51 protein-coding genes and 1 tRNA gene (1 of these 52 running past the window's edge) are annotated in these 51,195 nt (G+C 66.9%); 23 read left to right on the forward strand and 29 right to left on the reverse strand.

Translation table 11 applies throughout. The annotated features are described in order from the left end of the window. On the forward strand, positions 1 to 527 hold the 3' portion of the coding sequence (locus AC30PD_RS02545; protein ID WP_489534059.1) for a hypothetical protein. Its footprint begins 223 nt before the window's first position; only the last 527 of its 750 coding nucleotides appear in the window; its start codon lies off the left edge, out of view; its stop codon occupies positions 525 to 527. Positions 528 to 540: 13 nt separating this feature from the next. Here AC30PD_RS02545 and AC30PD_RS02550 read toward each other — a convergent pair whose 3' ends face one another. Genes AC30PD_RS02550 through AC30PD_RS02560 form a run of 3 tightly spaced genes read right to left on the reverse strand, consistent with a single transcriptional unit; the run spans position 541 to position 3,620 of the window. Further along, complete coding sequence (locus AC30PD_RS02550) at positions 541 to 1,782, reverse strand: acyl-CoA dehydrogenase family protein (protein WP_489534060.1); 1,242 nt, start codon at positions 1,780 to 1,782, stop codon at positions 541 to 543. A 32-nt stretch (positions 1,783 to 1,814) separates the two neighbouring features. Then, entirely contained in the window at positions 1,815 to 2,891 is a 1,077-nt protein-coding gene (locus AC30PD_RS02555) for a phosphotransferase (protein ID WP_489534061.1), read from the reverse strand. A gap of 24 nt (positions 2,892 to 2,915) precedes the next feature. After that, entirely contained in the window at positions 2,916 to 3,620 is a 705-nt protein-coding gene (locus AC30PD_RS02560) for a Crp/Fnr family transcriptional regulator (RefSeq protein ID WP_489534062.1), read from the reverse strand. Positions 3,621 to 3,735: 115 nt separating this feature from the next. Between AC30PD_RS02560 and AC30PD_RS02565 the strand changes: the two genes are divergently transcribed. Continuing rightward, a complete protein-coding gene (locus AC30PD_RS02565; protein WP_489534063.1) occupies positions 3,736 to 4,518 on the forward strand; it encodes a class II aldolase/adducin family protein in 783 nt (260 codons plus the stop codon). 13 nt (positions 4,519 to 4,531) lie between these two features. Here AC30PD_RS02565 and AC30PD_RS02570 read toward each other — a convergent pair whose 3' ends face one another. Further along, on the reverse strand, positions 4,532 to 5,311 hold the full coding sequence (locus AC30PD_RS02570; protein ID WP_489534064.1) for an oxepin-CoA hydrolase, alternative type: 780 nt from the start codon (positions 5,309 to 5,311) through the stop codon (positions 4,532 to 4,534). Between the two features lie 166 nt (positions 5,312 to 5,477). On the opposite strand from AC30PD_RS02570, the gene AC30PD_RS02575 reads away from it, so the two are divergent. Continuing rightward, positions 5,478 to 7,544, forward strand: a complete 2,067-nt coding sequence (locus AC30PD_RS02575) for a hypothetical protein (protein ID WP_489534065.1) — start codon at positions 5,478 to 5,480, stop codon at positions 7,542 to 7,544. A gap of 18 nt (positions 7,545 to 7,562) precedes the next feature. Here the strand turns inward: AC30PD_RS02575 and AC30PD_RS02580 are convergent, their stop codons facing one another. From AC30PD_RS02580 to lptF, 5 genes are read right to left on the reverse strand one after another with little or no spacing between them, the layout of a single operon-like run. Beyond that, entirely contained in the window at positions 7,563 to 8,726 is a 1,164-nt protein-coding gene (locus AC30PD_RS02580) for a pyridoxal phosphate-dependent aminotransferase (protein WP_489534066.1), read from the reverse strand. Positions 8,727 to 8,746: 20 nt separating this feature from the next. Continuing rightward, positions 8,747 to 9,691, reverse strand: coding sequence for a CysB family HTH-type transcriptional regulator (locus tag AC30PD_RS02585; RefSeq protein ID WP_489534067.1), 945 nt, complete (start codon positions 9,689 to 9,691; stop codon positions 8,747 to 8,749). Beyond that, positions 9,688 to 10,071 carry a sirohydrochlorin chelatase gene (locus tag AC30PD_RS02590; protein ID WP_489534068.1) on the reverse strand — a complete coding sequence of 128 codons (384 nt, stop codon included), beginning with the start codon at positions 10,069 to 10,071 and terminating at the stop codon, positions 9,688 to 9,690. The genes AC30PD_RS02585 and AC30PD_RS02590 overlap by 4 nt, the downstream gene beginning before the upstream one ends. Positions 10,072 to 10,079: 8 nt before the next feature. Beyond that, the gene (lptG, locus tag AC30PD_RS02595; protein ID WP_489534069.1) at positions 10,080 to 11,186 is read right to left on the reverse strand and encodes an LPS export ABC transporter permease LptG; all 1,107 of its coding nucleotides are present in this window, start codon (positions 11,184 to 11,186) and stop codon (positions 10,080 to 10,082) included. Next, complete coding sequence (lptF, locus tag AC30PD_RS02600) at positions 11,183 to 12,286, reverse strand: LPS export ABC transporter permease LptF (protein WP_489534070.1); 1,104 nt, start codon at positions 12,284 to 12,286, stop codon at positions 11,183 to 11,185. The genes lptG and lptF overlap by 4 nt, the downstream gene beginning before the upstream one ends. A gap of 28 nt (positions 12,287 to 12,314) precedes the next feature. Here lptF and AC30PD_RS02605 point away from each other — a divergent pair, with 28 nt between their 5' ends. From AC30PD_RS02605 to AC30PD_RS02620, 4 genes are all read left to right on the forward strand, one after another. Further along, complete coding sequence (locus AC30PD_RS02605) at positions 12,315 to 13,775, forward strand: leucyl aminopeptidase (protein WP_489534071.1); 1,461 nt, start codon at positions 12,315 to 12,317, stop codon at positions 13,773 to 13,775. Between the two features lie 13 nt (positions 13,776 to 13,788). Continuing rightward, complete coding sequence (locus AC30PD_RS02610; RefSeq protein ID WP_489534072.1) at positions 13,789 to 14,220, forward strand: DNA polymerase III subunit chi; 432 nt, start codon at positions 13,789 to 13,791, stop codon at positions 14,218 to 14,220. Continuing rightward, positions 14,217 to 14,597 (forward strand): DUF2486 family protein, encoded by a 381-nt coding sequence (locus AC30PD_RS02615; protein WP_489534073.1) that lies wholly within the window; start codon positions 14,217 to 14,219, stop codon positions 14,595 to 14,597. Before AC30PD_RS02610 ends, AC30PD_RS02615 begins: the two co-directional genes overlap by 4 nt. A 236-nt stretch (positions 14,598 to 14,833) precedes the next feature. Next, entirely contained in the window at positions 14,834 to 15,976 is a 1,143-nt protein-coding gene (locus tag AC30PD_RS02620) for a branched-chain amino acid ABC transporter substrate-binding protein (RefSeq protein WP_489534074.1), read from the forward strand. Positions 15,977 to 16,049: 73 nt separating this feature from the next. Here AC30PD_RS02620 and malQ read toward each other — a convergent pair whose 3' ends face one another. From malQ to AC30PD_RS02635, 3 genes are read right to left on the reverse strand one after another with little or no spacing between them, the layout of a single operon-like run. Next, positions 16,050 to 17,570, reverse strand: coding sequence for a 4-alpha-glucanotransferase (malQ, locus tag AC30PD_RS02625; protein WP_489534075.1), 1,521 nt, complete (start codon positions 17,568 to 17,570; stop codon positions 16,050 to 16,052). Positions 17,571 to 17,581: 11 nt separating this feature from the next. Beyond that, on the reverse strand, positions 17,582 to 19,702 hold the full coding sequence (glgX, locus tag AC30PD_RS02630; RefSeq protein ID WP_489534076.1) for a glycogen debranching protein GlgX: 2,121 nt from the start codon (positions 19,700 to 19,702) through the stop codon (positions 17,582 to 17,584). 4 nt (positions 19,703 to 19,706) lie between these two features. Continuing rightward, positions 19,707 to 22,151, reverse strand: coding sequence for a glycogen/starch/alpha-glucan phosphorylase (locus tag AC30PD_RS02635; protein ID WP_489534077.1), 2,445 nt, complete (start codon positions 22,149 to 22,151; stop codon positions 19,707 to 19,709). Between the two features lie 235 nt (positions 22,152 to 22,386). Between AC30PD_RS02635 and glgC the strand changes: the two genes are divergently transcribed. The 3 genes from glgC (at position 22,387) to AC30PD_RS02650 (ending at position 25,488) form a co-directional block, all read left to right on the forward strand. Next, on the forward strand, positions 22,387 to 23,664 hold the full coding sequence (glgC, locus tag AC30PD_RS02640) for a glucose-1-phosphate adenylyltransferase (protein WP_489534078.1): 1,278 nt from the start codon (positions 22,387 to 22,389) through the stop codon (positions 23,662 to 23,664). Beyond that, complete coding sequence (glgA, locus tag AC30PD_RS02645; RefSeq protein WP_489534079.1) at positions 23,661 to 25,121, forward strand: glycogen synthase GlgA; 1,461 nt, start codon at positions 23,661 to 23,663, stop codon at positions 25,119 to 25,121. Before glgC ends, glgA begins: the two co-directional genes overlap by 4 nt. Positions 25,122 to 25,239: 118 nt before the next feature. After that, the gene (locus tag AC30PD_RS02650) at positions 25,240 to 25,488 is read left to right on the forward strand and encodes a hypothetical protein (RefSeq protein ID WP_489534080.1); all 249 of its coding nucleotides are present in this window, start codon (positions 25,240 to 25,242) and stop codon (positions 25,486 to 25,488) included. Positions 25,489 to 25,506: 18 nt separating this feature from the next. Here the strand turns inward: AC30PD_RS02650 and AC30PD_RS02655 are convergent, their stop codons facing one another. From AC30PD_RS02655 to AC30PD_RS02675, 5 genes are all read right to left on the reverse strand, one after another. Beyond that, a complete protein-coding gene (locus tag AC30PD_RS02655) occupies positions 25,507 to 26,292 on the reverse strand; it encodes a fumarylacetoacetate hydrolase family protein (RefSeq protein ID WP_489534081.1) in 786 nt (261 codons plus the stop codon). A gap of 29 nt (positions 26,293 to 26,321) precedes the next feature. Next, on the reverse strand, positions 26,322 to 26,633 hold the full coding sequence (locus AC30PD_RS02660) for a hypothetical protein (RefSeq protein WP_489534082.1): 312 nt from the start codon (positions 26,631 to 26,633) through the stop codon (positions 26,322 to 26,324). Further along, a complete protein-coding gene (locus tag AC30PD_RS02665; RefSeq protein WP_489534083.1) occupies positions 26,633 to 27,022 on the reverse strand; it encodes a molybdate ABC transporter substrate-binding protein in 390 nt (129 codons plus the stop codon). The genes AC30PD_RS02660 and AC30PD_RS02665 overlap by 1 nt, the downstream gene beginning before the upstream one ends. Positions 27,023 to 27,030: 8 nt before the next feature. Then, positions 27,031 to 28,026, reverse strand: coding sequence for a tripartite tricarboxylate transporter substrate binding protein (locus tag AC30PD_RS02670; RefSeq protein WP_489534084.1), 996 nt, complete (start codon positions 28,024 to 28,026; stop codon positions 27,031 to 27,033). Positions 28,027 to 28,207: 181 nt separating this feature from the next. Then, on the reverse strand, positions 28,208 to 28,879 hold the full coding sequence (locus AC30PD_RS02675; RefSeq protein ID WP_489534085.1) for a FadR/GntR family transcriptional regulator: 672 nt from the start codon (positions 28,877 to 28,879) through the stop codon (positions 28,208 to 28,210). 121 nt (positions 28,880 to 29,000) lie between these two features. Here AC30PD_RS02675 and AC30PD_RS02680 point away from each other — a divergent pair, with 121 nt between their 5' ends. Together AC30PD_RS02680 and AC30PD_RS02685 are read left to right on the forward strand one after the other, a co-directional pair. Continuing rightward, positions 29,001 to 29,885 carry a fumarylacetoacetate hydrolase family protein gene (locus AC30PD_RS02680; RefSeq protein ID WP_489534086.1) on the forward strand — a complete coding sequence of 295 codons (885 nt, stop codon included), beginning with the start codon at positions 29,001 to 29,003 and terminating at the stop codon, positions 29,883 to 29,885. 91 nt (positions 29,886 to 29,976) lie between these two features. Then, on the forward strand, positions 29,977 to 30,924 hold the full coding sequence (locus AC30PD_RS02685; RefSeq protein ID WP_489534087.1) for a tripartite tricarboxylate transporter substrate binding protein: 948 nt from the start codon (positions 29,977 to 29,979) through the stop codon (positions 30,922 to 30,924). Positions 30,925 to 30,942: 18 nt separating this feature from the next. Here the strand turns inward: AC30PD_RS02685 and AC30PD_RS02690 are convergent, their stop codons facing one another. Together AC30PD_RS02690 and AC30PD_RS02695 are read right to left on the reverse strand one after the other, a co-directional pair. Further along, on the reverse strand, positions 30,943 to 32,004 hold the full coding sequence (locus AC30PD_RS02690) for a pirin family protein (RefSeq protein ID WP_489534088.1): 1,062 nt from the start codon (positions 32,002 to 32,004) through the stop codon (positions 30,943 to 30,945). Positions 32,005 to 32,026: 22 nt separating this feature from the next. After that, positions 32,027 to 32,731, reverse strand: a complete 705-nt coding sequence (locus tag AC30PD_RS02695; protein WP_489534089.1) for a glutathione S-transferase N-terminal domain-containing protein — start codon at positions 32,729 to 32,731, stop codon at positions 32,027 to 32,029. Between the two features lie 192 nt (positions 32,732 to 32,923). Here AC30PD_RS02695 and AC30PD_RS02700 point away from each other — a divergent pair, with 192 nt between their 5' ends. The 3 genes from AC30PD_RS02700 to AC30PD_RS02710 all read left to right on the forward strand — a co-directional run bounded on the left by AC30PD_RS02700 (position 32,924) and on the right by AC30PD_RS02710 (position 34,770). Then, entirely contained in the window at positions 32,924 to 33,490 is a 567-nt protein-coding gene (locus AC30PD_RS02700; RefSeq protein ID WP_489534090.1) for a hypothetical protein, read from the forward strand. A 127-nt stretch (positions 33,491 to 33,617) separates the two neighbouring features. Next, positions 33,618 to 34,097: an SRPBCC family protein gene (locus AC30PD_RS02705; protein WP_489534091.1), complete on the forward strand. Its 480-nt coding sequence runs from the start codon at positions 33,618 to 33,620 to the stop codon at positions 34,095 to 34,097. 214 nt (positions 34,098 to 34,311) lie between these two features. Beyond that, positions 34,312 to 34,770 carry a DUF7482 domain-containing protein gene (locus AC30PD_RS02710; RefSeq protein WP_489534092.1) on the forward strand — a complete coding sequence of 153 codons (459 nt, stop codon included), beginning with the start codon at positions 34,312 to 34,314 and terminating at the stop codon, positions 34,768 to 34,770. Here the strand turns inward: AC30PD_RS02710 and AC30PD_RS02715 are convergent. From AC30PD_RS02715 to AC30PD_RS02725, 3 genes are all read right to left on the reverse strand, one after another. After that, positions 34,688 to 35,167 carry a hypothetical protein gene (locus AC30PD_RS02715; protein ID WP_489534093.1) on the reverse strand — a complete coding sequence of 160 codons (480 nt, stop codon included), beginning with the start codon at positions 35,165 to 35,167 and terminating at the stop codon, positions 34,688 to 34,690. The genes AC30PD_RS02710 and AC30PD_RS02715 overlap by 83 nt on opposite strands. 6 nt (positions 35,168 to 35,173) lie before the next feature. Beyond that, complete coding sequence (locus AC30PD_RS02720; RefSeq protein WP_489534094.1) at positions 35,174 to 35,917, reverse strand: alpha/beta hydrolase; 744 nt, start codon at positions 35,915 to 35,917, stop codon at positions 35,174 to 35,176. Between the two features lie 150 nt (positions 35,918 to 36,067). Next, complete coding sequence (locus tag AC30PD_RS02725; protein ID WP_489534095.1) at positions 36,068 to 37,735, reverse strand: sigma-54 interaction domain-containing protein; 1,668 nt, start codon at positions 37,733 to 37,735, stop codon at positions 36,068 to 36,070. A 323-nt stretch (positions 37,736 to 38,058) separates the two neighbouring features. Between AC30PD_RS02725 and AC30PD_RS02730 the strand changes: the two genes are divergently transcribed. From AC30PD_RS02730 to AC30PD_RS02750, 5 genes are read left to right on the forward strand one after another with little or no spacing between them, the layout of a single operon-like run. Beyond that, entirely contained in the window at positions 38,059 to 38,442 is a 384-nt protein-coding gene (locus tag AC30PD_RS02730; protein ID WP_489534096.1) for a DUF485 domain-containing protein, read from the forward strand. Next, a complete protein-coding gene (locus tag AC30PD_RS02735; protein ID WP_489534097.1) occupies positions 38,439 to 39,968 on the forward strand; it encodes a solute symporter family protein in 1,530 nt (509 codons plus the stop codon). The genes AC30PD_RS02730 and AC30PD_RS02735 overlap by 4 nt, the downstream gene beginning before the upstream one ends. 29 nt (positions 39,969 to 39,997) lie before the next feature. Then, on the forward strand, positions 39,998 to 40,714 hold the full coding sequence (locus tag AC30PD_RS02740) for a haloacid dehalogenase type II (protein ID WP_489534098.1): 717 nt from the start codon (positions 39,998 to 40,000) through the stop codon (positions 40,712 to 40,714). Positions 40,715 to 40,734: 20 nt separating this feature from the next. Continuing rightward, positions 40,735 to 41,661 carry a ketopantoate reductase family protein gene (locus AC30PD_RS02745; protein ID WP_489534099.1) on the forward strand — a complete coding sequence of 309 codons (927 nt, stop codon included), beginning with the start codon at positions 40,735 to 40,737 and terminating at the stop codon, positions 41,659 to 41,661. Position 41,662: 1 nt separating this feature from the next. Beyond that, positions 41,663 to 42,754, forward strand: coding sequence for an enolase C-terminal domain-like protein (locus AC30PD_RS02750; protein ID WP_489534100.1), 1,092 nt, complete (start codon positions 41,663 to 41,665; stop codon positions 42,752 to 42,754). An 11-nt stretch (positions 42,755 to 42,765) separates the two neighbouring features. Here the strand turns inward: AC30PD_RS02750 and AC30PD_RS02755 are convergent, their stop codons facing one another. The 6 genes from AC30PD_RS02755 to AC30PD_RS02780 all read right to left on the reverse strand — a co-directional run bounded on the left by AC30PD_RS02755 (position 42,766) and on the right by AC30PD_RS02780 (position 46,269). Beyond that, positions 42,766 to 43,401, reverse strand: a complete 636-nt coding sequence (locus AC30PD_RS02755; protein WP_489534101.1) for a glutathione S-transferase family protein — start codon at positions 43,399 to 43,401, stop codon at positions 42,766 to 42,768. Continuing rightward, positions 43,398 to 44,270, reverse strand: coding sequence for a glutathione-dependent disulfide-bond oxidoreductase (yghU, locus tag AC30PD_RS02760; protein WP_489534102.1), 873 nt, complete (start codon positions 44,268 to 44,270; stop codon positions 43,398 to 43,400). The genes AC30PD_RS02755 and yghU overlap by 4 nt, the downstream gene beginning before the upstream one ends. Positions 44,271 to 44,406: 136 nt before the next feature. Continuing rightward, positions 44,407 to 44,497: transfer RNA gene (locus AC30PD_RS02765), tRNA-Ser, on the reverse strand. A gap of 13 nt (positions 44,498 to 44,510) precedes the next feature. Then, positions 44,511 to 44,879, reverse strand: a complete 369-nt coding sequence (locus AC30PD_RS02770) for a DUF2237 family protein (RefSeq protein WP_489534103.1) — start codon at positions 44,877 to 44,879, stop codon at positions 44,511 to 44,513. 10 nt (positions 44,880 to 44,889) lie between these two features. After that, positions 44,890 to 45,807, reverse strand: a complete 918-nt coding sequence (locus AC30PD_RS02775) for an SPFH domain-containing protein (RefSeq protein WP_489534104.1) — start codon at positions 45,805 to 45,807, stop codon at positions 44,890 to 44,892. A gap of 21 nt (positions 45,808 to 45,828) precedes the next feature. Beyond that, on the reverse strand, positions 45,829 to 46,269 hold the full coding sequence (locus AC30PD_RS02780) for an NfeD family protein (RefSeq protein WP_489534105.1): 441 nt from the start codon (positions 46,267 to 46,269) through the stop codon (positions 45,829 to 45,831). 131 nt (positions 46,270 to 46,400) lie between these two features. Between AC30PD_RS02780 and AC30PD_RS02785 the strand changes: the two genes are divergently transcribed. Beyond that, positions 46,401 to 48,665, forward strand: a complete 2,265-nt coding sequence (locus AC30PD_RS02785; RefSeq protein ID WP_489534106.1) for an Orn/Lys/Arg family decarboxylase — start codon at positions 46,401 to 46,403, stop codon at positions 48,663 to 48,665. Positions 48,666 to 48,677: 12 nt separating this feature from the next. On the opposite strand, the gene fabI is transcribed toward AC30PD_RS02785, so the two are convergent. Continuing rightward, the gene (fabI, locus tag AC30PD_RS02790; RefSeq protein ID WP_489534107.1) at positions 48,678 to 49,463 is read right to left on the reverse strand and encodes an enoyl-ACP reductase FabI; all 786 of its coding nucleotides are present in this window, start codon (positions 49,461 to 49,463) and stop codon (positions 48,678 to 48,680) included. Between the two features lie 277 nt (positions 49,464 to 49,740). Here fabI and rimP point away from each other — a divergent pair, with 277 nt between their 5' ends. Beyond that, positions 49,741 to 50,364, forward strand: a complete 624-nt coding sequence (rimP, locus tag AC30PD_RS02795; RefSeq protein WP_489534120.1) for a ribosome maturation factor RimP — start codon at positions 49,741 to 49,743, stop codon at positions 50,362 to 50,364. Then, positions 50,361 to 51,195 (forward strand): transcription termination factor NusA (gene nusA, locus AC30PD_RS02800; protein ID WP_489534108.1); only part of this gene is annotated, 835 nt, incomplete at its 3' end. The genes rimP and nusA, both read left to right, overlap by 4 nt.

Genomic DNA, 51,195 nt, shown 5'->3' on the forward strand with positions numbered 1-51,195 from the left:
TGGCGCTGCCGCACGACATGCTGATGCTGGTGCTGTCGCGCACGCTGATGGACAGGCTGGAGCGCGCCACCTACGAACAGTTCACCGACAGCATGCAGACGCAGATCGGGGCGCAGGCGCCCGAAGAGATGCGCTGGCTCGTGATGTTCCCGAAGGTCGACATGGCATCGGTGAAGACGTTGCGTGCGCACTTCGGTGCGGTGGCCAGCGTGCCTCAGGCTGGCCTGGCCTGGATCGAAGGCCCGCTGGCCGAGGCCTTGCAACGCTCGGCCGACCGGCTGCTGCGCTACGACCCGCCGTTCGTGCTGATGACGCTGCGCAGCCGCGTCTACCTGCGCATGCTGCTCGACACGCCCGATGGGGCCGACATCGCCGCGGCCCTGGCCGTTTTCCAGACTGCGGTGCTCCAGGCACTGGCGGCCGCCGCGGGTTTCGATGGCCCGGGCGGGCAGTGGCATTCGACCTCGTCGACCGCCTGGCAGAGCCTGCATTCCGAAGAACTGCAGGATCTGAACAAGCCGGGCTAGGGCGGTTGCGCGCTCAGGCGTATTTGCCGAGCTCGAGCTTGGCGATCGCGTTGCGGTGCACTTCGTCCGGGCCGTCGGCAAAACGCAGCGTGCGGGCGCCCGCGTAGAAGCCGGCGAGCGGGAAATCTTCGCACACGCCACCACCACCGTGCGCCTGCATGGCCCAGTCGATCACCTGCAAGGCCATGCTCGGCGCCACCACCTTGATCATCGCGATCTCGGCCTTGGCGGTCTTGTTGCCGGCCACGTCCATGATCCACGCTGCCTTCAGCGTGAGCAGGCGAGCCATGTCGATGCGGCAGCGCGCTTCGGCGATGCGCTCGCGCGTGACACCCTGCTCGGCGACCGTGCGGCCGAAGGCCACGCGCGACGAGGCACGCTTGCACATCAGTTCGAGCGAACGTTCGGCCAGGCCGATCAGCCGCATGCAGTGGTGAATGCGGCCCGGCCCGAGGCGGCCCTGGGCGATCTCGAAACCACGGCCTTCGCCAAGCAGGATGTTGCTGGCCGGCACGCGCACGTTGTCGAAGGTGATTTCCATGTGGCCGTGCGGCGCGTCGTCGTAGCCGAACACCGAGAGCGGCCGCAGCACCTTGATGCCCTTGGTGTCGGCCGGCACGAGGATCATCGACTGCTGCGAATGGCGCGGCGCTTCGGGGTCGGTCTTGCCCATGAAGATGTAGATCTGGCAGCGCGGGTCGCCGGCACCGCTGATCCACCACTTGCGGCCGTTGATGACGTAGTCGTCGCCGTCACGCCGGATGCTCGACGCGATGTTGGTCGCGTCGCTCGAAGCCACCGCCGGTTCGGTCATCGCGAACGCGCTGCGGATCTTGCCGTCGAGCAGCGGTTCGAGCCATTGTTTCTTGTGCTCGGGCTTGCCGTAGCGCTCGATGGTTTCCATGTTGCCGGTGTCGGGCGCCGAGCAGTTGAAGACCTCGCTCGACCAGGGCACGCGCCCCATGATCTCGGCCAGTGGCGCGTAGTCGCTGTTCGACAGGCCGAAGTCGCGGCCGTTGTGCGCGCCACCTTCGCCGCCGGCGGTGGGCGGCAGAAACAGGTTCCACAGGCCGATCGCACGCGCCTTGGGCTTGAGCTCTTCGATGGTCTTGAGCGGTGTCCAGCGTTTGCCGGCGGCGGTGTTGGCCGCGATCTCGGCGTCGTATTTCGCCTCGGCCGGGTAGATGTGTTCGTCCATGAACCGCAGCAGCTTGGCTTGCAGGTCGAGGGTGCGGGGGGAATAGCTGAAGTCCATGGGTGTCTCCTTCGTGAATCGGCTCGGTGCGGTCAGGCCTGACGGGCGATGCGCCAGCCCATTTCGGCCAGCGGTCGCGCACCGGCCCCAGCTTGACGTGCTTGTGCGCTCGACGCTGTCCCCATCTCGACACGTTTTGCAATTCCTTGCAGGATGCCGGCGAGGCGGAACATGTTGTAGGCGAGGTAGAAGTTCCAGTCGGCCATCACGGCGGCGGGGTCGGGCCGGCCCGTGCGTTCGCAGTAACGACGCACGTAGCTCTTCTCGTCGGGGATGCCGAGGGCCTGCAGGTCGAGCCCGCCGACGCCGCGAAATTGCCCGGGTGCGATGTGCCACGACATGCAGTGGTAGCTGAAGTCGGCCAGCGGGTGGCCGGTGGTCGAGAGTTCCCAGTCGAGCACCGCGATCACGCGGGGTTCGGTGGCGTCGAACATCAGGTTGTCGAGCCGGTAGTCGCCGTGCACGACCGATACCTGGCCTTCGTCGCGCGCACTGGCCGGAATGTTGGCCGGCAGCCAGGCCATCAGCTCGTCCATCGCGTCGATGGGCTCGGTGATCGACGCCAGGTACTGCTTGGTCCAGCGGCCGATCGAGCGCTCGAAGTAGTTGCCGGGTTTGCCGTAGCTGGCGAGGCCGGCCTTGTTCACGTCGACGTTGTGCAGCGCCGCGATCACGCGGTTCATCTCGTCGTAGTAGGCGGCGCGGTCGGCCTTGGCGATGTCGGGCAGCGACTGGTCCCAGAACACCCGGCCCTGCATGAACTCCATGACGTAGAAAGCCCGGCCGATCACGCTTTCGTCTTCGCACAGCAGGTGCATCTTCGGCACCGGCACGTCGCAGCCGTGCAGCGCGTTCATCACCGTGAATTCGCGGTCGATCGCGTGGGCCGAAGGCAGCAGCTTGGCGGCCGGGCCGGGCTTGGAACGCATCACGTACGAGCGCGTCGGCGTGATCAGCTTGTAGGTCGGGTTCGACTGGCCGCCCTTGAACTGCTCGACCGTCAGCGGGCCGGCAAAGCCGTCGAGCCGGCCCTGCAGGTAAGCCTGCAGCGCGGCGGTGTCGAACTGGTGCGATTCGGCGACGGGCTTGGTACCGGCGTTGGCTTCCATGTCATCAACCTCGAGGTGGATTCATCACTTGCTGGAAATCGCCAGCAGCTTTTCTTTCGACAGCACCACCAGCCGCGTCGGCTCGATGCGCACCGCGCCGTCGCGCTCGAAGCCTTTGAGTTCCTGGTTCACGCGCTGGCGCGAGGCGCCGAGCAGTTGCGCCAGGTCTTCCTGGGCGAGCTGCAGGCCGATGCGGATCTCTTCGCCCTCGTTGATGCCGTAGCTGCGCGCCAGCAGCAGGATCTGCTTGGCCAGGCGCGACGCGAGCGGGCGGGTGTTCAGGTCTTCGACGGCGTCGAACATCAGGCGCAGGCGCCGGCAGTTCAGGCGCAGCAGCGCTTCGTACAACTCGGTGTGCTGCGAAAGCAGTTCCTTGAAGTCGGCCTTGCGCACGACCAGCAACGTGGTCTCGCCATGGGCGTTGGAATCGTGCGTGCGGGGCAAGCCGTCGAACAGCGAGATGTCGCCGAACCAGGTGCCTGGTTCCACGTAGGTGAGGGTGATCTGCTTGCCCGAGAGTGACACCGAGCTGACCCGCACGGCACCCTTGGCCACGCCGCACCATTCGTCGGCGGGGGCGCCGCGGGCCGACATCATGGCCCCGTCTTTCAACCGGCGCACCACCGACCTCGAAAGGATCGCATTGCGCAAGGGTTGGGAGAGTCGTGAAAACCAAGAGCCCGAGTCGATATTGGATTGTTCGGCAATTGTAAGAACGGGGGTGGTCATGTTCAGTCGCTGATGTGACAGCATGATGCTGCTCCGCTGACCTATTGTCCATGACATGCGACAGCCGATCGCAGCCCTGCAAACGCCTGTGCTTCAGCACACGAAGGAGACCCGAATGAACGCCGCCGCCGCACTCAAGATCCCCAGCCTCAAGAACGAAGTGAGCGCCGAAGAATGGCAGCTGCGCGTCGACCTCGCCGCCGCCTACCGGCTGGTCGCCATGTTCAAGTGGGACGACCTCGTGTTCACGCACATCAGCGCGCGCCTGCCCGGCAGCCACGACTCGTTTCTGATCAACCCCTACGGCCTGATGTTCGACGAGATCACCGCGTCGAGCCTGATCAGGATCGACGCGCAGGGCAACAAGCTCGACAACTCGCCGTACCCGGTGAACCCGGCCGGCTTCACGATCCACAGCGCCATTCACTCGGCGCGCCACGACTCACAGTGCGTGATGCACACGCACACGCTCAACGGCATCGCGGTGTCGGCGCAGAAGGCTGGCGTGCTGCCGATCTCGCAGCAGTCGATCTTCGTGCTGTCGGGCCTGAGTTACCACGACTACGAAGGCGTGGCGCTGCGCGACGACGAAAAGCCGCGCCTCGTGGCCGACCTCGGCCCCGACAACAACTACCTGATGCTGCGCAACCACGGCCTGCTGACGCTCGGCAGCACGATACCCGAAGCCTTTCTGGCGATGTACCTGTTCGAGACGGTGTGCACGATCCAGGTCCGCGCGATGGCCGGCGGCACCGAACTCACGCCCGTCGACCCGCGCATCATCGCCACGGCCTCGGAACAGGCCCGCGTGGGCACTCGCGGTGTCGGTGGCGGCGCGCTCACCTGGCCGGGCCTGCTGCGCCGGCTGGACCGCCACGACCCGAGCTACGCCACCTGACCGAACCCGCGCCTCACTCGAAGCGCGGGGTGCGCTTTTCCATGAAAGCCTGCAGTCCTTCGGCGCCGTTGGCGTGGAACAGGTTGGCGATGAAGTGATCACGCTCGGCGCCGAGTTGCTGCGTCAGCGCTTGCGAGGCGGCTTGCCGCACCAGTTCTTTCGCGCTCGCCACCGCGTTCGGCGCCATGTCGGCCAGGCGCTGTGCGAGCCGCAGCGACTCGCTGAAAGCCTGCCCGCTGCCGGCGAGCGCGGCCACGAGTCCCCAGCCGTGCAAGGCCTGCGCCGTGACGGGCTCGCCAAGCCAGACCAGCTTCTGCACCAGGGCGCGCGGCAAGGCCTGCGACAGGCCCCAGGTTGCACCGCCATCGGGTGACAGGCCGATGCGGCCGTAGGACAGGATGAATCTTGCGTCGTCGGCCGCGACCATGAGGTCGCATGCCAGAGCAAGCGAAAAGCCGGCACCGGCTGCTGCGCCTTCGACACAGGCGATCACCGGCTTCGGGCAGGCGCCCAGCGCTTCGACGAACTGGTGCAGGTGCTCCAGCATCTGGTGCTGCGCCGGCGGCCCGGCCTGGCGGCGCTCCATCAAGCCCTGCAGGTTGCCGCCAGCGCAGAAGTGCGCACCGTCGCCACGCAGGATCACGCAACGCACCGTGCCGTCGGCCTCGGCCACGCCGAGTGCTTCGATGCCGGCGGCGATCGCCTGGTGCGAGAGGGTGTTGCGCGTGGCCGGGTCGCTGAGCGTCAGCACCAGCACCGAACCAACACGTTCGGTCAGCATCTCCGAGGGCATGAATTTCCTTCAGCGGGCGTGTTGAGGCACGGTGCGGAGCGGCCGCGCCGGCCCGGGCGGGGATTGTGTCACGCGCGCCGTCTTTGCCGGGCGTAGAACGGCGGGTCACGCAAGGTCTTCATGCTAGAGTCAAGAGGTCACTTTTGCGCCGAAAATCCAGCCCTGCATGCGAGCCACCGCTACCGTTTTTTCCCTCAGCCTCGCCGCGGCGCTCTGGGTTGCCGCCGCTCCCGCCAAGGCCCTGGGTTTCGGTCGCATTGGCAACACCACGCAGCTCGGCCAGCCGCTGAACTTCGCTGCGGCGATCCGCCTCGAGAACGACGAGAGCCTGTCACGCGAGTGCGTGGCCGCCGAAGTGCTGGTCGGCGAAAGCAAGCTGCAGCCCGGCCAGGTTCGCGTGACGCTCGAAGCGGGTGCGACCGCCAACGAGCGCCTCGTTCGTGTGACCACGAGCACGCTGGTCGACGAGCCGGTCGTGACCGTGAGTGTCTCGGTGGGTTGCACCTCGAAGGTCACGCGCAAGTTCGTCGCCTTCATCGACCCGCCGCTGATCAATGCGCCGCAGGTCGCGGCCGCCGACAACGCGATGATGGTGCCGCAGCGCGCCGACTCGCAGGTCGCGCCGCTGGTGTCCATCGTCGAAGGCGAGAGGTCGCCGGTGGCGGCGGCGCCGGCGCAGGGCACGGCGCCCGTGGCCCGGTCCGAGCGGCCACGCCGCGAAGGTGCAGCGCCACGAACCACGCCGCGCAGCCGCCCCGTGGTGGTCGCCCGTGCTGCGGCCGATTCGGCCAGTGCGCCTGCAGCCACCGCCGCGCCAGCAGCGAAAAAGCCCCCCGCTCGGCGCGTCGCCGCGCAAGCGGTGCGCGCGGCGGCGTCCGGGCCGCGGCTCGAACTCGAAGCAGCGCCGGCCGTGGTGGCGCGCGCTGCATCGGCGGCACCCGGCGTGCAGTTGCCGGTCGTGGCGGCTGCGGCTTCAGCGCCGGCGAGTGCCGCCTCGGCAGCCGCGGTCGACGACACAGCAGCCTTGCTGGCGCTGGAGCGAGAGCGCATCCGCCTGCTCGAAGAAGGCCTGGCGCGTGTGCGCAATGAGTCGCAAGCCACGCAGCAAGCGCTGGTGACGCTGCAGGCGCGTCTGCAGGCGGCAGAGTCGGAGCGTTATGCCAACCCGCTGGTGTACACGCTGGCCTGGTTGTCGGCGCTGCTGGCGCTCGCGGTGGGCGCGCTCTGGTGGCGGCAGTCGCGGGCCCGCGGCGCGGCCCAGTGGTGGGCTCCGCCGGCCCCGGTGGCTGCCCCCCCTGCAGCGCCACGAACCAAGACCCCGGCCGAGTTCGAGGTCGGGTCGCCGACCACGATGTCGGGTGTCGCGCCGGCCTACGAAGTCTCGGTGCTCGAGCCCGGCGAAGTCTCGATGCCTGCGCCCGATCTGCCGATGACGGTGCCGGCCGCCGCGGCACTGCGGCCCGCGCCGGTGGTGGCCGAGCCAACCCGCGAACTCTCGGTCGAGGAACTGATCGACCTCGAGCAGCAAGCCGAGTTCTTCGTCGTGCTCGGGCAGGACGAAGCCGCCATCGAGCTGCTGATGAGCCACGTGCGCAACGACGGTGGCATCAGCCCCTTGCCGTACCTGAAGCTGCTCGAGATCTACAAGCGGCGTGGCGAGTCAGATGCCTACGAGCGCATTCGTGATCGTTTCAACCGGCGCTTCAACGCCTACGCGCCCGACTGGACTTCCGACCTGCAGCAAGGTCTGGCGCTGGAGGCCTACCCCGAAACCGTGCAACGCCTGCAGTCGCTCTGGGCGGCCCCGGCCAAGGCGATGGAAACCCTGGCCGCTGCCTTGTTCCGGCGTGACGTTTCCGACCAGACCTACGACTTGCCGGCGTACCGCGAACTGCTGTTCCTCTACGCCATCGCGCGTGACTTCCAGGAGCACGGTGTCACCGACCTCGGTCGCGACGTGGATCTGCTGCTGCCGATGCACGACGACGTGCCCGCCGAGCCGATCGCACAGCGTGTGCACAGCACCGGGTTCCAGAACAGCGCGCTGATGACCCAGCCGCTCGACCTCGACGTGTCGCTGGTGCGTGGCGAGGCTGATGCCGTGTTGCCTGCGCCCACCGGCCTGGAACGGCGTTCTGCCGAGCGTGCCCAGGCGCGCGACTCGAACCTGATCGACTTCGATCTCGACCTGGACCTCGACCCGCAGGCGCCTGCGCCGCCAGACAAGCGCTGAGTGTGTCGGCTGCGCCGGCTACAGCCGCGCCAGCCGTTCGAGTGCGAGGTTCAGCGTTTCGTCTTTCTTCGCGAAGCAGAAACGCGCCAGGCGTTGCTCGAAACCGCCCTGGTAGAACGCCGACACCGGAATCGCTGCCACGCCGGCTTCGGCCGTGAGCCAGCGGCAGAAAACCTCTTCGCTCTGGTCGCTGATGGCCGAGTAGTCGACACACTGGAAGTAGCTGCCCGAGCTGGGCAGCAGCTTGAAGCGGCTCTGCGCCAGACCCGCGCGGAACAGGTCGCGCTTGCGCTGGTAGAAGGCCGGCAGGTCGAGGTGTCGCGAAGCGTCGGCCATGAAGCTGGCCAGGCCGTGCTGCATCGGCGTGTTCACGGTGAACACGTTGAACTGGTGCACCTTGCGAAACTCGGCCATCAGTTCGGCCGGCGCGGCGGCGTAACCCACCTTCCAACCGGTCACGTGGTAGGTCTTTCCGAAGCTCGAGACGACGATGCTGCGCTGCGCCAGCTCGGGGAAACGCGCCACGCTCTGGTGCAATGCACCGTCGAACACCATGTGCTCGTAGACCTCGTCGGCGATCACGACGATGTCGGTGCCTCGCAGCAACGCGGCGAGGCTCTGCATGTGCTGCGCCGACCAGACCGTGGCGCTCGGGTTGTGCGGCGTGTTGACGATGATGGCGCGGGTGCGGGGCGTGATCGCGGCCTTGATCAGGTTGAAGTCGGGCGCGAAGCTGCCGGGCGTCAAGGGCACATGAACGGCGCGGCCGCCGGCAAGCTCGATGTTCGGCTCGTAGCTGTCGTAGCACGGGTCGAGCACGATCACTTCGTCGCCTGGGTGCACGAGCGCCAGGATCGCCGTGATGATCGCCTGCGTGGCGCCGGCCGTGACCGTGATCTCGGTGCCCGGGTCGTAGCTGTGGCCGTAGAGCGTGGCCACCTTGGCCGCGATCGCTTCGCGGAACAGCGGCACGCCGGCCATCGGCGGGTACTGGTTCAGGCCGCTGCGCATCGCCGTGTTCACGGCGTCGAGCAACTCGGGCGCGCAGTCGAAGTCGGGGAAGCCCTGGCCGAGGTTGACGGCGTTGTGCTGCTGGGCGAGCGCCGACATCACGGTGAAGATGGTCGTGCCCACGCGCGGCAGGCGGCTGGTGATGACGGGGGTGTGGAAGGTCGTGGTCATGCTGGCGAAGGCGGGTGGGTTCAAAGCTGGTAGTCGTGCGCGTCGCCGCTCATCGCTCGGGCGACGAGTGCTCGGCTCAGGCGGTCCGACATCATCTCGGCGAAGGCATAGACGAAGTTGCGCAGGTAGGCGCCGCGCTTGAAGGCGATGCGCGTCACGTTCTGGCCGAACAGGTGGCCCACCGGGCGCGACACGAGCTCGCCGCCCGGCGGGTCGTCGCGCACCGCGAGCTCGGAGACGATGCCGACGCCGAGGCCGATGCGCACATAGGTCTTGATCACGTCGGCGTCGATCGCCTCAAGCACGATGTCGGGCTTCAGGCTGCGCGTGGCGAAGGCCGCGTCGACGCGGCTGCGGCCGCTGAACGACGGGTGGTAAGACACCAGCGGCAGCACCGCCAGGTCTTCGAGCGAGATGCGTTCGACCTGCGCCAGCGGGTGGCTCGCCGGCATCACGACCGCGTGGTGCCATTCGTAGCAGGGCAGGGTGACAAGTTCGTCGTAGCCAGTCAGCGCTTCGGTGGCCAGGCCGACATCGGCCACTTCGTCGATCACCATGCGCGCCACCTGGTCGGGCGAACCCTGGTGCAGGCTGATGTTGACCTTCGGGAAACGCTTGCGCAGCTGCGCCACCGGCCCCGGCAGGAAGTAGCGCGCCTGGCTGTGCGTGGTGGCGATCGACAGCGTGCCGGCGTCCTGCTGCGAATACTCTTCGCCGATGCGTTTCAGGTTGCCCACCTCGCGCATGATCACTTCGATCGCCTTGAGCACCTGCGCGCCGGGCTCGGTGACACGCCGCAGGCGCTTGCCGTGGCGCGCGAAGATGTCGATGCCGAGCTCGGCTTCGAGTTCGAGGATGGCCTTGGAGACGCCAGGCTGCGACGTGAACAGGGCTTTCGCGGTTTCTGTCAGGTTGAGGTCGCGGCGCACGGCCTCCTGCACGAACCGGAACTGGTGCAGGTTCATGCCGAAGCCTCCGCCAGCGTCATCGCAAGAGCGGCCTGAGCCATGGCGTCGATGACACCTTCGTCTTCGCCGATCGCCGCCCGCACGTGCCAGTGCACCTGCGGGTGCGCGGCAGACAGCTCGGCGGCCAGCAGCGGCAGGTCCTTGCGCACATGGCCGCCGGTGCCGAGGAACAGCGGAACGATGTCGACCCGCGTGCAGCCCGCCTGCGCCAGTGCGTGGCCGGCGTCGAGCAGCCCGGGTGTCATGAATTCGAGGAAGGCAAGCCGCACGGCAAGCTGCGGTTCACGGGCCTGCACGCCACGAGCCACGGCTTCGAAAGGCAGCGACCAGCGCGGGTCGCGGGCACCGTGGGCAAACAGGATCAGGCCGCGTTGCATGGTCGGTCCTATCGGTAACGAACGAGCCAGCTGAACGCCGCCAGCGACATCAGCAGGTACAGCGCACTCGGGGTGGCGGCCACGATCCAGGGTGTCCAGTTGCGCAGCAGGCCGAGGTGGCCCGACACGTTGTTCAGCAGCACGAAACTGATGCCCAGCATGATGCCGCCGAACACCTTCAGGCTCACACCGCCGGCACGTGCGTGCAGGTAGGCGAACGGCAAGGCCAGGCCCATCATCACGAGACAGGCGAACGGGTAGAGCGCACGTTTCCAGAACTGGATCTGGTGGCTCTGCGCCGCCTGTTCGTTGTCGGCCAGGTGCCCGATGTAGCGAAACAGGTCGATCGTCGACATCGTGCTCACCGGCAGCACCGCCGCCGCCACCACGCCGGCCGAGAGGCTGCTGGGCCAGTCGTAGCGCTCGAGCTTTTCTTCGGGCGCCTGTGCCTTGCCTTCGGCGTTGATCCAGCGCGTGATGTGCACGTCTTGCAGAGCCCAGGTCGAATTCGGCTCGACCTGCCCGCTGCCGGCCGCGATGCGCCGCAGCAAGCGGCCGTCGGCGTCGAACTCGAAGATGCGGATGTTCTGCAGCACCGCCTTGGCGTTGGCCGACGCCACGTTGACCGAGTAGCTGCGTTCGCCTTCGGGCGTGCTCGCGTGGTCTTTCAGCCAGGCCCCGGAACGGCCGAGCCGCACGCCGCCCTTGTAGTGCGCTTTCAGCAGGCTGGCCTGGCGCTCGCTCAGGGGCGCGACGTAATCGCCGACGAGGTAAGTGAGCACGCCGAACATCAAACCCAGGCTCGCCAACAGCGACAGCGCCCGCGCCGGGCCGAGCCCGCCGGTGCGCAGGATCGTGAACTCAGACGATTGCGCCATGCGCGAGAGCGTGTAGATCGCGCCGATCAGCACCGCGATCGGCGAGACCTCGTAGAAGTGACCCGGCACCAGCAGCAGCGAATACATCGCCGCATGCACACTGGTGTAACCCGCCGTGCCCACGTCGGAGAGTTCGTCGACGAAGTCGATGAAAAAAGACAGCGACAGGAATGCCAGCGCCACGAAAGCAACGGCCGAGACGATGTCGGCATAGAAGAGGCGGCGGACGGTCTTCATGCGCCGGCGGCCACCGGCGTTGCGCGCCGCCAGCCGAAGCGGCTGTTGAGGTGCTCGCGCCACCAGAGCAGCAGCATCGCGATCATGAAAGCGCCGCCATGCGCAGCCACCAGTGCCGTGCCCATGCTCACCTTGCTGCCCGCCACCCAGGCCTGCGAGAGGTTGATGACGTTGTAGTACACGACGAAGGCGAGCAGCGCGAACATCAGGTTCCAGTTGCTCGCCCGCCGCGGGTTCGAGGCCGACAGGCCGATGCCGAGCAGCAGCATGTTGGCGGCGCCCAGCAACAGCCCGAGCCGCCACACCAGTTCACCCTGGTGGCGCGGCGTGGGGTCTTGCAGCAACTCGAGGCTCGGGCGCGCCTTGGGCGGCAGGTTGTCCATGCTCGACAAGACTTTCTCGCCTGCCAGCACCCGGTAGCTCTCGAAACGCGCCAGCGTCTTTTCGTTGTTGCCCATGTTCTGCTCGTTGCGCTGGCCGCGCGTCAACACCAGAAAGCGGTCGTCGCCTTCGAGCTCGATGCGGCCGCTGCGCGCCGAGGTGACCGACTCGGTGCCCGCGAGCGACGAGAGGATGAACACGTTGCGCCCGGTGGCGCTGTCAGCCGCGTCGCGTTCGATGAAGAAGACGCGGGTGCCGTCGTTCGAGGTCTGGAACTGGCCCGGCGCCACGCGCGACAGGTCGGAGCGGCGCTCGAAACGTTCTTTCAACTGCGCGCTGCGCTGGTTCTGCCACGGCCAGACGAACAGCGCCAGCAGGCCCACCACCAGCAGCACCGGCCAGCACACCCGCAGCACCGGGCCGACGAAGCGGGTCAGGCCCACGCCGCTGGCGAACCAGATGACCATTTCGCTGTCGCGGTACATGCGCGACAGGGTGGCCACGACCGAGATGAACAGCGACAGCGCCAGCATGGTCGGCAAATGCCCGAGCGCCACGTAGCCGAGCAGCAGCACCACGTCTTGCGGGGCGACCTGGCCGCCGGCGGCCAGGCCGAGCGTGCGGATCAGCATCATCGTGAGCACGATGGTGAGGATCACGACCAGCGTGGCGCCGAAGTTGCGCGCCAGGTCTCGGCGCAAAGTGGAATCGAATAACATCGTCTGCTTGTCTAATGGACCGCAGATTATGGACTTTCGTCATCAAATTCTCGGGGCCGACGCGCTCGCCGGCCTGACCTGCGACGCGCTCGTGCTGATCGTCACCGGCGACGCCGTCGACACCACGCTCGATGCACCGCTCGGTGCGGCGCTGAGCGACGCGCTCGCGCACGACGACTTCAAGCTCAAGGCCGGCAAGTGCCTCTATCTGCACCGCCCGGCCGGCGTGCGCGCGCCGCGGGTCGTGTTCTCGGTGGCGGGCGCCCACACGGCCAAGGCTTTCAAGGCGGCGGTGGTGGCCGGCATTCAGCAAGTCAAGGGCACCGGCGCGAAACACGTCGCCGTGGCACTGGCCGGCGCCGGTGAACTCGGCGCGGCGCAAGCCGAGGCGATGGTCGCGGCGGTGAGCGAGAGCCTCTACCTGTATCGCCACACGAAGCCGAGCGCGCCCGCACCCGCCGCCATCAACAAGGTGACGCTGCTGTGCAGCAAGGCCGACGCCAAGGTCGTGCAGCAAGGCCTGGCGCGCGGTCAGGCGATCGCCGCCGGCGTGAACCTGGCGCGCGAGTTCGCCAACCGCCCCGGCAACCACTGCACCCCCACTTTCCTGGGCGAGCAGGCGAAGAAGCTCGGCAAGGAATACGGCCTGAAGGTCGACGTGCTCGACCGCAAGGCCTGCGAAAAACTCGGCATGGGCTCGTTCCTCGCCGTCGCCCAGGGCTCCGAAGAACCGCCGCGCTTCATCGTGGCGCGCTACAACGGCGCACCGAAGTCGCAGGCGCCGGTCGTGCTGGTCGGCAAGGGCATCACCTTCGACACCGGCGGGATTTCGCTCAAGCCCGGCGCCGAGATGGACGAGATGAAGTTCGACATGGGGGGTGCAGCGAGCGTGCTCGGCACGCTTCGAGCCGTCGCCGAACTGAAGCCGAAGCTGAACCTCGTGTGTGTCGTGCCCACGTGCGACAACATGCCCAGCGGCAGCGCCGTCAAGCCTGGCGACGTGGTCAAGAGCATGTCGGGCCAGACGATCGAGATCCTCAACACCGACGCCGAAGGCCGGCTGATCCTGTGCGACGCGCTCACCTACGTCGAGCGCTTCAAGCCGGCGGTCGTCGTCGATGTGGCCACGCTGACCGGCGCCTGCGTGGTGGCGTTGGGTCATCACCACTCGGGCCTGTTCACCGCCGACGACAAGGTGGCCGAGCAACTGCTGGCGGCCAGCCAGGCCGGCCTCGACCCGTGCTGGCGCATGCCGATCGACGAAGAATACGGTGAAGGCCTGAAGAGCAGCTTCGCCGACATGGGCAACATCGGCGGGCGCGCCGCCGGGGCCAGCGTGGCGGCGCAGTTTCTGAGCCGCTTCACGGCCAAGTACCCGTGGGCGCACCTCGACATCGCCGGCACCGCCTGGAAGTCGGGCGCTGCAAAAGGTGCCACTGGCCGGCCGGTGAGCCTGCTGACGCACTTCGTGCTGTCGCAAAACGGTTGAAGCGCCTGCCGGCATGACGGAAGTCAGCTTCCATTTCAATGTGCCCGAGCGCACCGACTACACCTGCCGCCTGCTGCGCAAGGCAACGCGTCAGGGGGCGAAGGTGGTGGTGACGGGGCCGGGCGAACTGCTCGGCGGCCTCGACCGGGCACTCTGGACCTTCGACCCGCTGGAATTCGTTCCCCATGCCCTGCTGCGCAGCGGCCAGCCAGCGCCCGAGCGCCTGCGTGACACGCCGGTCTGGCTGCTCGAAGACAGCGCTGCGGCAGTGCACCACGACGTGCTGCTCAATCTGGGGCATGAACCACCAGCGGGCTTCGAGAGTTTCGCGCGCCTGATCGAGATCGTTTCTACCGACGAAGACGAACGCGCCGCGGCGCGCCTGCGCTGGAAGCACTACGCGAGCCGGGGCTACAACATCGTGCGCCACGAGGTGGGTTCATGAGCCAGTTCGGCCCGCTCTCGCCGCAGACGGTGCCCACGCTCACCGAGGTCGTCGACTGGCCCGACGCGACCCAGGCACCCCCCGCCCACAACCCGCAGCCCAACGCGGGGTTCGACGAATCGATGGTGATGTCGCCGGCCGCGGCGCCGGTCGCGTCGGTGTTGTCGGAAGAGCAGCTGAGCCAGCGTGTGCTGGCCGATCTGCAGCACCAGATCGACCTGATGATCGAGGTGCGGCTGCGTGAGGCGCTCACGCCCTTGTTGCAGCGCGCCGCCGACAACCTGGTGCGCGAGACGCGTGCCGAGCTGGCATCGACCTTGCGTGAGATCGTGGCCCGCGCGGTGGCTCAGGAACTCGCGCGTCATCGCGGTCGTTGACTCACGCGTTGTGGTTTCACCCGCGGCCGCCGGCGCTCCAGAAGAGCTCCGGTTGCCAAGGCGAACCGCCGCTCCGTTTTGATGTTCGTGCCCGTGGAAACCCTGTAGAGGGCCTGTCATGCGACCCGTGCATTCACTATGCAGAGGCAGTTCTGTTTTGCGGTATCGTCTCGCGCGTTGACAAGACTCAACCGTTCAATTTTCTACATCGATTATTCCTATCCGGAGGTTATTGCATGCAAGTCAGACTCAATACGATCGTTGCCGCAGCCGTGGTGATGCTCGGCGCCAGCGCTTACGCGCAGGACATGGTCGTCAAGATCGGCTCGGTGGCTCCCACCAGCGGTGGCATCGCTCACCTCGGCAAGGACAACGAAAACGGTGCCCGCATGGCCATCGACGAGTTGAACGCCAAGGGCGTGATGATCGGTGGCAAGAAGGCCAAGCTCGAGCTCGTTCCTGAAGACGATGCAGGCGATCCGAAACAAGGCACCGCCGTGGCGCAGAAGCTGGCCGACTCCAAGGTCAACGGCGTGATCGGCCACCTGAACTCGGGCACCTCGATCCCCGCGTCCAAGATCTACAGCGACGCCGGCATTCCGCAGATCTCGCCGTCGGCCACCAACCCGAAGTTCACCCGTCAAGGCTACAAGACCACGTTCCGCGTGGTGGCCGATGACGTGCACCTCGGTGGCACCCTGGGCCGCTACGCGGTCAAGGAACTCAAGGGCAAGTCGATCGCCGTGATCGACGACCGCACGGCCTATGGCCAGGGCGTGGCCGAAGAGTTCTCGAAGGCTGTCAAGGCATCGGGCGGCGCGATCGCAGCCACCCAGTTCACGACCGACAAGGCCACCGACTTCACCGCCATCCTGACTGCCATCAAGGCCGCCAAGCCCGACGTGATCTTCTTCGGCGGCATGGACGCCGTGGCCGGCCCGATGATTCGCCAGATGAAGCAACTCGGCATCAATGCCAAGTTCATGGGCGGCGACGGCATCTGCTCGGGCGAACTGCCCAAGCTGTCTGCTGGCGCGATGGCCGACGGCCAGGTGGTCTGCGCCGAAGCCGGTGGTGTCGAAGGCACCCAGAAGGCCGGCATGGAAGACTTCTACAAGCGCTACAAGGCCAAGTTCGGCATCGACGTGCAGGTCTACTCGCCGTACGTGTACGACGCGCTGAACGTGATGGTCGCCGCGATGGTCAAGGCCGGCTCGGCCGACCCGAAGGTCTACCTGCCGGTGCTGGCCAAGACCGAAGGCTACAAGGGCGTGACCGGCACGATCTCGTTCGACGAAAAGGGCGACGTGAAGAACGGCGCCCTCACGCTGTACACCTACAAGGGTGAAAAGCGCGACCAGATCGCCGTGGTTCGTTAAACCGCAGCTTCGCTGCGAAAGAACAGGGCGCCTTCGGGCGCCCTCTTTTTTGGCCGCTTCAAAGGGAACGGCTTCACCCGGTCAGCGTGCCGTCGCGCCGATAGAGCCGGCTCATGTCAGCCAGGCGTTTCGCGTGCTCCGGCGTGACCTGCCTCCAGTCGAAGCGCCAGACCCACCAGCCTTCGCCCTGGCCCGGGAAGTTCATGCGGCTCTCGTGGCCGAGGCCGAGCACGTCCTGCATCGGGTGCACGGCGGTGTCGGCCACGCTCGCGCAGGCCAAGCGGATGAGGTGCCAGTGGATCTGCGCCGAGGCGTCGTGCTGGCCGTCGAGCCCGAGGTAGGCGAGCACGTGTTGTCGTTCGGCGTGCGACGCGCTCTGCCACCAACCCAGCGTCGTGTTGTTGTCGTGCGTGCCGGTGTAGACCGCCGAGTCGGTCTCGTGGTTGTGCGGCAGGTAGAGGTTGTCGTTGCCGCCCCCGAACGCGAACTGCAGGATGCGCATGCCCGGCAGGTGGAAACGCTTGCGCAGCGCCACCACGTCGGGCGTGATGACACCGAGGTCTTCGGCAATGATGGGCAGCGGGCCCAGGTCGCGTGCGATGGCCTTGAACAAGGCGGCGCCGGGGCCGTTGACCCAGCGGCCGTTGACGGCGGTGGTTTCGCCGGCCTTGATTTCCCAATAGGCGGCGAAGCCGCGGAAGTGATCGATGCGCACGATGTCGACGAGTTCGAAGGTGCGGCGGATGCGTTCGACCCACCACGCGAAGGCCTCGGCCTTGTGCGCGCTCCAGCGGTACAGCGGGTTGCCCCAGTGCTGCCCGGTGTCGCTGAAAGCGTCGGGCGGCACGCCGGCCACGACCGTGGGGCGGCCCGAGGCGTCGAGCTCGAACAGGTCTTGCCGCGCCCACACTTCGGCGCTTTGGTGCGCAATGAAGATCGGCGCGTCGCCGATGATCTCGATGCCACGCTGGTTCGTGTAAGCCTTGAGTGCCGACCACTGGCGAAAGAAACTCCACTGGCAGAACGCCCAGAACTCGATGCGCTCCGCATGCAGCACACGCGCGTCGGCGAGCGCGGCCGGGTCGCGCTGCGCCAGCGCGGCCGGCCAGGCGCACCAGTCGCCCGAGGCCTGCGCTTCGCACAGCGCCATGAAGAGGGTGTAGTCGCCGAGCCAACTGGCCTGCGCGGCACGAAAGCCGGCGAGGTCTTCGCGTTCGGCATCGGTCGCCGTTCGCGCGAAGGCGGCTGCGGCGCGTGACAGCCGCTGCATGCGGAACGGGATCACCGCACCGTAGTTGACCCGCGTGTCGTCGAAGCCTGCCTCGGCGTGCAGATCGTCGGCGCCGAGCCAGCCGCGCTGTTGCAACTCGCCCAGGTCGATCAGCAACACGTTGCCGGCGAAGGCCGAGCTGCTCATGTAGGGCGAATTGCCGGGGCCGATGCCGCCGAGCGGCAGGATCTGCCAGAGCTTCTGGCCGGCACTCACCAGCCAGTCGACGAAGTGATAGGCGCCCGGGCCGAAGTCGCCGCAACCATGGGGGCCGGGCAGGGAGGTGGGGTGCAGCAACACGCCGCTGGCACGGGGGAATCGCATCGTCTGCATCCTCAAAGCCGTATGCCGGAGCCGGCAACGGCCAGCACCAGCAGGCTGCTTGCCTTCAGCAGGATGTTCACGCCGCCCTGGCCGTGCCAGGAACCGGCGCCGCGCGGGTGGGTGGTGTCGAGCAGCACCTCCCACACGCCCGAGGGCAGCGGAAAGTCGTGGTCGTGCGCATCGGCGTTCACCAGGATCAGCAGCGGCGCGCGCGCCCGGCCGGGTTCGCCGATCAGGCAGCCGAGCACGCGGCTGGCGGCGCCGTTCCAGGCTTCGCCGTGCAAGGGCTGGCCATCGGCGCCGAGCCAGGCCAGGTCGTGCAGGCCGCGCGGGTCGGTGAGGCCGCTGTACCAGCGGTTGCCGAAGGGCAGGGCGGCGCGCCGCAGCGCGATCACGCTGCGCGTGAATTCGATCAGGTCGGTGTCGGCGCGCGACCAGTCGATCCAGGTGACTGCGCTGTCGTGGCAATACGGGTTGTTGTTGCCACCCTGCGTGTGGCCGAGTTCGTCTCCGGCGCTGAGCATCGGTGTGCCCTGGGCGAGCAGGGTCGTGGCCAACAGCGCGCGTTGCAGGCGCGCGCGCAGGACGTTGACTTCGGCGTCGTCGCTTTCGCCTTCGACGCCGCCGTTGAAGCCGAGGTTGTTGCCGGTGCCGTCGCGGTTGTCTTCGCCGTTGGCGAGGTTGCGCTTGTCTTGATAGGTCACCAGGTCGCGCAGCGTGAAGCCGTCGTGCGAGACCACGTAGTTGACCGATTCGGCCGGCGCGCGGTGACGCGGCTGGTACACGTCGGACGACGCGCACAGCCGCTGCGCGAAGCCGCCGCGCGTGGCCGGGTGGCGCAGCCAGAAGCTGCGCATGGTGTCGCGGAACTTGTCGTTCCATTCTGGCCAGCCGTTCGGAAAGCCACCCACTTGGTAACCACCGGGGCCGATGTCCCAGGGCTCGGCGATCATCTTCACGCGCGAGAGCACCGGGTCTTGCGCCACGGCCGTGAAGAACGCGGCCTGCCGGTCGAAGCCGTGGTCACCGCGGCCCAGCGTGGTGGCCAGGTCGAAACGAAAGCCGTCGACGTGCATCTCGGTGACCCAGTAGCGCAGGCTGTCCATCACCAGTTGCAGCACGCGCGACTGGCGGATGTCGACGGTGTTGCCACAACCGGTGTGGTTCTCGTGTGTGAACGGCGCGCCCGTTTGCAGCCGGTAGTAGCTGGCATTGTCCAGGCCCTGAAAGCTGATGCAGGGGCCGATGCTGTCACCTTCGGCCGTGTGGTTGTAGACCACGTCGAGCAAGACCTCGATCCCGGCCTTGTGAAGCGCCTTGACCATGTGGCGAAACTCGTCGCGCAGCGCCAGGCCGTTGCCCGCTGAGCCGAAACGCGGGTCGGGGCTGAAGTAGCCGATGGTGTTGTAGCCCCAGTAGTTCGTGAGGCCCATCTTCACGAGCCGCTCTTCGTCGATGTGGTGGTGCACCGGCAGCACGCTGAGCGCAGTGACGCCCAGGCGCTGCAGGTGAGCGGTCGACGCCTCGTGGCCCAGGCCCGCGTAGGTGCCTCGCAGTTCCGGCGGAACGGCCGGGTTGAGCTGCGAGAAGCCCTTCACGTGCAGTTCGTAGACGACCATGTCGGCCAGCGCCGTGTGCGGCGCCTGGTCGTCACCCCAGTCGAAACTGTCGTGCACCACACGCGCCTTCAGCGCGTTCGCGCCGTTGTCGCGCATGTCCATCTGGCGCGGGTGTTCGCGGTCGGCGGCGAAGTGTTCGTCGCCCCATTCGAAACGGCCGACGATCTCGCGCGCGTAAGGGTCGAGCAGCAGCTTGTGGGGGTTGAAGCGGTGGCCCTTGTCGGGCCGCCACGGCCCGTGCGCGCGCAGGCCGTAGACCTGCCCGCGCTTCAGGCCGGCGACGAAACCGTGCCAGACGTTGCCGCTGTGCGCGGGCAGCCGCAAGCGCGCGATCTCGGTCGCACCGCTCTCGTCGTACAAGCACAGGTCGACGGCCTGGGCGTGCGCCGAGAACACGGCGAAGTTGACACCGAGCCCGTCCCAATGGGCGCCTAGCGGCCAGGCGCGGCCGGGCGAGATGTGCAGCGCCGAGGCGGCTCCGGGCTCGGTTCGTGGCAGGCTCTGAACGGTCATCGGCTCAGCGGCGCTCCGGCTCGATGCCCCAGATCTGGCTCGCGTATTCGCCGATCGTGCGGTCGGACGAGAACACGCCCATGCCGGCCACATTGGCGATGGCACGCTGGGCCCAGGCTGCCGGCTGGCGGTAGAGCTCGTCGACGCGCGACTGCGTGGCCACGTAACTCTCGTAGTCGGCCAGCAGCAGGTAGTGGTCGCCGCCCCAGAGCAGCGAATCCACGAGCCCGCGGTAGCGGCCCGGCTCGTCGGGCGAATACGCGCCGCCGGCGATGGCGTCGAGCACGGCCTTGAGCGCCGGCGTGTTTTCGTAATAGCGCATCGGCTGGTAACCGCTCTGCCTGAGCGCCAGCACCTCGGGTGTCTTGAGGCCGAAGATGAAGATGTTGTCGTCGCCCACGTTCTGGCGGATCTCGATGTTGGCGCCATCGTCGGTGCCGATGGTGAGCGCGCCGTTCAGCGCGAGTTTCATGTTGCCGGTGCCCGAAGCTTCGGTGCCGGCGGTAGAAATCTGCTCCGACAGGTCGGCGCCGGGCATGATGGTCTCGGCCACCGAGACGCCGTAGTTCGGAATGAACACGAGCTTCAACTTGTCGCCGACGCGCGGGTCGGTGTTGATGACGGCCCCCACGTCGTGGATCAGCCGGATGATCGACTTGGCGGTGGCGTAGCTCGAAGCCGCCTTGCCGGCGAAGATGACCGTGCGCGGCACCCAGTCGGCGTTCGGGTTCGCCAGGATCGCCTGGTACCGCGTGACCACGTGCAGCACGTTCAGCAGCTGGCGCTTGTATTCGTGGATGCGCTTGACCTGCACGTCGAACAGGCTCGCCGGGTTCACGACCACGCCGGTCTTGCGCTCGATCAGGGCAGCCAGACGCGCCTTGTTGGCGCGTTTCACGGCCATGAATTCGTCGCGGAACGTGGCGTTGCCCTTGTGTTCGTGCAGGCCCTTCAACTGGTCGAGGTCGAGCCGCCAGCCACTGCCCACCGTGCGGTCGAGCAAGTCCGACAGCCCCGGGTTGGCCTGCGCCAGCCAGCGCCGCGGCGTGACGCCGTTGGTCATGTTCGTGAAACGCTCCGGCCACAGGCTCGCGAAGTCCTTGAAGATCGTCTGCACCAGCAGGTCGGAATGCAGTGCCGACACGCCGTTGACCTTGTGGCTGCCCACGATCGAGAGGTTGGCCATGCGCACGCGGCGCTCGCCGCGCTCGTCGATCAACGACAGGCTCGACATGAAAGCGATGTCGCCCGGGCGGTGCCTGGCGGCCAGGTCCATCAGCTCCTGGTTGATGCGGAAGATGATCTCCAGGTGGCGCGGCAGCACGTGCTGCATCAGACCGACCGGCCAGGTTTCGAGCGCTTCGGGCATCAGCGTGTGGTTGGTGTACGAGAACACCTTCGTGCACAGCGCCCAGGCCGGGGCCCAGGCGATGCCGTGTTCGTCGCACAGCAGCCGCATCAGCTCGGCCACGCCGATGGCGGGGTGCGTGTCGTTGAGGTGGATCGCCACCTTGTCGGCCAGGTTCGCGAGCGACGGGTTCTCTTCGAGATGGCGCGCGATCAGGTCCTGCATGGAGGCGGCGACGAAGAAGTATTCCTGGCGCAGCCGCAGCTCGCGGCCTGCCGGTGTGCTGTCGTTGGGGTACAGCACCCACGAGATGTTCTCGTATTCGTTCTTCACGCTGGCGGCGCGCGCGTAGTCGCCGGTGTTGAAGGCGTTCAGGTCGATGTGCGCCGGCGCCACGGCCTTCCACAGGCGCAGCGTGCTCACACGCTGGGTGCCGTGGCCGGGAATCACCATGTCGCAGGCCTTGGCGGCCACTTCGGCGGCAGCGCGCCACACCGCGCGCGGCTGGCCGTCGGTGCCCACGGTGTGTTCGACCCAGCCACCGAAGCGCACCGGGTAGGTGATGGCGGCGCGCGGCCATTCCCAGGCGGTGCCGTCGGCGAGCCACGGGTCGGGGTATTCGACCTGCGAGCCGGCCTGGATCTCCTGCGCGAACATGCCGTATTCGTAGCGGATGCCGTAGCCGAACGAGGGCAGGCCCAGCGTCGCCATCGAGTCGAGAAAACACGCGGCCAGGCGGCCCAGGCCGCCGTTGCCGAGGGCGGCATCGGGCTCGCAGTCGGCCACGTCTTCGAACTTCTGCGCGTGGGCGGTCATCGCCGCGGCCGCGTCGCCGCGCATGTCGAGCGCGGCGAGCGCGTTCGAGAGCGTGCGCCCCATCAGGAACTCCATCGAGAAGTAGTAGACCCGGCGCGCCTTGGCGGCGCGCTGTTCGGCCTGCGTGGCGACCCAGCGCTGCGAGAGCTGGCGGCGTGCCACCTGCGAGACGGCCTGCATCAGGTCGGTGGCGCTGGCGTCGGCCGGCGCCACGCCGACGGTGCTGAGCAACTGGTCTTCGACGCCGCTGGCGACGTCGCTGGTGGAGAGTTTCGAATTTGCCATCACGCCATCTTCCTTGCAGGTCGGGGGTGCCCGCCGTGGGGCAGGGCACGCGGTCAAGAGTGTCGCATCGGGTACCGCATCGGTAACTCGGGGTCACGCAATTTTTGCGCCCACGCCCGCCGGGTTGAGGCGGCCGGCCCTTCGGGTTGATATCGCTTGTTGCACGGGTGCAAATGCGGCCACACTGGCTGTAGATTCGAGCCACAGAACATTGCCGCCAGAACGGAGACACACCATGACCCCCGACGAACTCGCGCTCAGTCTGGACCTGCCCAAACGCACCGTGGCGCTGGTGCTGGCCGGTGGGCGCGGCAGCCGCCTGAAGAATTTGACCGACAGCCGCGCCAAGCCGGCGGTGTATTTCGGCGGCAAGTTCCGGATCGTCGACTTCGCGCTGTCGAACTGCCTGAACTCCGGCATCCGCCGCATCGGCGTGATCACGCAGTACAAGTCGCACAGCCTGCTGCGCCATGTGCAGCGCGGCTGGGGTTTCCTGAAGACCGAGATGAACGAGTTCGTCGACCTGCTGCCGGCGCAGCAGCGCACCGACGACGAAAGCTGGTACCGCGGCACGGCCGACGCCGTGTACCAGAACCAGGACATCCTCGCGAGTTACGGCGCCGACTACATCGTCGTGCTCGCCGGTGACCACATCTACAAGATGAACTACGCGCTGATGCTGGCCGACCACGTGGCCAAGGGCAAGGACTGCACGGTCGGCTGCATCGCCGTGCCGCGCGCCGAGGCCACGGCCTTCGGGGTGATGGCTGTCGACTCCAAGCACATGATCACCGAGTTCGTCGAAAAGCCGGCCGACCCGCCGCCGATGCCGGGCGACCCGACCCGTTCGCTCGCCAGCATGGGCATCTACATCTTCAACGCGCGCTACCTCTACAAGGAACTCGAGCGCGACATTCACGACCCGGACTCGACGCACGACTTCGGCAAAGACATCATTCCGCGCGCCGTGAAGAACGGCAAGGCGGCGGCGCACCCGTTCCACCTGAGCGCGGTCGGCACGCGCATGAACGAAGAGCCGTACTGGCGCGACGTGGGAACCATCGACGCGTACTGGGACGCCAACATCGACCTCACCGCCACCGACCCGTTGCTGAACCTCTACGACACGCGCTGGCCGATCTGGACGCATCAGGCGCAGCTGCCGCCTGCCAAGTTCGTGCACAACCAGGGCGAGCGCCGCGGTGTGGCGGTCGAGTCGCTCGTCTCGGGCGGTTGCATCGTGTCGGGCAGCGTCGACCGCTCGGTGCTGTTCTCGAGCGTGCGGGTGCACTCGTTTTCGAGCGTGAACTGGTCGGTCTTGCTTCCCGAGTCGCAGATCGGCCGGGGTGCACGCGTGACGCGCGCGGTGATCGACCGTGGCTGCGTGATCCCCGACGGCATGGTGATCGGCGAAGACGCGGCACTCGACGCACAGCGTTTCTACCGTTCCGAAAACGGCATCACGCTCGTCACGCGCGGCATGCTCGACGCCATTGCCAACGCAGGGCAATGAGGGCGCTGCACGTTGCCGCCGAAATCTTCCCCCTCGTCAAGACCGGCGGCCTGGCCGATGTGCTGGGTGCGTTGCCGCAAGCGCTGATCGGGCAGGGCGCCGACGTGCGCCTGCTGCTGCCGGGCCTGCCGGCGATCGCCGACGCGGTGTTGCACCAGAAGGCCGTGTGCCAGATCGGCCCGGCTTTCGGCGCCGCGCGCGTCACGCTGCGGCTCGGGCGCATGCCCTACAGCCACGTGCCGGTCTACGTGATCGACGCGCCTTACCTCTACCGCCGCGAAGGCAGCCCCTACCAGGACAGCGCCGGCCACGAGTGGCCCGACAACGTGCAGCGTTTTGCCTTGCTCGGCTGGGTGGCGGCGCACCTGGCGGCCGGTGAACTCGACGCCGACTGGGTGCCCGAGTTGCTGCACGCGCACGACTGGCACGCTGCGATGGCCTGCGCCTACGTGGCGGCGCACTCGCCCACGCGCGCGGCCACGGTGTTCACGGTCCACAACCTCGCGTACCAGGGCCTGTTCCCGAGCGGGGACTTCAACCTGCTCGGCCTGCCTTCACGCTTCATGGCGTCGACCGGGCTCGAATACCACGGCCAGCTCTCGTTCATGAAGGCCGGGCTGAAGTTCGCGCGCCGCATCACCACGGTCAGCCCCACCTATGCGCGCGAGATCGCGACGCACGAGTTCGGTTTCGGGCTCGACGGCGTGGTGCGCGGGCGCGGTGCCGACGTGAGCGGCGTGCTGAACGGTGTCGACGGTACGGTCTGGGACCCGGCCACCGACAGTGGCCTCGCGCAGCGTTATTCGGCACGCGAGCCGGCCGGCAAGGCGCGCTGCAAATCGGGCCTGCAACGCGAACTCGGTTTGCAGGTTCAGGCCGACGAGATGCTCTTCGGCGTGGTCAGCCGGCTCACGTCGCAAAAAGGCCTCGACCTGATGCTCGCGGCGCTGCCGGCGCTGCTGCAGCGCGGCGCGCAGTTCGTGCTTCAAGGTACCGGCGAGCCCGCACTCGAAGCGGCGTTTCTCGCGGCGGCACAAGCGCACCCACGCCAGGTGGGCGTGCGCATCGGCTACGACGAGGCTTTTGCGCACCGGCTGATCGCGGGCAGCGACGCGATCGTGGTGCCTTCGCGCTTCGAACCCTGCGGGCTGACGCAGTTGTACGGGTTGCGCTACGGCACCTTGCCGGTGGTGCGGCGAGTCGGCGGGCTGGCCGACACGGTGGTCGACGCCAGCGAAGAAGCGGTTGCCGCGGGCCGCGCCACCGGCTTTGTCTTCGACGCCGCCACGCCGGCCGCGCTCGACGCCGCCTTGCAGCGCGCCGAGGCCGCCTTCACGCGCAGGCCGCTGTGGCAAGGCCTGATGCAGCAGGCCATGGCACAAGACTTTTCATGGCAAGGCGCCGCTGCGCAGTACCTCGCCTTGTACAAGAGCAGCGTGGGCAACTCGCACGCCTGATTTGTGTCTTGCAGGACACGCTCGTGGCGTGAATCCGTCACAACCCGTTTTGAAGCGCGCGGTTTTCCCCCGCAATCGCGGGCTGCAACAAGTTGTTACTCGTCGCGACAATGGCGGCATGACTACAAAACGCCGCGATTTCAAGGAAACACAGCTGTTCGGCTGGGATTCCGAACCCAGCGAACAACGCCCCAGCGAGTTCGCCCAGTCCACGGGCTATTCGGCACTGTCGGGCTACTACGCCGTGCCCGAATCGAGGCGCAAGCCCAAGGCCAAAGGCATTGGCTTCCTGCTCGTGATGAGTAGCCTGATCGTCAGCCTCGGCGTGGTCGGCCTGTATTGGCTGGCGCAATACCTGCGCGGCTAAGCGCCGCTGCGGGCGCGCTCAGACGATGCGAATCGACAACTCCGGCAGCCCGTCAATCCGGCCCACCAGCAAGTCACCCTTGACAACCGGGCCCACGTTTTCCGGGGTGCCGGAGTAGATGATGTCGCCGGCCTTCAGTTCGAAGGCCTGGCTCAGCTGGCTGATCTGTTCGGCCACGCTCCAGATCATGAAGCTCAGGTCGGCGTCCTGCTTGGTCTGGCCGTTCACCGTGAGCGTGATGCGGCCTTTGGTGAAGTGCTGCGTCATGGCGAGTGGATGGATCGGCCCGATCGGCGCCGACATGTCGAAGCTCTTGCCGATCTCCCAGGGTTTTTTCTGGTCACCCATGCCACGTTGCAGGTCGCGGCGCGTCATGTCGAGCCCGATCGCGTAGCCATAGACGTGCTGCAACGCGTCGGCGGTCGAAATGTTGGTACCGCCTGATTTCAGAGCGGCAACCAGCTCGATCTCGTAGTGGTAGTTCTTCGTGAGCGACGGGTAAGGGTGATTGCCCACGGTGCCGGGGGCAACGAACTGAACCGCGTCGGTCGGTTTCTGAAAGAAGAACGGCGGCTCGCGCGTCGGATCGGAGCCCATCTCGCGTGCGTGCGCGGCGTAGTTGCGGCCGATGCAGTAGATGCGGCGCACCGGAAAGACCTCGGTCGAACCGACGATCGGCAAGGTCACCGCCGCCACCTTGAAGGGGCTGCGCACTGCGCCGTCGGCGGCGACCGATGCACAACCGGCGGCGAGCGCGCCGCCGAGTGCGGCGCTGGTGTTTTTCAGAATCAAACGACGGTCCATGACAGGTCTCCGGTGGCGTTGCACACAACTCAGAACTCGAATCCGCCGGCCTGGCGCAGGGCCAGCGAATCCGGCCCCGCGAGCAATGCGATGAAACGTGATGCCAGTTCGGCTTGCGCAGCACGCACATTCGTTGCCGCGGTGTACACCGTGGCGAGCTCGAAACGGTCGGGCAGCGCGCCGAGCAGATCGATGCCTTCGGTGTAGTTGATCTCGGTGATCTGCGTGCAGCCGATCTGCCGTGGCGCGCTCGTGGCGGCCAACTCGCGCATCGAGGTCGCGCCATTCGGGAAGTTGCGAAAGCGCGGCTGCAGCTCGTCGTGGACGCCAAGCGCGCGCATCACGTTGGCGAAATGGATCCCGGCGGTCGCACGCACCGGGTCGGGAAAAAGATCGCGTCGGCAGTGAGCAGCGCAGCTTTCAACGCTTCGGGGCTCGAGACATCGGGCCGCGGCTCGCCGCTGCGCACCGCGAGGCCCGTGCGCACGCGCCCGAGCGCTCGACGCGTGTCTGCCAGCATTTGGCCCTCAGCGGCGAGCGAGTCGATCATCGCGTGGGTGGCCACCATCACGTCGCACGGTTCGCCTGAAAGCAGAAGTTCCCTGATCGCCCCGACCGCGCCGAAACGAGCATTGATGGTGGCGCCGGTGTCGGCGAGAAAGCGCTCCTGCAGGGCGTTCACAAGACCCTTTGCCGCACCGGCGCAGAGCAGTTCCAGCGTGTGTTTCACGGCCGAGCCTACTCGGGCTTGGCGCCCGAAATTTTCACGATGCGGGCCCACTTCGTGATGTCATCGTTCATGTAGCGGGTGAACTCGTCGACACCCATCGCCATCGGCGTGCTTCCTTGCGCGCCCCAGGCGCGTCGCAGCTCCGGGTTCGAGGTGATCTTCGTCAGCTCGGCGTTGAGCTTGGTGACCACCGCTGGCGGCGTGCCCTTTGGTGCCATCAGCCCGAGCCAGATCGTGGCTTCATAGCCGGGCACACCGGCCTCGGACATCGTCGGCACGTCGGGCAGGGAAGGGGCGCGCGCCTTGCCGGTGGTGGCGATGGCTTTGACCTTGCCGGACTTGATGTGCTCGGTCATCGTCGGGATCGCGTCGAACATCATTTCGAGCTGGCCTCCGAGCACGTCGGTGCGGGCGCCGGCACTGCCCTTGTAAGGGATGTGCACGATCGAGATGCCAGCCATGGCCTTGAACAGTTCACCGGCCATGTGGTACGGCGTGCCCGGGCCCGACGACGCGTAAGACATGCCGCCCGGCTTGGCCTTCGCCACCTTGATCAGATCGCCGAGCGTGCTGAACGGAGCGCCGGCCTTGGCGACGAGCACCAAGTCGGAATAGTTGATCGGCGCGATCGGCACGAAATCGCGCATCAGCTGGAACGGCTTGTTCGGTATCAACGACTCGTTGACCGTGTGCGTGTTCGACATCAGCAGCAGCGTGTAGCCGTCTGGTGCGCTCTTGGCTACCGCATCGGTGCCGATCACCGAGCCGGCACCGGGCCGGTTGTCGACGATCACGTTCTGCCCCATCGACTCTTGCAAGCGCTGCGCGACCACCCTGCCGAACACGTCGGCTGAACCGCCCGGTGCGAAGGGCACGATGATGCGGATCGGTCGCGCAGGGTAGTCCTGCGCGTGCGCACCGAGCGGGCTCAGCGCCAGCAGCGTGGCGCCAAGCGCGGCGGTCGCTGCGCGGCGAAGCGCGCTATGCAAGGGGGTCGGGATCAAGTGTTTCTCCAGGCTTGCGAACCGCCGAGGTGACGGCGGGAGGGCCTCGCGCACATCCCGAAAGGTCAAGGAATGGTTCACATTGGTTGCGCTGCGGCCGAGCTGAACCCAGCATAGCGAGCGGCCCGGCGGCGGTCAACGTGACAGCGGGTTTGTCCCCGCTGCGGCAACCCTCGAGGCCTCAGTAGCCGAGCAGGTTGCGGCGCACGTGGCCCAGGTGCGCCAGGCAGAGTTCGGTGGCGCGTGCACCGTCGCGGTCTTGAAGTGCGCTGACGAGCGCGCGGTGCTCTTGCTGGTATTCGAGACGCCGCTCGGGTGACGCGCTCTTGCGTTTCAGCGCACCCCATTCGCCTTGCGCACGCACCTGGTTCATCAGCCGGAAGATCTTCGAAATGAACGTGTTGTGTGCGGCGTCGGCAATGGCCTCGTGCAACAGGCCGTCCCAGAGTTCGAATTGATCGATGCTGCGCGCCGCTTCGCCCTTGTCGCAGCACTCGTTCATCCTTGCGAAGTCGAGCGAAGTGGCGTTGCCGACCACCATGGCGACGATCGCCGGCTCGAGCACGAAGCGCGCGCTCATCAGTTCGGCCGGGCTGGTGGGCAAGGCCCCGGCGTTGTGGGCCGCTGTGGCCAGTGCTTCGTTGACCTGCTGGCTCACGTAGGTGCCGCTGCCCACGGTCTGGGTGATCAGGCGCTTGTCCTTCATGTCGGCGAGCACCCGTCGGACGGCCGAGCGGCTCAGGCCGAACTGGTCGCTCAGCTCACGTTCGGTCGGAATGCGATGCCCGGCCCGCCAGGTGCGGGACTGCAGGTTTTCTAGGATCGAGTCGCGAAGGGCAAGAGCACTGTCCATGGGCAGACGGGCATGGCGTGTCGACAGGCTCGCATCGTACCAAGGCCGCTTTCGGGGTTTCACGGTTGTTCGACGAAACGTCGATTGGTAACATTTGGTCGACTTGATCTGGAGACCTTTCTTGCGCATCGCCACCTACCGAAGAAATGGCCTCGAGGCCGCCGCCATCGAAGTCGGGCTCGTCTCTGTCGACGGCAAATCGATCCGCCCGCTCGAACTGGAAGCCGCGCTTGCACAGCGTGGCGCACAAGCGTTGATCGAAGCGGCAGCCGCTGGCAGAGCCGTGGCCGGCACCACCGGCGAAATGATCGCTTTGGAGAACGTCTCGCTGCTCGCGCCGCTGCCCCAGCCGCGCCGCAACCTGTTCTGCGTCGGCCGCAATTACCACGCGCACGCGAGGGAACTGCAGGCCTCGGTGTTCCGCGACAACGCTGCCGACCCGCAGGCGTGGCCGATCGTGTTTACCAAGGTGCCCGAAAGCGTGATCGGCCCGCGTGACGACGTGCAGATGCCGGGTGAGGCGGTCTCGACGCAGATCGACTACGAAGCAGAACTGGCGATCGTGATCGGCAAGGGCGGGCGCAACATCAGCCGCGCGGATGCACTCGGCCATGTGTTCGGCTACACCATCGTCAACGACGTGACGGCGCGCGACGTGCAGATGCGTCACCAGCAGTGGGACCTGGGCAAGAGCTTCGACACCTTCTGCCCGATGGGCCCGTGGATCGTGACCGCCGACCGCTTCGACGCGTCGCGCACGCGCCTGCGCTGCTGGGTCAACGGCGAACTGCGCCAGGACGCCCTGACCGCCGACCTGATCTTCGATATTCCGACCCTCGTCGAAACCTGCTCGCGTGGCATCACGCTGCTGCCTGGCGACGTGATCGCCACCGGCACGCCAGCCGGGGTGGGGATGGGCATGAAACCACCGAGGTTCCTGAAACACGGTGACGTGGTGCGCATCGAGATCGACGGCATCGGGGCGATCGAGAACCGTTTCGCCTGAAGCCTGCCGTTGGCCCCACATCGAGCGCAATTTCGCGCCAGGAGACGTCTGCATGAAACGGTGCCACACAGCGGTTGCAGCTGCGCTGACTTTGATTCTGATTCTGGTGACCGCCGCCGGCACGGCGCAAGCGCAAGCCACGTACCCCGATCGCCCGATCACGATGATCGTGCCGTTCCCGCCCGGTGGCGTGGCCGACACGGTGGCGCGGCCAGTGGCCGAGGCGCTGTCGCGTGAACTCAGGCAGACGGTCGTGGTCGAGAACAAGGTCGGTGCTGGCGGTGCGCTGGGCATCGGTCAGGCTGCGCGCGCGGCGGGCGATGGCTACACGCTGCTGCTGAGCCTGTCGTCGATTTCCATCCTGCCCGCGGCCGACAAGCTGCTCGAGCGCAAGGCCGCCTTCCAGCTGAACCAGTTCAGGCCGATCGCACGTTTCACCGCCGACCCGACCGTCCTGGTCGTGCGCGCCGATGCACCCTGGCGCACGCTGGCCGAATTCATCGCCGATGCGCGGCGCAAGCCTGGCACCTACAACTACGGCAGCTCAGGCAACTACGGGACCATGCACGTGCCGATGGAGATGCTCAAGGCCTCGGCCGGCTTTCGCATGACGCACATTCCGTACACCGGGGCAGGGCCTGCGATCGTGGCGCTGCTGGCGGGGCAGGTCGATGCGATCGCGAGCGGCCCGTCGACGGTGGTGCAGCAAATCCAGGCCGGCAAACTCCGCGCACTCGCGCATTGGGGCGGCGGCCCGCTGGCCGCATTGCCCGGAGTGCCGAGCCTGACACAAGCGGGCTATCCGGTGAAGTTCGCGCAATGGTCCGCCCTGTTCGTGCCGAGCCAGACACCCGATGCGGTGGTGCAGCGCCTTCGTGCCGCGGCGGCCATCGTCGCTGCCGACCCGGCGGTGCGGCAGGTGATCCAGAAAGCCGGCAGCCCGATCGAGTACCTCGACGCGCCGGAATTCCAGACCTACTGGGATCTGGACGCCAGTGTGATGACCGAAGCGGTGCAGAAGATCGGCAAGGTCGAGTGAGCGCGCTGCGCGCGTGACTCAAGCCGGACCCACCGGCGCTGTCGGGTTGGCCAGCGTTTCGATGCGGCCGTCTGCGTGCTTTGCAAATCGCACACGTTCGGCTCCATGCACCGGTGCGTTGTCGGGCCAGGGCCAGCCGCCGAATTCGGTGCGGCGGTAGTCGTCGAAAGCCTGCTGCAACTCGGCCTGCGTGTTCATCACGAACGGGCCGTACTGCGCCACCGGCTCGCCGATGGGGCGGCCTTGCAGCAGCAGGAATTCGCTCGGCTCGCCACCGTTGACGAGCTCGACTTCCCGCGTGGCACGCAGTTCGATCGCCGCATGCTGGTCGGCCACCTGCGCGTCGATCGACACGCTCGCGCCCTTGAAGAAATAGAGCATGCGGCGCGTGTTTTCACCCGCCGCGGCGGGCAGCTTCCAGCGTGCACCGGGCGCCATCTTCAGCGTCCAGATCGCCAGGTCGGCGTCAGGCTGCGAGGCCCATGAATCGGGCGGCGGCGCGAGCGGCTCGGCCGCGTCGGCCACACCCAGGCGGCCGGCGATGCACGCGACTTCGGTGCGCCGGCCGTCGGCGTCGGTCGCCACGTGGTGCGGGATGCGCTCCGACCAGAACATCGTGAAGTGCGGCTCGGCCATCTTGCTGCGTGCGGGCAGGTTGAGCCAGATCTGGAACAGCTCCAGCGGGTTGGGCCCGGTCTTGTCGAGCAACGGGAACATTTCGGCATGCACGATGCCGCGGCCGGCGGTGAGCCATTGCACGTCGCCGCCGCCGAAGCGCGCGGTGGCACCGAGCGAGTCGGAATGGTCGATCAAACCCTTGCGCACGATCGTCACGGTCTCGAAGCCGCGGTGTGGGTGCGACGGAAAGCCTGGCACGGTGAGGCCGTGGTACATGCGCCAGCCGTCTCGGCCGGCGAAGTCTTGCCCCATGTCGCGGCCTGCGAGTGAAGCGTCAGGGCCGAGTTGCGCGTTGCCTTTCGGGTAGCGGTCGTCGTGGTAGACGCAGAAGAGGAAGGGGTCGATCGTTTCCCAGGGAAAGCCGAGCGCTCTGGCCTGGATGACGGCGTGGTCGGTGCTCATCTTGGGTGTTGCCGCAGCTTCGTCACGCCCGCTTCGGGATCGTCAAACCGCGCACGACAGCCGGGCGCGCCACGAAGGCGGCGAGCGCGCGTTTCACGTGCGGGAAGTCGTCGATGCCCACCAGACCGCCGGCTTCGTAGAAGCCGATCAGGTTGTTGATCCACGGGAAGCTCGCGATGTCGGCGATCGTGTACTCGCTGCCCATGATCCAGGCCCGGTCGGCCAGGCGCTGGTTCAGCACGCCGAGCAGCCGCTTCGATTCGGCCACATAGCGGTCGCGCGGGCGTTTGTCTTCGTAGTCCTTGCCGGCGAACTTGTGGAAGAAGCCGAGCTGGCCGAACATCGGCCCGATGCCGCCCATCTGGAACATTACCCACTGGATCGTCTCGTAGCGGCCGGCGGCGTCGGTGGGCATGAAAAGGCCGGTCTTCTCGGCCAGGTAGATGAGGATCGCGCCCGACTCGAACAGCGCCAGCGGCTGGCCGTTCGGCCCGTTGGGGTCGAGGATGGCCGGGATCTTGTTGTTCGGGTTCAGCGACAGGAACTCCGGCGACAGCTGGTCGTTGGCATCAAAGCGCACCAGGTGCGGCTCGTAGGGCAGGCCGGTTTCTTCGAGCAGGATCGACACTTTCACGCCGTTCGGCGTGGGCAGCGAATAGAGCTGCAGGCGGTCGGGGTGCTGGGCGGGCCATTTGTTCGTGATGGCAAAGGCAGAAAGATTCGGCATGCAGGCTTTGGCAGAGTGACGGCGAGGCACATTCTCGGCCGCGGGCCCGGGGAACGACGCGGGGGCGGCGGAAAGCCGCACGCTGCGTGTGGCGTAGCGGGGAACCGCAAAACATGACATGCCTCGTCAAGTTATGCGGCGCAGCATGGGCTGGTGCCTTTTTTCTCGCGCGAACCCCGGAAGGAGCCCACCATGAACGAAGAACCCGCCGAACTGCAACGCCGCACCGTGCTGCAGATGGCCGTCGGCCTCGCCGCGGCGAATGCACCGGCCATTGCTGCCACGAACGCGCTGGCCAAGCCGCCATTGCCGACCGGGAAGCCGGGCGACTTCGACTTTCTCGCCGGCGAATGGAAGATCCGGCACGAACAACTCAAGAACGGCAGCTGGGACCGTTTTGAAGGCGAGGCGACGGTGCACAGCATTCTCGGCGGCGTGGGCAGCGTCGAGGAACTGCGCATCCCGGCGCGAAAGTTCGGCGGCATGGGTTTGCGGCTGCTCGACGTGGAGCGCAAGCTCTGGGCCGACTACTGGGTGAATGCCAGCCACGGCGTGCTGGCGCCGCCGCCTTCGTGGGGCAGCTTCGTCGGCGGCGTCGGCCTGTGGGACTCCGACGAACTCGACGACGACAAGCCGATCATCGTGCGCGGCGCCTGGGACCGCATCACGCCCGGCGCCTGCCGCTGGTACCAGGCCACGAGCCACGACGGCGGCCAGAGCTGGAAGGAAAGCTGGGTCATGCACTGGTCGCGCGCCTGACGCGCCATCGAGCGGGCTGCCGGCGATTTTTCGCCGGCTTGTCGATGCGTGGCGCCTCCAGTCGTCGTATGTTCGAGGCAAGCGCGCGCCGCTGCCGTTCGACCGACCACTTTCACGGAGAAAGCCCATGCCTCCCATTTCGAACCCCGCCCAGCCCGAGCACGAACTCGTCGTCACCCGACTGATCGACGTGCCGCGTGCCAAGCTCTTTCGCTGCTGGATCGAGCCGGCGCTCATCACGCAATGGTTCACGCCGCCGCCCTACAAGACCGTGGCCGCCGAAGTCGATGCGCGCGCAGGTGGCAACAGCGTGATCACGATGCAGGCGCCCGACGGCACGCTGATACCGAACCGCGGCGTGTACCTCGAGGTCATCATGAACGAACGCCTCGTGTTCACCGACGCCTACAGCTCGGCCTGGGTGCCTTCGGCAAAGCCCTTCTTCACCGGCGTGCTGACTTTCGAAGACGAAGCCGGCCAGACGCGCTACACCGCTCGGGCGCGCCACTGGAACGCCGAAGACTGCGCAGCCCACGAGAAGATGGGCTTTCACGCCGGCTGGGGCATCGCGACCGACCAGCTCGCCAGGCTGGCCGCCACGCTCTGATCACCAGGGGCCGATCGCACGATTCACCTGGCGGCCTGGTTTCGCCTACGATCCCGGCACACCTCGTTTCGGCCCTCACATGAGCGACAAGACTGCAGCGCAAACCTCAACCGCCGGGCGCTGGGCACGCATGCGAGCTCTCGGAGCAGCGCTGACCCTCGTCGTTCTGCTCGGTGCCTGCGCGACTCCTCATCCGCTGCCGCAAGAGCCCGCAGTGAAGTTGCCGCTCCTGACGGGCTGGTATGACGGCGAGCCCGTCTTCTACATCACGACCGACGTGTCGGACGCCGAAGTCGCGCGGGACAAAGGCGCCAATTTCGTGCCACGCCTGGCCGATGCGCTGCCAGCCGCCGGCAAAGCGGGGCCTCAGCCGTCGTCGGTCGACAAGGTCTACGGCGTCACCAACTTTGCGCAAGCGAGCGTGTTCGCGTCGGCACCGGAGCCGATCGGTGCGCTCAACCGCGACCGGGTCTACAGCCCGTTGTGGCAGCTGGTCACGGTGACCTGGCTTCCCGGCCAGACACCACGAACGCTGAAGTCTGAAGAGCAGGTGCTCGACGCTGCCGAAAAGGGAGCGGTGCAGCTCAACGTCACGCGCGTGGTCCTGAATTGCCCGATCCTGCAGCGCGCGTCGGGGGGCAGCCTGCCCGGCGTGTCGACTGGGGTGCGCTGACCACGTTGCTCAGCGCCTGACCGAGCGCGACCGAAACGACGCCCGGGCACAGCACGAACCACAGTGCCAGCCCGCCGAGGCTGCCGGCCACGTCGGGGCCTGCCCGGTGCACGCCGTGCAACGCATCGAGCGCCAAGCCTGCGCCGAAGAAGATCACCGCGAAGAGTGCGGCATGGAGTGCCACGGCCAACCAGGGGCCGGCAGCCCCTGCGCCGACGCCACTTGCCCGGATCACGGCAAAGACCAATGCGCACACGCCATAGAGCGAGACCCAGGCCGTGTACGACACGGTCTCGGTGGCGAACAAGAAGCTGCCGAACCCGTACAACAGCGTGAGGCAGAGCATTCCGGCCAGCCCGGCGACACCTTGCCGCAGCGCGCTTCGCATGTCGCGCATGCCGGCTCAGCGAGCGGCCCTGAACTGCATCAGAAAGCCCAGCACGGCGCCCCAGTTTTCTTCGGCGCCGGCGCGGTTGCGGTCGGCTCGCAAGGTGGCGGACCCGTGAACGCCGGCGCGTTCCGGCACGAACTGGGTCTTCTCGGTGCTGGCCGTGGCTTGCAGGATCGCCCGCGACTGTTCGATCTCATCGGCATCGATCGACTGGTCGATGAACACCGGCACGCGCACCGCTCGCGCTGCTGTGCTCACCGCACCCTGGCGGCCCAGGTATTCGCCCGGTGAAAACGCCAGCAGCCCGGCCACGTCGCCAGGGTGTTTGGCCACGAGCAGAAAGACCAGCGCGGCCGAGTAGCTCGAACCCCACACCAGCACAGGCGCGCCGCCCGCCTTGGCCTTGCCCCACGCGAGCGCAGCCTCAAGATCGGGCAGCGCGGCATCAAACGAGGTGGAACGCCCGAGCCTGGCGACAGTCTGGTTGCGCCCACCGAATTCAGTGCCACCGGAACGCTGATCGATCGCCAGCACATGGAACCCGGCACGGTTCAGTCGCGGCGCCAGCGGCTTGTACTCGGCAAGACTCGACCCGGCCTGATGAAAGGCCAGGATCAGGGGCGCTCGTGGCTCGGCCGCAGGCCAGAACTCACCGTGGACCTTGACGCCGTCGGCTGCCGTCAGCGTGACCGGGTCGGCCCAGGCGGTGGTGACAGACAGCAGAAAAGCGAGCAACAGAAGGGCGTGTCGTGTCATGGGTTCACCAACGTGGAGGCTGCCGTGTGGGTCGTTCGGCCGCGGGTGTCCTTACGTGCAGTGCACGCGAACCCGACACCGACATGGCCTGGGAGATGCATGCATGATCACGAAAGCGACTTCTCGCGCAAGCGTCGCGGCGAACGCGGGCTACCCCGGCAGCCGCAGCTTGCGGACCACGCTCGACTGGCTGATGCCCAGCGCCTTGGCCGCACCGCGGGTGCTGCCATGCTCGCGCCAGGCTTCTTCGATCAGCCGGCGCTCGAACTCGTCGAGCCGCTGCCTGAAGGCGTTCGGCCGAGCCGCATCGGCCGCGTCGGCAGGCAGCACGGCGTCAAGCTGTTCGGTGCCGATCTGCGCATCGGGGCTGGTGACGATCAGGCGCTCGATCACGTTCTTCAGCTCGCGCACGTTGCCGGGCCAGCCGTGGTCGTGCAAACGCGCCAGCGCGCGTTCCGAGAGGCGCCGGTCGAGCCCGTACTGGCGGTTGATCTCCTGTACGAAGTGTTGCGCCATCGGCAGAATGTCTTCGCGCCGGTCGGCCAGGGGTGGCACATGAATCGGCACCACGTTGAGCCGGTAATACAGATCGCTGCGAAAGCTGCGCTGCGCGACCATTTCCTGCAGGTCACGGTTGGTGGCGGCGACGATGCGCACGTTGATCGCAATGCTGCGGGTGCCGCCGACCCGCACCAGCGCGCGGTCCTGCAGCACCTGCAGCAGCTTGACCTGCAGGTCCAGCGGCAGCTCGCCGATCTCGTCGAGGAACAAGGTGCCCTGGTCGGCGAGTTCCATCAGCCCGTGTTTGCCCTGGCGCTGGGCGCCGGTGAACGCACCGGCTTCGTAGCCGAACAGCTCGGTCTCGAGCAGGTCACGCGGCAGCGCGCCGCAATTGATCTTGATGAACGGGCCTTTGGCCCGCGGGCTCTCGCTGTGGATCAGGCGCGTGACCACCTCTTTGCCGACACCCGACTCACCGGTGATCAGCACCGTGGTGTCGACCTTGGCGACGCGAATCGCCAACTCGGCGATGCGCTGCATCGCTGCACTCTGCAGCACCAGGCCATCGATCGCGAGCATCTGCACCCGAAGCGCCTCGATCTCGCGGTCGTTGCGGCGCAGGTTCTCCCGGGCCTGCGCCAGGTCTTCCTGCAACTGCACGAGTTCGGTCGTGTCGCGCGAGTTGATGATCACCTTGCGCACCTTGCCGGCCGCGTCGAACAGCGGAATGCCGGTGACCATGATGGTCTTGCCTTCGTGCGTCTGTTGCGTGGCCGTGACCCGCTGGCGGGTCTGCGCCACCTTGCCGGCGATCACCGGCCGGATCCAGCCGCGCTTCTCGAACTCGGACACATGCCGGCCGATCAGATCGGTGGCTTTCAGGCCATAGTTGCGCTCGCAACCTTCGTTGACCAGCAGTGTCATGCCATCGCCATCGGCAACGAAGATGCCGTCGAAGGAGTTGCGGTAGATCTCCTCGAAATCGCGGCACGACTGCTGTGCCTGCGCCAGCTCGGGCAACACGGCCTGCGCGATCTCGCTGGTCGCGAACACGATCAGGCGGTCTTCCCCTTCGCTTTGCACGACCGGGAAGTACCACTCGTCGGCCAACTCGATCTTGCCCGGCGCGGGCAGGGTGCCGCTGTAGGTCAGCGCCGCCAGATCGGCGCGCTGCTCGCACAAAATGGCATAGGCCAGCACGTCGGTGGCCGCACCTTCGCGCAGGCGCCGGCTCACCCAGCTGACACGCTGTGCGCGCACCCAGACCAGCCCCACCGGCATCGAGTCGAGCATGTGCAACAGCGCTTCTTCGTCCATGGGTCGTGCTCGTCGAGGCAGGAGCCGCAGCATAGGCTCACCGAGTCGTCGCTGCATCGCGCCCGTTCCTTTCATGGGGGAAACACTCGGCAGCAGCATAGGCCGAACTGATTCACGGGTGACTCGCCCGAAGTCACGGCCGGTTCGATGGCGAGCGCACACGGACCTTATGCGCGCGCCGATGGGTGGCCGTTGCCCGGTAGCGCAGCGTGTACCGCGGGTTTCGGCGGGCAAGGGCAAACCACTAGCGCCAGCGGCACATGGCTTGCAAATGAAAGCCATCCGCGCAAACGACGCGGCCCCGCCACACAGGAGACCCGATCATGAGTGCCACCCTTCCTCTTTCAGGCGCGACCACCGAGGCCGTGCCCATCGCCCCAGCGCGTGATGACGATGGCCGCTACTGGGACGCGGCGATCGCGTCTGCCAGCTTCACCGAGTTGCTGCAGACGAAGGCGCGCCTGGTCAAGCCGCTGCTGCTCGTGAGCTTCGTGTTCATCGTCACGACGATGTTGCTCGCCGGGTATGCCAAAGCTTTCATGGCGCAGAAGGTACTCGGTGCCTTCAACATGGGCTACCTGCTGGTCTTCGCCATCTACCTGCTCTGCTGGGGTGTGGCCGTGGTCTACGTGCGCACGGCGAACGCGAAGTTCGATGCCCAGGCCGCCGCCGCGATCGCAGCGCTGCAATCGCGCAGGCCCGCATGAAGGCGCTCACGCTGGCGATCTTCGCCGTGATCCTCGCGCTCACGCTCTACATCACCTGGTGGGCTGCCCGGCGCACCCACACGGCGAGCGAGTTCTACGCCGCTGGCGGCGCGCTGTCGGCACGGCAGAACGGCTTCGCCCTGGCTGGCGACTGGATGAGCGCCGCCGCCTTCCTGGGCTTTTCAGGCCTGATCGCGCTCTACGGCATGGACGGTTCGTTGTATGCGGTGGCCGCGCTCGCGGCCTTTCTGGTGATCCTGCTGCTGATCGCCGAGCCGATGCGCAACACCGGCCGCTACACGCTCGGTGACGTGATCGCCTACCGCATGCAGACACCCCAGGCCCGGCTGGCCGCGGTGGTCGGCACGATCGTCGTCAACCTCGCCTACATGATCCCGCAGATGGCCGGCGCCGGGGCGCTGATGAAGCTGATCCTCGGCATCCCGTACGAAACCGCGGTGGTGCTGGTGGGCATCGGCATGATCGTGTACGTGCTGTTCGGCGGCATGATCGCGACCACGTGGGTGCAGATCATCAAGGCGGCGCTGCTGCTCGGTGCCGCCACGGTGCTGGTGCTGCTGCTGCTCGCCGAGGTCGGCTTCAACCCGCTGACGCTGTTTTCGAGCGTCGAACTGAAGTACGGCGAGAAGATGCTGTTGCCCGGCGGCTACCTCAAGCACCCGCTCGACCCGCTGTCGCTGGCGCTCTCGTTCATGCTGGGCACCGCCGGCCTGCCGCACATCATGACGCGCTTCTTCACCGTGCCCGACGCACGCACGGCGCGCAAGTCGGTGCTGTGGCTGATGTTCCTGGCCGGCAGCTTTTTTCTCGTGACGACGCTGATCGGCTTTGCCGCCGCCAGCTTCGTCGGGCAGGACGCGATCAAGGCTGCCGACAAAGGTGGCAACCTCGCGCTGCCCTTGCTGGCCCAGTACCTCGGCGGCGGTGCCGGCACGCTCGGTGGGCAGGTCTTTCTGGCCGCCATCTGCGCGGTGGCGTTCGCCACGATCCTGGCCGTGGTGGCCGGGCTCACACTGGCCACTTCGGGCGCGGTTGCCCACGACCTCTACGTCAACGTCATCAAGCGTGGCCGGGTCACCGAGCAGCAGCAGGTGCGAGTGGCCAAGCTCTCGACGCTGGCCGTCGGTGCTCTGGCGGTCGGATTCGGCCTGCTGGCCCAGGGATTCAATGTCGGTGTGCTGGTGATCCTGGCCATCGCGGTCGCGGCCTCGGCCAACTTTCCGGTGATCGTGCTGTCGCTGTTCTGGCGCCGCTTCAACACCGCCGGCGTCATCGGCGGGGTGGCCGTCGGGCTGGTGTCGTCGCTCGTGCTCGCTTTCATCGGGCCGGCCTTCATGAAGGGCGACGCGATCTTCCCGATCCTGAACCCGACGCTTCTCAGCATGCCGCTCGGCTTTCTCGGCGCCGTGCTCGGCACGCTGATCGGCGGGCGCGACATGGCCAACGAAGCACGCTTCAGCGAGGTTTTCTTCCAGGCCCAGACCGGCCGAGGCGTCGGCCCGTGACGCTCACGACAACACGAACAGGACTCGACATGAACACTCCCAAGGCCCTTGTCTTCGATCTTTACGGCACGCTCTACAACGTGCACTCGGTGGCGGCGCGCTGCGAGGCCCGGTACCCGCAACGTGGCAGCGAGATCAGCACCCTGTGGCGGCAAAAGCAGCTCGAATACACCTGGTTGCGCAGCCTGATGGGCGAGTACCGCAACTTCGAGCAGGCCACGCGCGACGCACTGGTCTTCACCTGCAATCACCTGCGGCTGACGCTGGACCCGCCGACCTGCGATGCGCTGTGCCAGGAGTACCTGCAGATCCAGCCTTTCCCCGAGGTGCCCGAAGCGCTGCGCCGGCTCAACGCGCTCGGGCTGCCGCTCGCCATCCTGTCGAACGGCTCCACCCACTCGATCCGCACAGTGGTACAGCACTCCGGGCTCGAGCACGCGTTCGCCCATCTGATCAGCGTCGACGCGGTCGAGGTCTTCAAGCCGCACCCGCGGGTCTATGAGCTCGCCGAACGGCGCCTCGGCCTGAAGCGTTCCGAGATCCTGTTCGTGTCGTCCAATGCCTGGGACGCGGCTGGCGCGCGCCACTACGGCTACCCGGCCTGCTGGGTCAACCGCGCAGGCAACTGCTTCGATGAACTCGGGCAGCAGCCCGACCACATCGTCCTCGGCATCGACGCGCTGGCCACGCTGATGGAATCGGCGTCAGGCGCGCCGCGCGCCGTCGCGCCAGAATCGGCCACTTGAACATTCGAACGGGAAACACGATGCGAATCGCAGTGATGGGAACGGGCGGCGTGGGTGGCTATTTCGGCGCGCGCCTGGCCGCGAGCGGGTGCGAGGTGAGCTTCATTGCCCGTGGCTCGCAGCTCGCTGCGCTCAAGCACCAGGGCTTGAAGGTCTTGAGCGGCGGGGGGGATCTGCACTTGCCGTCGGTGAACGCCACCGACGACCCGCGTGCGGTCGGGCCGGTCGATCTGGTGCTGTTCGGCGTGAAGCTCTGGGACACCGAGGCGGCGGCGCAGCAGGTGCTGCCGATGATCGGCGCCCACACCGCGGTGGTGTCGTTCCAGAACGGCGTGGCCAAAGACGACGTGCTGCAGCGCGTGCTCGGCGAGCGGGCCGTGATGGGCGGCGTCTGCTACATCGCGGCCACCATCGCCGAGCCGGGCGTGATCCGGCATGTGGGCACGATGCAGCGGCTGGTGTTTGGTGACTACGGTGTCGCCACCTCGCCGCGCGCGGCCGCGTTTCTGGCGGCGTGCCGTACGGCGGGCATCGACGCCGAGATCAGCGCCGACATCCGCCTCACCATCTGGGAGAAGTTCGTGATGCTGGTCGGCCTGTCGGGCACGACCACGGCGGTGGGCAGCCCGATCGGCCCGATCCGCAGCCACCCGCAGACCCGTGCGCTGCTGCTCGACGCCATGCGCGAGGTCGTGGCCGTGGGGCGTGCCCAGGGCGTGGCACTGGCCGAAGACTTTGCCGACAAGCGCCTCGCGTTCTGCGACACGCTGCCGGCCGAGATGACATCGTCGATGCACCAGGACCTGCAGCGTGGCGGCCGGCTCGAACTCGACTGGTTGAGCGGCGACGTGGTGAAACGTGGCCTCGCTGCCGGCGTGGCCACGCCCGTCAACCGCGCGCTGAGCGCGGTGCTCGCGCTGCGCAGCGCCGGCCGCGTGGCAGGCTGACATGGCGGCCAGCCTGACCCTGCGCGCGCTGCGCAGCACCCCTGTGCTGGTGCCGATGGCCCGGCCGCTCGGCACCAGTGCCCAGACCCTGCGCCACGCGCCGCTGCTGCTGATCGATCTGGAAACAGACCAGGGCGTGACCGGCCGTGCGTACCTGTTCTGCTATTTGCCGGCCGCTGCCGCCAGCATCGCCCGCATGCTCGACGAAGCGCAGCGTGTCGTCACCGGCCAGCCGGTGGCGCCGCAAGAGATCGGCGCGCTGCTGGCGCGCCATTTCCGCCTGCTCGGCGTGCGCGGCATCGTCTCGATGGCGCTGGCCGGCATCGACATGGCGTGCTGGGATGCGATGGCCCATGCCGCCGGCATGCCGCTTGCCACGTTGCTCGGCGCCGCGCCGAAGCCGATTCCGGCGTACAACAGCAACGGGCTCGGGCTGATGGAGGCCAGCGCCGCCGCCGACGAGGCCGAAGCACTGGTGGCCGAAGGCTTCCGGGCCATCAAGATGCGCCTCGGCCGGCCCGACGAAGCGGCCGACCTGGCGGCGGTGCGGGCAGTGCGTGCGCGCCTGCCTGACGACATCGCGCTGATGGCCGACTACAACCAGGCACTCAGCCTGAACGACGCGCGCCGCCGTTGCCGTGCGCTCGAAGGCGAGGGCGTGTACTGGATCGAAGAGCCGATTCGCCATGACGACTACGCCGGCAACGCGGTGCTGGCACGCGCACTCGACACACCGATCCAGATCGGCGAGAACTTCGCCGGGCCGCAGGCCATGGCCACGGCGATCGCGGCCGGCGCGGCCGATTTCATGATGCCCGACCTCGAACGCATCGGCGGTGTGAGCGGCTGGCAACGGGCCGCCGCGCTCGCTTCGGTGGCCGGCATTGAGCTCTCGTCGCACTTGTTTCCCGAAGTCAGCGCACAGCTGCTCGCGGCCAGCCCGACGGCGCATTGGCTCGAGGTGGTCGATTGGGCCAACCCGATCCTGGCCGAGCCGTTGCAGATCGTGGGCGGCCGGGCCCAGCCGAGCACCGCGCCGGGCAGCGGCCTGGCCTGGGACGCCGCGGCCGTGGCTCGCTACCGGCTCGACTGAACGGCGAGGGGCTAGAGCGACATCGCCGGCCGCAGCGCCATCGCCGCGCGCCAGCGCAGCAGGTGCGGGTGTTGCTCGCCAGGCTTGACCTTGACGATGCGTGCGAAGTCGACCGCCACCACCGCGGTGATGTCGGCGATGCTGAACTGCCCGGCAGCGATGAACTCGCGGCCGTCCAGGCGGTCGTTCAACACCGCGAAGAACTGCTGAACGCGGCTCAGACCACGTTGCGCCAGCTCGGGGATCTGCGCGTAGTCGACCGGCCCCGGCAGCGCCCGGTTGGCCATGGCCGGCGCGCTGTTGCGCAGCGCCTCGGCGATGGCGAGCAGGCCTTCGAACTCGACGCGCCAGTTCCAGCTCGCGATTTCTGCCTTTTGTTCCGGCGTCTCGCCGAACAGGGGTGGCTGCGGAAAGCGGGCTTCGACCCAGGCTGCGATCGCGGCGTTGTCGGTCAGCAGCATGCCTTCGTCGGTGCGCAAGGCCGGCACGGTGCACAGCGGATTCACGAGGCGGTAGGCGTCGCTCAGCTGTTCGCCGTTGCGCAGGTCGACCTGCACCGTCTCGTGCGCGATGCCTTTCTCGGCCAGCAGGATGCGGGCGCGGCGCGGGCTCGGCGCGGTCGAGCAGTCGTAGAGCGTGATCGTCATGGCGCGGCCTGCTTGTCCTGCGTCTTCGTGTCGAAATCACTCGCCTCGTGGCGCTCGTGCAGTTGGCTCGAAGGCTGGCCCCAGGTGCGGTTGACCATGCGGCCACGTTGCACCGCCGGGCGCCGGGCGATCTGGTCGGTCCAGCGCAGCACGTTCTTGTAGTCCTGCACCTGCAGGAACTCGCCGGCTTCGTAGAGCTGGCCTTTCACGAGCGTGCCGTACCAGGGCCAGATGGCCATGTCGGCGATCGTGTAGTCGTTGCCCGCCAGATACTCGCTTTCGGCCAGGCGGCGGTCGAGCACGTCGAGCTGGCGCTTGACCTCCATCGCGTAGCGGTCGATCGCATACTCGATCTTGCTTGGCGCGTAGGCATAGAAGTGGCCGAAGCCACCGCCGAGAAACGGCGCACTGCCCATCTGCCAGAACAACCAGGAGAGGCACTCGGCACGCGCGCCAGCATCGGTCGGCAAGAAGGCGCCGAACTTCTCGGCCAGGTGCATCAGGATCGCGCCCGACTCGAACAGGCGAATGGGCGCTGGCCCGCTGCGGTCCCACAGCGCCGGGATCTTCGAATTCGGGTTGACCGCCACGAAGCCGCTGCCGAACTGGTCACCTTCGTTGATCTTGATCAGCCAGGCGTCGTACTCGGCACCGGCGTGCCCGAGAGCCAGCAGTTCTTCGAGCATCACCGTGACCTTCACGCCGTTGGGCGTGGCGAGTGAATAGAGCTGCAGAGGGTGGCGGCCGACCGGCAGTTCCTTGTCGTGGGTAGGGCCCGCGATCGGCCGGTTGATGCTGGCGAAGCGGCCGCCGTTCTCCTTGTTCCAGGTCCAGACGGCGGGCGGTGTGTAGGCGGGCGATTCGTTCATGCAGTGGTCTCCGTGCGCAAGCGGCTACGGTACCAGTGCATGCGTCGGTCTGCTTGAAGGTCCCGAAGCGCGTTCGGATGCGTTCGCACGAGACAAACAAAAAACGGGCCGCGCGGGCCCGTGTTTGCTGAATTATTGGCGGAGAGGGCGGGATTCGAACCCGCGGGGGGTTATTAGCCCCCACACGCTTTCCAGGCGTGCGACTTAAACCGCTCATCCACCTCTCCGAAGGGCGCGAGTTTAGCCTACGGCGTCCAGAGCACGGGCTTGCAGCGCCTGCAGCGAAACGAAGTCGAGCGCGCGTTCGTGGGTGCTTTCCAGCACCACCGGCGGCGCCATGCCGGCGAGCAGGGCTTCGCGCCAGCGCAGTGCGCACAGGCACCAGCGGTCGCCCGGCTTCAGGCCACGAAAGCGGTATTCGGGGCGGGGCGTGCCGAGGTCGTTGCCGCGGCTCGCCGAGAAGGCGAGAAACTCGGCCGTGACCTTGACGCAGACCACGTGGCTGCCGGTGTCGTCTTCGGCCGTGTTGCAGCAACCGTCGCGGTAATAGCCGGTCAGCGGGTCGTAAGAACAGGGTACGAGCGCGGTGCCCAATACGTTGAAGGCCATGGCGTTTTTCTCAGCTCGGGTTCGGTGCCTTGGCTTTCATCAGCGTCATCGCGGTGCCGATCAAGGCCGACACCTCGCTCATGTTGCCGGGCACGATCATCGTGTTGTTCTTCTGGGCGAGTTGCGCATAAGCCTCGACGGCTTTTTCAGCCACCTTCAACTGCACCGCCTGCTCGCCGCCGGGCGAGCGGATCGCTTCGGCGATCTTGCGGATGGCCTCGGCCGTGGCGTCGGCCACCGCGACGATGGCCGCCGCTTCACCCTGGGCTTTGTTGATCTCGGCCTGGCGCTGGCCTTCGGACCGGGCGATGAAGGCTTCGCGCTCGCCCGTGGCGATGTTGATCTGCTCCTGCTTGCGGCCTTCGCTGGCCGCGATCAGCGCGCGCTTCTCGCGCTCGGCGGTGATCTGCGCCTGCATCGAATGCAGGATGGCGGCGGGCGGCGTCAGGTCCTTGATCTCGTAGCGCAGCACCTTCACGCCCCAGTTCGCCGCGGCTTCGTCGAGCGCGGCCACCACCGAGAGGTTGATGTGGTCACGCTCCTCGAAGGTCTTGTCGAGTTCCATCTTGCCGATCACCGAGCGCAGCAGCGTCTGCGCGAGCTGCGTGATCGCCGAGATGTAGTTGCTCGAGCCGTAGCTTGCCCGCATCGGGTCGGTCACCTGGAAATAGATGATGCCGTCGACCTGCAGCTGGGTGTTGTCTTTGGTGATGCAGACCTGGCTCGGCACGTCGAGCGGCACTTCTTTCAGCGAATGTTTGTAGGCCACGCGCTCGATGAAGGGCACGACGAACTTGAGGCCCGGCGTGAGCGTGCGGTCGTACTTGCCGAGTTTTTCGACGACCCAGGCGTTCTGCTGCGGCACGATCTTGATCGCGCGGATGATGAAGATGGCCGCGATGACGGCGATGACGAGTGCGATTTCCATGGAACGGCTTTCAGGGTGAATTCAGTGCGGCGCGCGCGGGGTCAGCACGAGCCAGTTGCCTTCGACGGCGCTCACGAGGTGTTCGCCCGAGGCCGGCGCTGCGCCGGGGGCGAGGCGCGCCGTCCAGGTCGAGCCGCGGTACTGCACCTGCGTCGTGCCTTCGTTGTTCCAGGCGCGCACGTTGACACGCTCGCCGATGTCGAGGTTCACGTCGCGGTTCTCGTGCGATGGCGCCGACTGCGGCTGCATGTAGCGGCGGCGGTGCCAGAGCGCCGTGGCGCCACCGCCGATCAGCGCGGCCGCCACGAGCTGCACCGCGAGCCCCAGGCCGAACATCGCCACGACCGCCGCGCCGGCCAGGCCGAGCGCGATCATCAGCAGGTAGAAGGTGCCCGTCGCCAGCTCCACGGCAACGGCGACGCCAGCGGCGACCCACCAGAACGTAGCGGCAGAAAAGTCCATTCGAGCTCCTCGGGGCGACTCCCCGGCGCAAGTGTAGGCGGCGTGCCGGCCGGTGTCGGCCCGGTGTCACGCAGTGGCCCTACACTTCGCGCTTTCTTCGATGGCGCCTTCGCGCCGAGTCAGGTCTGCCCATGCTGCGCTTCAACTTCCCGATCGTCATCATCGACGAAGACTTCCGCTCCGAAAACACCTCGGGCCTGGGCATCCGCGCGCTGGCCGGCGCGATCGAAAAAGAAGGTTTCGAAGTGCTGGGCGCCACGACTTACGGTGACCTGAGCCAGTTCGCGCAGCAGCAAAGCCGGGCCAGCGCTTTCATCTTGTCGATCGACGACGAAGAGTTCACGGCCGGGCCCGAGCTCGACCCGGCTGTGCTGAACCTGCGCAAGTTCATCGAAGAAGTGCGGTTCAAGAACTCCGAGGTGCCGATCTACCTCTACGGCGAAACGCGCACCTCGCAGCACCTGCCGAACGACATCCTGCGCGAGCTGCATGGCTTCATCCACATGTTCGAGGACACGCCGGAGTTCGTGGCGCGCCACATCATCCGCGAGGCCAAGAGTTACATGGACGGGCTGGCGCCGCCGTTCTTCAAGGCGCTGGTCGACTACGCGCAAGACGGCTCCTACTCGTGGCACTGCCCGGGCCATTCGGGCGGCGTGGCGTTCCTGAAGAGCCCGGTCGGCCGCATGTTTCACCAGTTCTTCGGCGAAAACATGCTGCGCGCCGACGTGTGCAACTCGGTCGACGAGCTCGGCCAGCTGCTCGACCACACCGGCCCGATCGCGCAGAGCGAGCGCAACGCGGCGCGCATCTTCAACGCCGACCACTGCTTCTTCGTGACCAACGGCACCAGCACCAGCAACAAGATGGTGTGGCACCACGCGGTGGCGCCGGGCGACGTGGTCGTGGTCGACCGCAACTGCCACAAGTCGATCCTGCACGCGATCATCATGACCGGCGCGGTGCCGGTGTTCCTGCGGCCCACACGCAACCACTACGGGATCATCGGTCCGATCCCGCAGGCCGAGTTCTCGCCCGCGGCCATCAAGAAGAAGATCGCCGCCAACCCGCTGCTGAAGGGTGTCGACCCGAAGACAGTGAAGCCGCGCATCCTCACGCTGACGCAAAGCACCTACGACGGCGTGCTCTACAACACCGAGACGATCAAGCATTCGCTCGACGGCTACATCGACACGCTGCACTTCGACGAGGCCTGGCTGCCGCACGCGGCCTTCCACAAGTTCTATGGCAGCTTCCACGCCATGGGCAAGAACCGCCAGCGGCCGAAAGACCAGCTCGTTTTCGCCACCCAGTCCACGCACAAGCTGCTGGCCGGCATCAGCCAGGCCTCGCAGGTGCTGGTGCAGGACTCGCAGGAGCGCAAGCTCGACCGACACCTCTTCAACGAGGCCTACCTGATGCACAGCTCGACGAGCCCGCAGTACGCGATCATCGCCAGCTGCGACGTGGCCGCCGCGATGATGGAAGCGCCAGGTGGCCCGGCGTTGGTGGAAGAGAGCATCGCCGAAGCGATGGACTTTCGCCGCGCGATGCGCAAGGTCGAAAAAGACTACGGCAAGAAGGACTGGTGGTTCAAGGTCTGGGGCCCCGACAAGATCGCAAAAGACGGCATCGGCCAGAGCGACGACTGGGTGCTGCAGGCGGGCGAGAAGTGGCACGGCTTCGGCGACCTGGCCGATGGCTTCAACCTGCTCGACCCGATCAAGAGCACGATCATCACGCCGGGGCTCGACATGTCGGGCAAGTTCGCGGGCACCGGCATTCCGGCGTCGATCGTCACCAAGTTCCTGGCCGAGCACGGCGTGATCGTTGAGAAGACGGGGCTGTACTCGTTCTTCATCATGTTCACGATCGGCATCACCAAGGGCCGCTGGAACACGCTGCTGACGGCCTTGCAGCAGTTCAAGGACGACTACGACCGCAACCAGCCGCTGTGGCGCATCCTGCCCGAGTTCTGCGCAGCACACCCGCGCTACGAGCGCATGGGGCTGCGCGACCTGAGCCAGGCCATCCACGAGATGTACGCCAAGGGCGACATCGCGCGGCTCACGACCGAGATGTACCTCTCAGACCTGCAGCCGGCCATGAAACCGAGCGACGCCTACGCCTGCATCGCGCACCGCAAGACCGAGCGGGTGGCGATCGACGAACTCGAAGGGCGCATCACCACCTCGCTGTTGACGCCTTACCCGCCGGGCATTCCGCTGTTGATTCCGGGCGAGCGTTTCAACCGGAAGATCGTCGACTACCTGAAGTTCACGCGCGAGTTCAACGCGGCGTTTCCGGGCTTCGACACCGACGTGCACGGGCTGGTCGAGTCCGACGGTGATGCCGCCACGAAGTGCTACTTCGTGGACTGCGTGCGCAACGACTGAGCGTTGCGCGGTTCAGCCTTCCAGGTTGCCCATCGCAACCTGGCTGAAGCCGCCGTCGACATAGACGATCTCGGCGCTGATGCCGCCGCTCAGGTCCGACAGCAGGAACGCCGCGGCGTTGCCCACGTCTTCGAGCGTGATGTTGCGGCGGATCGGCGTGGTGGCGGCGAACTGGCCGAGCAGCTTGCCGAAGTCCTTGATGCCCGAGGCGGCGAGGGTCTTGATCGGCCCGGCCGAAATGCCGTTCACCCGCACGCCCTTCGCACCCAGGCTCTGCGCCAGGAAACGCACGCTGGCTTCGAGCGAGGCCTTGGCCAGGCCCATGGTGTTGTAGTTGGGCACGTAACGCACCGCGCCCAGATACGACAGCGTCAACAACGCGGCACCCGGTCGCAGGCGCGGCGCGGCCGCCTTGGCCATGGCCGGGAAGCTGTAGGCAGAGATGTCGTGCGCCACGCGGAAGTTCTCGCGCGTCATGCCTTCGAGAAAGTCGCCGGCGATCGCTTCGCGGGGCGCGAAAGCGATGGCGTGCACGAACCCGTCGAACTGGTCCCAGTGGGCACCGAGGTCGGCGAAGAGCTTGTCGATCTGGGCGTCGTCCGACACGTCGCAGTCGAACACCAGGTTCGAGCCGAACTCGGCGGCGAATTCGCTGATGCGTTCCTTGAAACGCTCGCCCTGGTAGCTGAAGGCCAGTTCGGCGCCCTCGCGGTGGCAGGCGCGGGCGATGCCGTAAGCGATCGAGCGGCTCGACAACACGCCAGTGATCAACAGGCGCTTTCCGGCGAGGAATCCCATGGTGTCTCCGTCAGTCAGTTTGATTCGCGCCGGATTTTGGCATGCAGCGTCGGCACGCCCGCGGCCTGCACGAGCACGGTGCTTGCCGGGGTTGTAACTGCGGAGTACAATCCTCGTTTTGCTGGAAAGCTGCTTGACGCAGCTGGGGCGCCCTCAAAAGTGCATCTCGGCCGCGTTGCTTGAAGCAGTTCGCTTGACCATGTGGGCGGATTCATCCAGCCCATTTTTTTTGCTCGATCGTTTTTCACTCGGCTTGCCGGACAGGACACGACTTTTGATGAATTGGCAAAGTGCGGTGACACGCACTGTGACGGGCTTGGGTTACGACCTGGTCGACGCTGAAAAGAGCGCCGGTGGCCTGTTGCGCGTGTTCATCGACCTGCTGCCCGATTCGGCCGCATCGGCCTCGGCACAGTTCATCACGGTGGACGACTGCGAGAAGGTCACGCGCCAGCTGCAGTACGTGCTCGAAGTCGAAGGCTGCGCTTACGAACGCCTCGAGGTGTCGTCGCCCGGGCTCGACCGCCCGCTCAAGAAGGCGGCCGACTACGCGCGCTTTGCCGGCGAGCAGGTCGAACTCACGCTGAAAGAGCCCTTCAAGGGCCGCAAGAAGTTCAGCGGCGAGTTGCAGGCGCTGGGCGAAGGCTGGCGTCTGGTGCTGGTGAATCGGTTGAAGAAGCCGGGCAAGAACACCGGAAAGAGTACGAACGTTGCGAAGCCGGATGGCGAAAGCGATCTGGCGCTGGATTTTTCGATTGAAGAAGTTCGAGAGGCACGCCTGGTGCCGGTGGTGGATTTCAAGGGCCGCCGTTTCTCCGCGCAGGATGAAACAGCCCTGAAAGCCTCGCCGGTGGCGGCGGGGCGCTCGATTGACGAGGTTGACGGAGGCCGAATTCAATGAACCGCGATTTGCTTGATTTTGTGGACGCCATCGCGCGTGAGAAGAGTGTCGATCTCGAGGTGGTGTTCGCCGCCGTCGAAGCCGCGCTCGCGTCGGCCTCGAAGAAGCTGCACGGCGGCGAGGTCGACATGCGTGTGTCGATCGACCGCGACAGCGGCGAGTACGAAACCTTCCGCCGCTGGCACGTGGTGCCGAACGAAGCCGGGCTGCAACTGCCCGACTCCGAGATCCTGCATTTCGAAGCGCTCGAGCAGATCCCCGACATCGAGGTCGACGACTACATCGAAGAAGCGGTCGACTCGGTCTCGATCGGCCGCATCGGTGCGCAGGCCGCCAAGCAAGTGATCCTGCAGAAGATCCGCGACGCCGAACGCGAACAGCTGCTGACCGACTTTCTCTCGCGCGGCGAGAAGATCTTCGTCGGCACCGTCAAGCGCCTCGACAAGGGCGACGTGATCGTCGAGCAGGGCCGCATCGAAGGCAGGCTGCGCCGCAGCGAGATGATCCCGAAGGAAAATCTGCGCTCTGGCGACCGCGTGCGCGCCTACATCGCCGAGGTCGACCCGACCTTGCGCGGCCCGCAGATCCTGCTGAGCCGCAGCGCACCGGGTTTCATGATCGAGCTCTTTGCGCAAGAAGTACCCGAGATCGAGCAAGGCCTGCTCGAGATCAAGTCGTGCGCCCGTGACGCCGGCTCGCGCGCCAAGATCGCGGTGGTCTCGCACGACAAGCGTGTCGACCCGATCGGCACCTGCGTCGGTGTGCGCGGCTCGCGCGTCAACGCCGTCACCAACGAACTCGCCGGCGAGCGGGTCGACATCGTGTTGTGGT

Source organism: Rhizobacter sp. (assembly GCF_032229685.1).
Lineage (GTDB): Bacteria > Pseudomonadota > Gammaproteobacteria > Burkholderiales > Burkholderiaceae_C > LMDS01.

Bases quoted from the DNA above. Each gene is read 5' to 3' on its own strand.
- AC30PD_RS02610 (WP_489534072.1), top strand. From the start codon at position 13,789: ATGACGGAAGTCAGCTTCCATTTCAATGTGCCCGAGCGCACCGACTAC.
- AC30PD_RS02555 (WP_489534061.1), bottom strand. From the start codon at position 2,891: ATGGAAGCCAACGCCGGTACCAAGCCCGTCGCCGAATCGCACCAGTTC.
- AC30PD_RS02745 (WP_489534099.1), top strand. From the start codon at position 40,735: ATGCGAATCGCAGTGATGGGAACGGGCGGCGTGGGTGGCTATTTCGGC.
- AC30PD_RS02590 (WP_489534068.1), bottom strand. From the start codon at position 10,071: ATGCAACGCGGCCTGATCCTGTTTGCCCACGGTGCCCGCGACCCGCGC.
- AC30PD_RS02550 (WP_489534060.1), bottom strand. From the start codon at position 1,782: ATGGACTTCAGCTATTCCCCCCGCACCCTCGACCTGCAAGCCAAGCTG.
- fabI (WP_489534107.1), bottom strand. From the start codon at position 49,463: ATGGGATTCCTCGCCGGAAAGCGCCTGTTGATCACTGGCGTGTTGTCG.
- lptG (WP_489534069.1), bottom strand. From the start codon at position 11,186: ATGAAGACCGTCCGCCGCCTCTTCTATGCCGACATCGTCTCGGCCGTT.
- AC30PD_RS02735 (WP_489534097.1), top strand. From the start codon at position 38,439: ATGAAGGCGCTCACGCTGGCGATCTTCGCCGTGATCCTCGCGCTCACG.
- AC30PD_RS02695 (WP_489534089.1), bottom strand. From the start codon at position 32,731: ATGCCGAATCTTTCTGCCTTTGCCATCACGAACAAATGGCCCGCCCAG.
- yghU (WP_489534102.1), bottom strand. From the start codon at position 44,270: ATGAACGAATCGCCCGCCTACACACCGCCCGCCGTCTGGACCTGGAAC.
- AC30PD_RS02655 (WP_489534081.1), bottom strand. From the start codon at position 26,292: ATGGACCGTCGTTTGATTCTGAAAAACACCAGCGCCGCACTCGGCGGC.
- rimP (WP_489534120.1), top strand. From the start codon at position 49,741: ATGAATTGGCAAAGTGCGGTGACACGCACTGTGACGGGCTTGGGTTAC.
- glgX (WP_489534076.1), bottom strand. From the start codon at position 19,702: ATGACCGTTCAGAGCCTGCCACGAACCGAGCCCGGAGCCGCCTCGGCG.
- AC30PD_RS02785 (WP_489534106.1), top strand. From the start codon at position 46,401: ATGCTGCGCTTCAACTTCCCGATCGTCATCATCGACGAAGACTTCCGC.
- AC30PD_RS02570 (WP_489534064.1), bottom strand. From the start codon at position 5,311: ATGCCCTCGGAGATGCTGACCGAACGTGTTGGTTCGGTGCTGGTGCTG.
- AC30PD_RS02715 (WP_489534093.1), bottom strand. From the start codon at position 35,167: ATGCGCGACATGCGAAGCGCGCTGCGGCAAGGTGTCGCCGGGCTGGCC.
- AC30PD_RS02635 (WP_489534077.1), bottom strand. From the start codon at position 22,151: ATGGCAAATTCGAAACTCTCCACCAGCGACGTCGCCAGCGGCGTCGAA.
- AC30PD_RS02690 (WP_489534088.1), bottom strand. From the start codon at position 32,004: ATGAGCACCGACCACGCCGTCATCCAGGCCAGAGCGCTCGGCTTTCCC.
- AC30PD_RS02705 (WP_489534091.1), top strand. From the start codon at position 33,618: ATGCCTCCCATTTCGAACCCCGCCCAGCCCGAGCACGAACTCGTCGTC.
- AC30PD_RS02750 (WP_489534100.1), top strand. From the start codon at position 41,663: ATGGCGGCCAGCCTGACCCTGCGCGCGCTGCGCAGCACCCCTGTGCTG.
- AC30PD_RS02700 (WP_489534090.1), top strand. From the start codon at position 32,924: ATGAACGAAGAACCCGCCGAACTGCAACGCCGCACCGTGCTGCAGATG.
- lptF (WP_489534070.1), bottom strand. From the start codon at position 12,286: ATGTTATTCGATTCCACTTTGCGCCGAGACCTGGCGCGCAACTTCGGC.
- AC30PD_RS02770 (WP_489534103.1), bottom strand. From the start codon at position 44,879: ATGGCCTTCAACGTATTGGGCACCGCGCTCGTACCCTGTTCTTACGAC.
- AC30PD_RS02775 (WP_489534104.1), bottom strand. From the start codon at position 45,807: ATGGAAATCGCACTCGTCATCGCCGTCATCGCGGCCATCTTCATCATC.
- AC30PD_RS02740 (WP_489534098.1), top strand. From the start codon at position 39,998: ATGAACACTCCCAAGGCCCTTGTCTTCGATCTTTACGGCACGCTCTAC.
- AC30PD_RS02725 (WP_489534095.1), bottom strand. From the start codon at position 37,735: ATGGACGAAGAAGCGCTGTTGCACATGCTCGACTCGATGCCGGTGGGG.
- AC30PD_RS02615 (WP_489534073.1), top strand. From the start codon at position 14,217: ATGAGCCAGTTCGGCCCGCTCTCGCCGCAGACGGTGCCCACGCTCACC.
- AC30PD_RS02755 (WP_489534101.1), bottom strand. From the start codon at position 43,401: ATGACGATCACGCTCTACGACTGCTCGACCGCGCCGAGCCCGCGCCGC.
- AC30PD_RS02675 (WP_489534085.1), bottom strand. From the start codon at position 28,879: ATGGACAGTGCTCTTGCCCTTCGCGACTCGATCCTAGAAAACCTGCAG.
- AC30PD_RS02660 (WP_489534082.1), bottom strand. From the start codon at position 26,633: ATGCGCGCGCTTGGCGTCCACGACGAGCTGCAGCCGCGCTTTCGCAAC.
- glgC (WP_489534078.1), top strand. From the start codon at position 22,387: ATGACCCCCGACGAACTCGCGCTCAGTCTGGACCTGCCCAAACGCACC.
- AC30PD_RS02730 (WP_489534096.1), top strand. From the start codon at position 38,059: ATGAGTGCCACCCTTCCTCTTTCAGGCGCGACCACCGAGGCCGTGCCC.
- AC30PD_RS02585 (WP_489534067.1), bottom strand. From the start codon at position 9,691: ATGAACCTGCACCAGTTCCGGTTCGTGCAGGAGGCCGTGCGCCGCGAC.
- AC30PD_RS02780 (WP_489534105.1), bottom strand. From the start codon at position 46,269: ATGGACTTTTCTGCCGCTACGTTCTGGTGGGTCGCCGCTGGCGTCGCC.
- malQ (WP_489534075.1), bottom strand. From the start codon at position 17,570: ATGCGATTCCCCCGTGCCAGCGGCGTGTTGCTGCACCCCACCTCCCTG.
- AC30PD_RS02620 (WP_489534074.1), top strand. From the start codon at position 14,834: ATGCAAGTCAGACTCAATACGATCGTTGCCGCAGCCGTGGTGATGCTC.
- AC30PD_RS02650 (WP_489534080.1), top strand. From the start codon at position 25,240: ATGACTACAAAACGCCGCGATTTCAAGGAAACACAGCTGTTCGGCTGG.
- AC30PD_RS02580 (WP_489534066.1), bottom strand. From the start codon at position 8,726: ATGACCACGACCTTCCACACCCCCGTCATCACCAGCCGCCTGCCGCGC.
- AC30PD_RS02720 (WP_489534094.1), bottom strand. From the start codon at position 35,917: ATGACACGACACGCCCTTCTGTTGCTCGCTTTTCTGCTGTCTGTCACC.
- glgA (WP_489534079.1), top strand. From the start codon at position 23,661: ATGAGGGCGCTGCACGTTGCCGCCGAAATCTTCCCCCTCGTCAAGACC.
- AC30PD_RS02575 (WP_489534065.1), top strand. From the start codon at position 5,478: ATGCGAGCCACCGCTACCGTTTTTTCCCTCAGCCTCGCCGCGGCGCTC.
- AC30PD_RS02565 (WP_489534063.1), top strand. From the start codon at position 3,736: ATGAACGCCGCCGCCGCACTCAAGATCCCCAGCCTCAAGAACGAAGTG.
- AC30PD_RS02560 (WP_489534062.1), bottom strand. From the start codon at position 3,620: ATGACCACCCCCGTTCTTACAATTGCCGAACAATCCAATATCGACTCG.
- AC30PD_RS02605 (WP_489534071.1), top strand. From the start codon at position 12,315: ATGGACTTTCGTCATCAAATTCTCGGGGCCGACGCGCTCGCCGGCCTG.